This window comes from Nostoc commune NIES-4072 (assembly GCF_003113895.1).
Lineage (GTDB): Bacteria > Cyanobacteriota > Cyanobacteriia > Cyanobacteriales > Nostocaceae > Nostoc > Nostoc commune.
In genome coordinates this window covers 4,034,169-4,091,839 of record NZ_BDUD01000001.1, presented here as the reverse complement: position 1 = coordinate 4,091,839, position 57,671 = coordinate 4,034,169, and the positions used below count along the sequence as shown (strand labels likewise).

The following is a 57,671-nucleotide window of genomic DNA, read 5'->3' as shown; positions in this document are numbered from 1 at the left end:
AGCTGCCATCAACTTGTTATATAAAGCGGGATCAGTAACCTGTAGCGGTTGAGGCATCGCATCAAAAGCTATTTCTTCAGCTGCTAGGTAAGCGTCAATATCAGCACGATTGGCTAGATAAAAGGCGATCGCTCCATAAACTTGTTCAAGTGTCAGTAGGGGGAAAGACTGAACAATGGTTTCAGGTGACTGCCCACTTTGGAAGGCATATACAACAGAGTCAAGGGAAATTCGGGTATCTATAACCCAATAAGCATCATTTCGATATTCTACATACAATTTGGCTACTACGACTGGCATCTAGTTGCTCCTGCTACAACTATCTTTGATCATAGGCGAGTTTCTGCTATGCAGAACTTTACCTCTCTCCTTTTAAGAGAGAGGCTTTGAATCTTACTCCCCTTTTCTTGTAGGGAAGGGGCTGGAGGTTAGGTCTGTATTCGACTCAACCCAGAAGCGCTATAGCTTGTGCCAGCAAGTTACCACAATTAAGAATTTTGATGAACGCGATGTGCGACTTTTTCTTGGAACCCCGCTTCCATTCTTCTCCCCCACAGTCCAAAAGGCTTTGATTTTTGCTTTGCTTACCTGGTAAATAAGGGGTTGGGGGTTAGATTTGAGAGAAAGTCGCACATCGCGTTATCTATTACTTTTTAGCAGACTACTGTCAGCAAGCAGAGCTAATCTCTTTTGTTCAAAGTTCAAAATGTTATTGGTGGATGCTTCTTTGCGTGCGCGACAGTAGACTGGAAGTTCAGCTCCATAGCACCCGTTACTACCGTAGAAATCCGTTTGAATTGCATTATTCTGAGTTAATCGCCAGTATCTATGACGCCACTCTCCAGAAGAACATGTAGCTGTGGCATCATCAGAGGCTTGTGTTCCTCTATAAAAAATAAAGCCTCCATAACTCATGCCCGCCGATGGATTATCAGATAAAACCATATACGGTTGTTTGTTATAGATCCTCAATCCTACATTCCAGCTACTGCAAACAACTGGCAATGGCTCATTTGTGTTATAAGAAATTGCATATTCGTACCTACCACTTGGATAGTTTGGAATCTGACAACCGTTGTTTACATCGATCTGGCTGAGATTTCCACATAGAAGCCAATCACTTGCATAGGCAGGCGAAACCACAAAGATACTTATAAAAACTGAAACGAGTTTACAAAAGTTTTGAATTTTTGTTTTCACTTTTTTGTTCATCATAATGTTGTGGTGTTTTGTAAAGTTTTTATCAACCAAACTCAACCACAAGCTGTAGCAATCACCTTCTTTTCAGGAGTTTAGGTTTACTCTAAAAGGCAGCAACATAACCAACGGCTACTACTGTGAGAATACTGAGTTTAGTTGTACAAAACTTACAATATCAAAGTGAAAATTACAAGAGCATTAATTTATACAAAACTTAATTTATTAGTAGCACTCATTATCGCAAAGAAAAATGCTGAAGATAATTTGAGGGAACTGCTAGAAAACAGTGCTAGTGAACCTACACTAGACCTCTTGGATAAATCAAAAATAAGAACCCCACCCCGCCAAAGCTATGCTTTGTCTCCCCTCCCCGCAAGCGGGGAGGGGTTGGGGGTGGGGTGTTAGGGACTTTTGCAACAGGTCTACTGTAACCGTATTGGGTAATTTATTTGTTGCAACTTCCAGTATTCCGCACTCAATTAAGGTGCAAGGGCATTACCCCGAATTAGACTACCAATGGTTTTGGCAGTAATTTTCAGTTGGGTGATGGGATTAGCTGGGACAACCGTCTTATACAAATAGCTATCGAATGTTAGCCGTTGTACATCGAGGTCATCGCACATTTCCACAAACGCTTCGCGGGTGGCGTTGGAACGATAGAACACGGTTTGCAGAATGTCCAGCACCTTGTAAGTGAGTCCGTATCTTTTATCCCAACGCTTCAGGTAAACCTTAAGGTCGCCTTCTGTAGGAATACGGCTACCACTATTAGATGCTTCTACAATAGTTTCGGCACACATCCGCCCAGATTTAGCCGCAAAATAAATACCTTCACCAGAAGACTTGGTAACGTAACCAGCAGCATCTCCCACTAAAGCGATGCGACCGACAACACGACGGGGACGGGGATGTTCAGGAATGGGGTGCGCTTCTACTTTGATGATTTTACCGCCTGCCAATTTCTCCGAAGCACGGGCGCGGATGCCAGCTTGTAACTGTTTGATGCTGGCTTTATTGACATGCATTGTGCCAGTACCAACCGCTACGTGGTCATATTTGGGGAAAACCCAAGCGTAGAAATCGGTAGAAACGTCATCACCGACATACATTTCGGCGAGGTCGTTATAGTAGGCCATTTTGTCTTCGGGTAAGCGAATCCGCTCTTGGAAAGCGATCGCATAATTGTAATCCCCAGCGTCCATTTCTTTGGCAACGCGAGAATTAGCCCCATCCGCCCCAATAATTAGATCCACCTTCAGAGTTTTGGCAATACCCTGTGATATCCCATCTGTATGGTCAACGTAATGGATGGTATAGGGATCGGTATTGTTTCCTGGTATATCAAGTTTATGAACAGTTGCATTAATTAGATTTGCGCCGAGTTTTGCCGCGCGATCGCGCAAAAAGCCATCTAGTACTTCCCGGCGGCACATTCCTATATATTCTTCTTCATTTACCAGATTTATATCTACCTCACGATTGGAAGGCGAAATCATTTTCATCTTCCGTACCCGGCGATCAATAATCTCTGGTGGTAAGTCAAATTCACTCACCATACATAAAGGAATTGCACCCCCACAAGGCTTTGCATTGTCTAGCTTCCGCTCAAACAGGTAGGTTTCAATCCCAGAGGCTGCCAGTGTTTCTGCGGCAGATGAACCAGCAGGGCCTGACCCAATAACAGCAACCCGTAGTGTCAAAGGTCTTTCTCCCAATCTTCACATTTACCGAGAGCATACTACCACGGTCTTTCTAGTGATTTGGCGCTTTTCCTTCAGGTTCCTGCACAAATGCAATATTCCTTAATGTTTCGATACGAATTGGGCATTGGGAAAACACTTTCTTTATCCCCTCATCTCCCTCATCCCCCCACTCCCAATACGGTTCGGATAAGCATTTTTCACTTTCCTTGTGGTCTGGGGAAAGGGTAAGGGGTAAAGGGTAAAGGATGTATTGAAAACCTTTCCCCTTTTCCCTTTGCCCTTTAACCGAACCGTATTGCCCCCACTCCCGCACTCCCTCACTCCCCAGCTTCCTCGATTGCGGCAGTTGTAGTAGCTAAATCTTGGCTAAATATTGTTTATCTCTAACTAACGATATATGGTATATGTAAGACACAGTAATCCTAGCAGGGAACTGTAGATTAGTTGCAGAGGTATAGCCGCAGTGGGTATAGTAGTTGAGAATGTCTCCAAACAATTTGGGAGTTTCAAGGCAGTTGATCAGGTCAGCCTGGAAATTAAGAGTGGTTCGCTAGTTGCCTTGCTCGGCCCATCGGGATCAGGTAAATCTACGCTACTACGGTTAATTTCAGGTTTAGAAATGCCAGATAGCGGCAAAATCCTGCTTACCGGTAAGGACGCTACATACCAAAGCGTGCAACAGCGCAATATTGGCTTTGTGTTTCAGCACTATGCCCTATTTAAACATCTAACTGTTAAACAGAATATTGCCTTTGGCTTAGAAATTCGCAAGGCACAGCCAAAGAAAATTAAGGGGCGGGTAGAACAGTTACTAGAATTGGTGCAATTGAGTGGATTAGGCGATCGCTATCCATCACAACTTTCTGGTGGTCAAAGACAACGGGTAGCATTAGCAAGGGCACTGGCAGTAGAACCTGAAGTATTACTGCTAGATGAACCCTTTGGCGCACTTGATGCTAAAGTCCGTAAAGACTTACGGGCATGGTTACGCAATCTCCATGATGAGGTTCATGTTACCACGGTTTTTGTCACCCACGATCAAGAAGAAGCAATGGAAGTCTCTGATGAAGTTGTGGTGATGAATAGAGGGCGTGTCGAACAAGTGGGGACACCAGCAGAAATTTATGATAATCCTGCCACTGCATTTGTGATGAGCTTCATTGGGCCGGTAAATGTGTTACCCAGCAACTCCAAGATTTTTCAAAGTAGCGGATTTGATGCGCCACACCCACAAGTGTTTTTGCGTCCGCAAGATGTGATTTTGGAAAAAGTTGCTAACGGTTCTACTACGGCTGCGACAGTAAGCCGTTTGATACATTTGGGTTGGGAAATTCAGGTAGAATTAACTTTCGATGATGGGCAAGTGGTGATGGCGCATTTAACACGCGATCGCTTTAACCAATTAGAATTAGAACCGAAACAGCGAGTCTATGTGAAGCCAAAGGATGCCAAGTCCTTCCCTCTGTCTTATTCAATTTAGTTGGCAATGTTGAAGTATTTATGCTTGTTGCTTTAGGGCGCAGCAGAAAAACGTTGCCAGAATATTTGCCAAATCCACCAGTAACCAGTGTAATCAGAGACAGATTGCACAAAGATAAAGATATACAAAAACACCAGCTTAGTATCATACTGAGGCTGGTGCGCTGGCTTTTCATTGATTTTTTGTGAGGGCTAATTTAATCCTCTAACATTCGACTTTCTACATGGCAGCGCTATATCTGCTCCTACTAGCAAGGAGTCAAATTAAACCTAATTCTATAAATTCCATTGAATCCAATTTGAGTTCGCTGCCCCGCAGCCACATTTGTAGCACGCGCTATCAAAGTTGTGTTGATGCCAAAAACCGAACTCACTCGGTTAGCACACGCGTCTACTGTATCTCCTGTAATAGCTACATCTTTTAACCATCCACCTGAAGAGCCAGACGGAAAGTTTGCGTTTAGATCATTCGTAGATGGAATTACTTGCCCTTGAAACACTGGTCTAACCCTTAGGGCAGCAGTACCTCCCTGAGGCACATTTGCAGAACCAGAATACCTCAGGTTAATGGGCTGAATTTTGTAGCCTCTAGGTATATTAAGCCCAATTCTGAGATTGCAAGATTGTGATACAACTCTAGGAGATACAGCTGTAGCCTGAAATCGAGGGAAAGTTACAGACAGAGTATTTCCTACCAAACTTACAACGGCATCTCCCGACGGGCAGCCATTTCCGAAAACAGTTACTGGAACACTTTCAAACTGAAATGCTGGTGTTTGAGCCTGTGCCTCCGATAAACCCACAACATTTAAACTCAGTAGCGTCAAACTGGAAATAAGAGCAGTTAAAACTTTCATATCTTTCATCTCAAATAAGGAGAGCTTCTCAGGTTTGTTGTCAATAACTATGTCTCAAGACACAGAGTCAAAAATTTCTTCACAGCGATTGAAAGAAATCTTTCGATAAGTTGGTACAGCTTTACAAAGATCAGGTTTTGGGAAAAATTAAATGCAAAACTAACTATGCATTAAAAAACCTAACAAGGATTAAAAGCAAACTTGATTTGGAACAATACAGGGCCGATTGCTGTATCTATTTTATCAATTCGGATTTTGGTTTCTTGATTTGTAGGTATATCTCTAGCTCTTGCCGTCAGATTTGTATTGATACCAAAAATCGAATTTACTGGGTTTTGACATGCATTTATTGTGCCTAATACAATATTTACATCTTTACTCCAAGTAGCTGAGAAACCAGGCGCAAAAGTTGCATTTGGATCATCGATAGTTTGAACTTCTTGACCTTGAAGAAGTATTTTCACGTTCAGGTTAGCACTGCCTCCTGTAGGCACATCTGCAAAGCCAAGATACTTGACTTGAATTGGCTGAACGTTAAATCCAGAAGGTACATTCAGACCGATCCGCAGATTACAGGATGCTGATACAACCTTAGGAGGTGAAGCTTTAGCTTCAAACTCAGAAATTGTTATAGAAAGAGTATCTGCATCCAAAATTCCCTTTGCTGTTCCGTTTGGGCAGCCATTTCCGAAAAGAGTTACTGGAACTTCTTGAAGCTCAAATCCTGCTGTTTGAGCCTGTACCTGAGATAAACCCACAAGATTTAAACTCAGTAGAGTCAAACTGGAAATCATACCAGTTAAAACTTTCATCTAATAACTCCGCGAAAATCTGTAATCTCCTATGAATATTACATGGAATGTCAATCTCCTAATATACTTCTACACACAAAAACTTCACGTGGCAAACTCTTTGAGTTTTGGGCATTTCTAGCAATCATTAAATGTATGGAATACGCTCTGGTTAATAAAGACAGAAATATGATAATACAATCAATTTCTGACTTGGAAATTGTTTACCAGCGTATTTCACTTATCAGAAAATAATTCAGGAGTCAGGACTTAAAATTCAGAATTGAATTCTGCACGAGAAAGCAGATAACGCAGAGGTAGCGAGTCTACCACCGAATGAATAAGTTAGTTTAAGACCCTAACTAAATCTTCTTCTTTGGAGACGCACTCGCGTTCGATTTACTGTTCAACAAGAAAATGGCGGAACTGAACTCTCCACTAATTGATTCTGACTCCTGAATTCTTACTTCTGAATTCTTCTTGAATTAAGAATTGCCCTCACAAACATAAGTTTTACAAACATTATACCATCAACCTATCAAAGAAAAATATATTTTACCTATCCAAAGACATATTTTTTGCAAATTGTCATTTCGTTAGATTTATCAGCGACTTTGGCTTGACCTAACTATTTATCAAGACAGAGAGTCAAAGATTTATCAAACAGAATACATGCGTCAGTCGCCAGAATTCAGAATTGAATTCTGAATCGATTTAGTGGATGAATAAACGGGTTTAAAACCCCATCGTCTGCACGGTGTCTACAATTGGTTGGGGTCTGAATCCCCAACGAACATTGATTCTGACTCCTGGATTCTGACTTCTGACTCCTTCTTCAATCAGAGCGATTGAATAAATCTTTCGATAAGTTAGTACAGCTTTACAAGGAGCAGTTTTTGGGAAAAATTAAATGCAAAATGACTATACATTTAAAAACCTAACAAGGCTTAAAAGCAAACTTTATTTGGAACAATACATTCTTGATTGTTGTATCAATTGTATTAATTCGGATTTGGGTTTCTTGATTTGCAGGTATACCTCTAGCTCTTGCAGTCAGAGTTGAATTGATACCGAAAATCGAACTGACTGGTCTACTACATGCATTTATTGTGTTTGCTACAATATCTATATTTTTGTTCCAAGTATTTGAAAAGCCAGCCGGAAACGTTTGGTTTGGATTATTAATAGTTGTAACACTTGCACCTTGAAATGATATGTCAACGTTCAAATCAGCACTGCCTCCTGTAGGCACATCTGCAAAGCCAAGATACCTGACGCTAATCGGCTGAACGTTAGATCCAGAAGGTATATCAAGACCGAACCGCAGATTACAGGATGCTGATACAACTTTAGAAGATGAAGCTCTAGCTTCAAACTGAGAAAATGTTACTGAAGCAGTATCTCCATTCAAAACTAGCTGTGCTGTTCCGTTTGGGCAACCATTTCCGAAAAAAGTTCCACCAACTTGTTGAAACCTAAATCCTGTCGCTGTTTGAGCCTGTACCTGAGATAAACCCACAACATTTAAACTCAGTAGCGTCAAACTGGAAAATAGACCAGTTAAAACTTTCATATAATAACTCCACGAAAATTATGTAATCTCCTGGGCGTATTAGCTGCAATGTCAAACTCCTAAATATACTTCTACAAAAACAAATTTTACCCAGTAGCATTTTCCAGATTGGAGGATTCTCTAGCAGTTCTTAATTATTTACAACACGCTTTGCTTAAAAGATACAGAACAGGATAAAACAACCAATTTCTGACTCGGAAATTATTTATCAGCGTATTTCACTTCTCAGAAAATAATTCAGGAGTCAGGACTTAGAATTCAGAATTAAATTCTGTATAACTGGCGGATAGCGCAGCAGTAGGTAGTTGACCAGCAGAATGAATAAATGGATTTAATATCCTCACGAAATCTTTTTTATTGGAGACGCACTCGCGTTCGATTTACTGTTCAACAATGGTAGGTTTGACCCCCCACTAAATTGATTCTGACTCCTGAATTCTTACTTCTGAATTATTCTCCAATTCAGAATGATTTATCAGCTAGTTTGACTTAACCTAATTACTTATCAAGAGATAGAGTCTAAGATTTCTTCAAAGCGATTAGAAAAAATCTTTCAATAAGTTGGTAAAGCCACTTTTGAGAGTTAAGCTTTTGGGAAAAATTAAATGCAAAACTAACTATGCATTTAAAACCTAACAAGGATTAAAATCAAACTTGACTTGGAACAATACAGGACCGATTGTTGTGTCGATTGTATCAATTCGGAGTTGGGTTTCTTGACCTCTAGGTATAGTTGTACCTCTTGACGTCAGAGTTGAATTGATACCAAAAACCGAACTAACTGGTCTACTACATGCATTTATTGTGTTTAATACAATACCTACATCTTTGCTCCAAACATCTGAGAAGCCAGCCGGAAAGGTTCGGTTTGGATTATCGGTAGTTGGAACTTCTCTACCTTGAAAGAGTATTTTCACGTTCAGGTCAGCACTGCCTCGTGTAGGCACATCTGCAAAGCCATTATATAGGACGTTAATCGGCTGAACGTTAAATCCAGAAGGTACATTCAGACCGATCCGCAGATTGCAGGATGCTGATACAACATTAGGACGTGAAGCTTTAGCTTCAAACGCAGAAAATGTTATTGAAAGAGTATCTCCATTTAAAACTCCCTGTATTTGTCCCGGTGGGCAACCATTTCCTGTAAAACTTACTGGAACATTTTGAAACTCAAATCCTTGTGTTTGAGCCTGTACCTGAGATAAACCCAGAACATTTAAACTCAGTAGGGTCAAGCTGGAAATAATGCCAGTTAAAATTTTCATATTGTTAGACTCCGCGAAAACGTTTAATTTCCTGTACAAACTTAGCTGCAACTTAAAATTCCCTAAGACTCTTCCTTCTACACAAAAGAATTTTAACCACCAGCCTCTTTGGTGTTTGAGGACTTATAGCAATTCTTAATTGTTTGCAATACGTCCGGGTTAAAGCAGACAGAAATACGATAAAACAATCAATTTCGGGATTTGAAATTATTTATCAGCGTATTTCATTATTTAAGAATTGCCATTTGCTTGCCAATACTATTTTTCAAAACGGATAGCCAAAGATTTCTTCAGAGCGATTGTAAGAAATCTTTGGACAAGTTTGGTAAAACAACTTTAGAGGATGTTTTAAAACGGTATTTTCCTCTAAGGATAAAGCACGGCGAAGCATCTCAGTATATGGCTGAAATCGCATTTTTTTCGTCGCACTTGACCTGAGCCAGAATGGTAAAAATATACCTTCTGGGACTTTTAAAACATCCTCTTAGAGGCATCAGCTTTTGTGAAAAATTAAATGCAGATTATGCATTTAAAAACCTAGCAAGGATTAAAAGCAAACTTGATTTGGAACAATACAGGGCCAATTGTTGTGTCAATTGTATCAATTCGGATTTGGGTTTCTTGATTTTGAGCTACAGTTGTAGCTCTTGCCGTCAGATTTGTATTGATACCAAAAACCGAACTCACTGGATTCTTACATGCATTTATTGTACCTAATGTAATACCTACATTTTTGTCCCAAACATCTGAGAAGGGACTGTTAAACCTTCGGTTTGGATCATTGTTAGTTGGTACTATTTGACCTTGAAATAGTATTCTAACGTTCAGGTCAGCACTGCCTCCTTTAGGCACATCTGCAAAGCCAAGATACTGGACGTTAACCGGCTGAACATTCAATCCAGAAGGTACATTAAGACCGATCCGTAGATTGCAGGCTGCTGATACAACTCTAGGAAACAAAGCTTTAGCTTCAAACTGAGAAAATGTTACTGAAAGAGTATCTCCATTCAAAATTCCCTCTGCTGTTCCCCTTGGGCAACCATTTCCGAAAAGAGTTACTGGAACTTTTTGAAAAGTAAATCCTTGTGGTGTTTGTTGAGCCTGTACCTGAGATAAACCAACAACATTTAAACTCAGTAGCGTCAAGCTGGAAATCAGACCAGTTAAAATTTTCATATTTTTCGACTCCGCAAAAACGTTTAACTTCTGGACATGAGCTGCAATTGAAAATTCCTAAGATACTTCTACGCAAAGGAATTTTACCCAGCAGCCTGTTTAGGGTTTGAGGACTTTTAGCAGTTATTAAATCTGTGCAATACGCTCTGTTAAGCCAGACAGAAGCATGATAAAAAAATCAATTTCTAGCTTGGAAATTAATTATTTATCAGCGTATTTCACTTATCAGACAAGAATTCAGGAGTTAAAATTGGCAATCTAGAATTTAATTCTGTAAAACTGGGGTAGCTACCCTACGAGCGGATGAACAAATGGTTTAAGGCGGCGACTAAATTGCTCGCGTAGCGTCTCCAAAGGAGAAGATTTAGTAGTCAACTACAAATAGGCGGGTCTTAATCTCCCACTAATTGATTTTGACTCCTGAATTCTGACTTCTGAATTTTTTTGTTGAGAATTGCTCTTGCAACAATCCTCAAAAAAAATAGTAAGTCATCTGAGAAACATTTTATATCTATCTAAAGGAATAGATCAAGTAAATTTTAACAAATTATTACGGGAAAGTACTTAGGTATGTAGCAGTGAGACATGCGCTTTTGGTAGGGTTTCTCTCGTTAGCTATTTGCTCTACTTAGAGAGGCCCCAAGTAGAGGAGGTAATGGGTTCTAGGAGTTGTCTGTAGCAACTGCTCTTAAGTGGCGTCAGGCGACTGGGAACTCGGTAGAGAGCCAGACGCCCTTACGTAAATAACGCAAGGCTTACGAGCATCAGTGCTTGTCGTCAGACATCGCTATTAGCTAAGATCCTTTCAGCAGCTATTTGGCGTCGTTAAAGGTAAGCTAATCTTTTAAAATCTGGATTTCATCAAGCTGATTAATCACCACATCTGCTCCTCGGACGTTATCCGACTTACCCACCCAAGTGATACCAATACAACCTGCGGCTTTAGCATCACGCGCCATCTGCATATCACCAACGGAATCACCTACCATCAATGTAACGCCTGGTTGGACTCCCAAAGCTTGGCAAGCTTGCAAAAATAGGACTGGATCTGGTTTACTCGGCCCTTCATCTACTCCCATTCCCAACTCGATATAATCATTTAATTGGTGATTTTCTACAAAGTTATGTACTTCATCACTTGTTGCTGCGGAGAGGATACCGAGTTTCAAACCCCCATTTCGTAGGTATTTCAATAAATCTAAGCTACCTACAAACAGGGGTGAAGGAGTTTTTTCAATGTATTTTTCTGCTTCATCCAAAGCTTGACGGGCTATTTTTAAAGATTCAAACCACCCTCTACCTGTTTCGGCAATATATGCCGCAGCCGCAACTTCTGTTTCACGGCGACTCGCTACCGATATCAAACCCGCCGGGTCTAGAATATTCCCATAGATACCAAATGCCATTAATAGCGGTTCCCCAATACCGGGAACTTGAGCGTCTATCAACCTAGCTGCTCTTTGTGCGAGCGATCGCAAATACGTTTCTGAATCTTCTAGAGTACCGTTTTTGTCAAACAAAATTGCCTGGATATTATCAAAAGTGATATCTCTACATTTAATAGCTACCATAATATTTCATTTTATTTAATTAAAATTTAGTTAAAAGTGAGGAGTTATGAATTTTTATGCTTAACTCCTAATATAGGAATCCGGTTTGATTTCTGAAAATATCCGTAGGATGTGTTAGCGACAGCGTAACGCATCAAACCCTTGATAATAGTGCGTTACGAACTCCGTTCTAACACACTCTACAACACTCTACAACACCTAATTTCGTTCAAAAATCAAATAGTAATCCTATAGCTCCCGATTCTCTACATAAAAAAAGAGGGTTTTCCCCTCTTTTTACAAAGATTTAATCCTCTTACTTATAAATAAGTAAAACTATAAATGTATTATTCTTCAATAGCTGCTGGAATTCCCTCTTCAGTTTCCACTGCTGTAGGAATATCTTCTTCAGTTTCCGTTGCTGGTGGAATATCTTCTTCAAGTTCCGCTGCTGGTGGAATATCTTCGTCAAGTTCTGCTGCTGGTGGAATATCTTCTTCTGCTACAACTTCAGCAGCAGGAGACGCAGTAGCACCTTGTTGCTTGGCTAACAGTTGTTCACGATACTTAGCAGCCATTTCTTCTGCTTTATCGTAGACCAAATCCCGGTTTTTAATCATGTCGCCGGGTTCGGGTTCTAGCTGCTTGGTAGATAGGGAAATGCGACCCCTTTCTGCATCCAAGTCAATGATCATAACTTTTACTTCATCATTGACATTGAACACGCTATGAGGTGTATCAATATGTTCGTGGGAAATTTCAGAAATGTGCAGTAGACCACTCACGCCGCCAATGTCGATGAAAGCACCGTAGGGTTTGATCCCACGAACTGTACCAATTACTACTTCGCCGACTTCTAGGCGGTTCATCTTACGTTCAACCAGCGCCCGACGGTGAGATAGAACTAAACGGTTACGTTCTTCGTCCACCTCTAGAAATTTCAATGGCAAATCTTCGCCTACCAATTCTTCTTTAGGTTTGCGGGTACTGATATGGGAGCCGGGGATAAAGCCGCGTAATCCCTCAATCCGTACCAATGCTCCACCGCGATTGGTTGCAAATACGCCAGAACGAACAGTAGCATCTTCTGCTTGCAGCTGGCGCACGCGCTCCCAAGCCCGCATATATTCAATACGGCGAATGGAAAGGGTTAATTGACCATCTTCGTTTTCATCGGTGAGGATGAAAAATTCCCGTGTTTCGTTTGACTGTAAGACTTCTTCCGGGCTGTCTACCCGGTTAATAGACATTTCTTGTATAGGAATATATGCTGCAGTTTTAGCACCAATGTCAATCAGAGCGCCGCGCGGCTCTATACTGAAAACTGTTCCTGGGACAACATCACCAGGGCTAAAATGATAATCGTATTTGTCAAGTAGAGCAGCGAAATCTTCGTGAGTGAATCCAATTTCTGTAGCGGTTAAATTCTGATTGACCATGCTGATTTGTTCCTGGTTCTAGTCTCCGTAAAGGTTGTGCGACAAGCGCGATGTGTTATGCAAACACTTTTATGGCAGCTTACATTAACATCCATTTTCATCCTAGCGCAGAAAAGCTAGTATTAACACATATCTACTCCCAAGATTGGAAATTATATCACAACAATTAGTCATTAATCATTAGTCATTGGTCATTAGTGAGAAACAACATAAAAGACAAATACAATAATATCCGTTGCCACTATACATAGTAGCAACGGATACTAAGATTCAATCCGCTTAAAGGTCTGTTATATAGGATCTACTTATCTTTTGGTTTCTCAAAGCGAGGGGGTTCACGAAATGCGATCGCAAAGAAGAGAGTACCTATACACAGAGTAAAAATCAAGATGTACGCAACGCTTTCCATATTACGATTTCCTGCCTATCCAGCTAGTAATGAGGGATTAGGGATTGGGTACTGGGTACTAGGGGCTGGGAAAACTTTTCCCAGTCTCCAGTCCCCAGTTTTCTGTTCTTTAAAGGGCTTCTTTTCGGCGGGTTGATTTGTCACCCACTTTCTGGAATAGACCCCACTCAACTTGCTCTTCTAGATCGGCATCAACACCAGCAAATACGTCTCGGTAGATTGTCCGAGCGCCATGCCAGAGGTGACCAAAGAAAAACAATAGAGCAAATACTGCATGTCCAAAGGTAAACCAACCTCTAGGACTGGTGCGGAATACACCATCAGAGTTCAAGGTTTCGCGGTCAAATTCAAAGATTTCACCGCCTTGAGCTTTCCGGGCATACTTCTTCACATCAGCTGGTTCTGTAAAGGTTTGACCATTCAGATTGCCACCATAGAAGCTGACGGTGACGCCAGATTGCTCGAAGCTATACTTAGATTCTGCCCGACGGAAGGGGATGTCAGCGCGGACAATTCCATCTGCATCGGTCAAAATCACTGGGAAGGTTTCAAAGAAGTTGGGGAGACGACGCACGGTCAATTCCCGTCCTTCAGAATCTTTGAATACGGCGTGACCTTGCCAAGACTGAGCAATGCCATCACCCTTGACCATAGGCCCTGTACGGAATAGACCGCCTTTAGCGGGGCTATTACCAACGTAATCATAGAAAGCCAGCTTTTCGGGAATCTGCGACCAAGCTTGCTCAAGGGTTGCACCTTGGGCAACACTTGTTTGGACGCGCTGCTGAATTTCTTGACGGAAGTAGCCTTGATCCCATTGATAGCGGGTTGGGCCAAACAATTCGATGGGGGTGGCGGCGTTACCGTACCACATAGTACCTGCAACAACGAAAGCAGCAAAGAAAACTGCTGCAATACTGCTAGAAAGTACTGTTTCAATGTTCCCCATCCGTAGGGCTTTGTAGAGCCGTTCGGGGGGTCTAACTGTGAGGTGGAATAAGCCTGCAATAATACCAACAACTCCAGCAGCAATGTGGTGAGCCACAATCCCACCAGGGTTATATGGGTTAAAACCATCTGGGCCCCATTCTGGTGCTACTGCTTGCGCGGCTCCAGTTATACCGTAGGGGTCAGTAACCCACATGCCTGGGCCAAATAGTCCGGTGAGGTGAAAAGCACCAAATCCAAAGCAAAGTAGACCAGATAAGAACAGGTGAATGCCAAACATTTTTGGCAAGTCTAGGGCAGGTTCACCAGTACGGGGATCTCTAAAGAGTTCCAAATCCCAGTAAACCCAGTGCCAAACGGCAGCTAGGAACAAAAGACCGGAAAGAACGATGTGAGCCGCAGCAACGCCTTCAAATGACCAGAAACCAGGATCAGTTGCTGGGCCACCAGTAACGTTCCAACCACCCCAAGATTGGGTAACGCCCAAACGTGACATGAAGGGTAGAACGAACATCCCTTGACGCCACATGGGATTGAGAACCGGATCGCTAGGGTCAAAAACAGCTAGCTCGTAGAGTGCCATCGAACCAGCCCAGCCTGCTACTAAGGCTGTGTGCATTAAGTGTACAGAAATCAGCCGTCCTGGATCATTCAGAACGACTGTATGTACTCGGTACCAGGGTAGTCCCATCGACTACGCTCCTCCTCGATGAGTTAGTTTACAAAGCAATTTTCTTACTGAGATTCTAAGGAACGAAACTCGCCACTCAGAAAACTCTCTCTTGTTTTTTGTTATTGCCAGAGCCAGAGCCTTACCACAGCTTAGTCTTATAAGTTAGACAGCGCGGTTGCTTTGGCAATGCTTACTCGCTTCGGGAGGTTTACCTTGTAGGGTAGCCACCGCAAGCAAAAATGAGAATGTTTTAAAAAGTGTAACTATTGATGGAATTGTTTGCAAGCGTGTAAATTGATGCGATCGCGTAGCATGTCCAAGTTTTTTCGCTACCAATCGCTGTCGGGGATTAAATTTTCTTATCTTTTCTTTATGAGGGGAGTGGGGAGTGGGGGAACAAGAGGAGGTGACAAGAATAATTATGTTGTTATGTTACTTGGCTTTTCCCTACTCCCTACTGCCCACTCCCTATTCCCTACTGCGTAGTATCTACTGAACCACCAAGTGGATGTTTTGCAGTTGACATTTTGTCTCAGCCGTACCCAGGCGTTCAATTACCTGTTCAGCGCTCATCAGACGTTTGAGTACTACTTGACCTATGGTCTGACTGGCAATTACTGCTGTCGTTGGCTTCACTTCGACGGTTAAAACGGCTTCTTCAACTCGATAAAGCCATAGCAATTCATTTTGTTCTACTAAACAAATATTCATTCGCTGAATATCTGGTTGGCGTCGCCATGCAGTTATTTGCCAGAGTCCATCAGATGCCCAGACTCTGGCAACTGCCCATCCCTCAGATAGAAAGAAATACTTCACGTTTTTAGTCTCACTATTAGACTTTCAATCTGCTGTTTACGATATCGCGATCGCTTTCTTCGCTGATGTATAAACACTCTTGTTTGCTAAGTAAAACCATGTAGCCGTTTTCTATGAAAAACGACTCCACATCTGTCTGTACCCAAGTAGCAACAGGCAAAGTTTTAATGTACACTACTTGACTTACGACCAAAGCTTAACAAATCTATTCACTAGTAATTATGAATTTACGACAAATTTAGGAAATGTTTAAAATCTTAATTAAATAAAAATCTTTCATTATTTAACTAATCCTAAAAGTTTATTTTTTTGTTAATAATTTTTTGTAACAAATAGTGCGTAGGCGTAGCCCGTGGTAGACATCGCACAGTAATAAACTTAACTATAGCAATCGTGGCTGAGTTGTGAAAATTAACTAACCGCCGCTAAGAGCGCCAAGAAATGAAAGAGAAGCTTTCAGAAATGATTTAGGACTGCTATATATTCGCATACTTAGCAACAGCTATTGCTGTAACTAATTGTAAAAATCAAGCACAATAGCCACAAATATAGTAAGATTGCTGACCGCTAAGATAAAATATTTTATTGCTATGACCTGGTTTTCCTTGTCCGTGAAACGGTTGGGTCGGATTACACAATTCCTATCTTTGTTCTGTCTATGTTTATTTTTAGTTGTTAGTTGCGCTCCTCGTCCACAGGTAACTACGCCACCATCGGGTTCTGTAAATAGTCCTACAGGTGATGGTCGTATTACTATAGGTACAACAGCGAAGCCGAGAACCCTTGATCCGGCTGATGCTTATGAGTTAGCATCCTTAGGTTTGGTGTTTAATATGAGCGATCGCCTCTACACCTACGAACCAGGAAGCACTGAAATTAAGCCGCAGCTAGCTACAGCATTACCAAAAGTTAGCCAAGATGCCTTAACTTATACCATCCCCTTACGTCAGGGAGTAATTTTTCACGATGGGACTCCCTTCAATGCCCAAGCAATGGCATTTACCATCAACCGCTTTATTCAAAATAAAGGAAAACCCTCATTCTTACTAGGTGATGTAGTAGATTATGTAAAAACTACAGGCGAGTATGAGTTAACCATCAAGCTGAAAAAGCCCTTTGCAGCGTTTTCTTCATTGCTGGCGTTTCCTGGGGTATGTGCAGTTTCGCCAAAAGCTTACGAACTTGGTGCTGGTAAATTTAAGCCGAATATTTTTGTGGGGACTGGCCCTTACAAATTAGGACAGTATGGTACTGATTCAATCCGATTTGATGTGTTTGATAAGTATTGGGGAGAAAAACCAGTTAACAAGGGTGTTAACCTGCAAATTCAAACTAGTCCGGTTAATTTGTTTAATGCTTTCCGTACAGGCGCAATCGATGTAGCTTATCTGTCACTACAGCCAGATCAAAATCGTAGTTTGTCAGAAGGTGGTAAAAAAGGGGATTGGCAAGCGATCGCAGCTGAGGGTAGTGTAGTAAGTTATCTGGTATTAAACCGGAATCAGCAGCCTTTAGATAAATTAGAAGTTAGACAAGCGATCGCATCAATAATTGACCGTCCACTGTTAAATGAGCGGGCGTTACTTGGTCAAGCAGATCCGCTCTATAGCATGATTCCGACAACGTTGAAAGTTTCTGTGCCATTATTTAAAGAAAAATATGGTGATGCTAACTTTGATCAAGCTAAAAAATTGTTAACTACTGCTGGTTTTTCTAAAGAAAATCCTGCAAAAGTACAAATTTGGTATCCTTCTAGTTCACCTACTCGTAGTTTGGCAGCACAGACGCTCAAATCCCTTGTTGATGCCAAAATGGATGGAATACTTCAAATTGAAGTCACCCAGGCGGAAGGGCCAGCCTTCTTTAAAGACATTTCCAAAGGATTATATCCAGGAGCTTTACTTGATTGGTATCCAGACTTTTTAGACCCAGATAATTATGTCCAACCGTTTTTGACTTGTGATAAAGGTTCAGTTGCTAAAGGATGCGAAGATGGAGCCAGTCAAACTCAGGGTTCGTTTTACTATAGCGAAGCCATGAATAAACTGATTGATCAGCAACGCAAAGAACTAAATCCTGAAGCGCGTCAGAAAATTTTTGCAGAAATTCAAACGCAAGTAGCTACTGATGTACCTTATGTTCCTTTATGGCAAAGCAAAGACTATGTATTCGCCCGAAATGGTGTGAACAGCGTACAACTTAACCCTACCCAAATTCTGGTTTACCAGACAATTAAAAAGTAGTCATTAGTCATTAGTCATTAGTCATTAGTAATAACTGTTGACTATTGACTTTTGACTCTTAAGTAAAATGTTTCATGTTCAATATATATCTAGTTAATAGCTAAGATAGTTCCAAAAGCTGCATTTATAATTTTGAATTGCTTATGTCTCGTTCTAAAGCTTTACAATATTACATTGTTTCTCGGTTGCTTCTCGCGCCACTTCAGCTATTAACGATTATCACCATTGTATTTCTCTTACTAAGAGCAACACCAGGAGATCCAGCAGATGCAATTCTCGGCGGACGTGCGCCAGAAGCTACTAAAGAAGACTTGCGAAAACAACTAGGTTTAAACCTTCCTCTGTGGCTACAATATCTCAATTATTTGGGAAATTTGTTGCGCTTTGATTTGGGAACTTCTTTGTTGAGTAGCGGAGATAATGTTTGGCACATAATTGGACAACATTTCCCGGCGACGGTGGAGTTAGCAGTATGTAGTATGGCGGTTGCACTCATCGTTGGAATTGCGGTTGGGACTCTCTCAGCTTCTCGTCCAGGGACATATTTTGATGTCGGTGGGCGCTTATTTGGTATCATCACTTACGCACTCCCCATGTTTTGGGCGGGAATGCTTTTACAGTTGATTTTCTCAGTCCAACTGGGTTGGTTTCCCAATTCCAACCGCTTTCCGCCCAATCTTTTAGCTCCCGCTACTGTGACTGGACTGTACACAATTGATAGCTTACTCGGTGGAAATTTTACTCAGTTTTTCACATCTTTGCACCATCTTGCCCTACCGAGTCTCACTTTGGGAATTTTGCTCAGTGGGATTTTTGAGCGAATTGTGCGAGTGAATTTAAAGCAAACCTTGCAAGCAGATTATGTAGAAGCCGCCAGAGCCAGAGGTATTGGTGAAAATAAGATTTTAGCCTCCCATGCCTTAAAAAATGCCTTAATTCCAGTAATTACAGTCTTGGGATTAACCTTTGCATCTCTGTTAGGTGGAGCGATTTTGACAGAGGTAACATTTTCTTGGCCTGGGTTAGCTAATCGACTTTATCAAGCGATCGCCGATCGCGATTATCCCACAGTCCAGGGAATACTCGTATTTTTTGGTGCGATCGTTGTGAGTGCCAGTATTTTGATTGATATTTTAAATGCTTATGTAGATCCGCGAATTCGGTATTAAGTAACGTGAGTTCGACGGAACTAGAAAACGGCAGGAGGTAGTGCAGGTAAATCTTTTGGGTAAATATCAATCGAAGATTTTTTAGGTAAATAAGTATAAGCACGATTACCAGCCATCAAGTTAACCAAAAAGTTAAATGGACTACGACTGAAAATCAAGCTAACAAAGTAAAAGTCCAAATTTATCAATATAGTAATCTGCTATATAATACACGCATAAATTTGAAAACAGAGAAATGAGCGTCAAAAAAGGCAAAATTGGAACTTTGTTTCTCATCAGTCATCTCGTCTTCATCTCTGGGTGCGGTAGAAGTGGATATATTCCTCCAGAAATATCTTCTGAGCCTGTAAAGTTTTCTATTATTAAAACCAATGATGGTGTCAGCTTTATCAATGAAACTGGGCAAGTAGTTATTAAACAACAATTTCTAGATGCACAGCCTTTTTCTGATGGCTTGGCAGCCGTAAGAGTTAAAGAACGTTGGGGTTTTATTAATCATAAAGGTGAGTTTGTAATTCAGCCACAATATATTGGCGCTCAACCGTTTTCAGAAAAACTAGCATTAGTTTCTTTAGAAGGAGAGACAACACCTGTCTTTATTGATCAGCGGGGGAACGTGGTAATTAAGCCTAAGCAAAATTGGAACTTTGTTTGGGGCTTTAAGGGTGGATTGGCTGCTGTAGTAGTTAAAGATAAATTCGGCTTTATTAATACTAAAGGAGAGATAGCTATTGAGCCAAAGTTTGATCGTGTTAGAGGTTTTTACGATGGCTTGGCATTTGTCCAAGTTGGAGCATATCAAGAAGCATTGATAGGGTATATCGATTACTCAGGAAAATTGTCAATTCCTTTTGAATTTGAATATAAGGCTGGAACTGACTTTGCCATGAACAGAGCTATAGTTAGCAAAGTAAACTATAGGGATGATGAATATATGTTAATTGACAAAACCGGAAAGGTGCTAAAAAATCAACTAGATTTGACTTGTAGTGTTGATTTTCAAACAAAAAGTACTGCCAAGGGATTTGTAGAAGGATTATTACCGGTACGTTTAAAGTTACCTAATCAAACGACAGGATGTGGTTATATTGATATGCAAGGAAAGGTTGCTATTCCCCCCGATTTTAATATCCGAATAGCAGAATACTTTTCTGAAGGTTTAGCATCTGTAGAAATCAAAGGGAGATGGGGCTACATCAATAAAAGTGGTTCGATAGTTATCGAACCAAAATTTCAGGAGGTGTCACCTTTTACAAATGGACTAGCTTATGTAAAAGTTAATGCAGCCAGTGAAGGTTTTATTAATCATTCTGGTCAGTTTGTCTGGCAACCTGTAACTTTTAAATGAGAGCGATCGCTCTGACTACTCCCAAAGTGAAACATCGCATTTCATGGCAGTGGATATAAGACTTACAAGGAATTTTATACCCTGCATGTGCTTATTCGTTGTTACTTTGGCGTACGCATTTGTTATTTCGGCGAGCGCATTTGTTATTTCGGCGACAGTATTTGCTATTCTAAACGTTTATCTTCTCAAACTACGAGGATCAAGTGCATCTCTTAGCCCATCACCGAGTAAGTTGAATGCTAACACTGTGAGGATAATCAGCACAGCCGGCGGCCAGATTAACCAAGGTTGCAGCACCAAAATTGAAGCATTGCTAGCTAGAGAAAGCATATTTCCCCAAGAAGGGTCTGGTTGTTGTATTCCTAAACCGATGAGACTCAGTATTGCTTCTGCACCAATAAAGCTAGGAATTGCAAGAGTAGCAGAGATAACTACATAACTAGCTGTTTGCGGCAAAACGTGGCGGAGGATAATATAAATCGGGTTTCCACCCATTGCACGCGAGGCTTGGACAAATTCTCGCTCTTTGATTGATAGTACCTGTCCTCGAATAACCCGTGCTAAACCAGCCCAGCTAATAACCGAAGTAATCACTACAATCAACAAAAAGCGCTGGGTACTACTTAAACCAGGTGGTAAAACTGCCCCTAAAGTCACCAAAAGATAAATACTAGGGAAAGTCATTAACACTTCTGCCAAGCGCATAATGACGCTATCAGTCACACCGCCGAAATAGCCAGAAATTCCCCCGATGATTAAACCGAGGGGGTAAGTAATGATAATGCCAAAAATCCCGATAAACATACTGATGCGACCACCATGCAGCAGGCGACTGAATTGGTCGCGGCTTTGGTCATCAGTGCCCAAGATGTTGAATTTTGCCCCAGTTGTTGTACCAAATAAATGCCAATTTAAGGGAATACCAGGAAAGATTGTGACTTCATCCCACTTTGGGGGTAGTGGCAAACTCATCTGCAACAATCGGTATTCTGGCCCGGAGACAAATAGACGCAGGGGTGATGGCTTTTTTAAGTCTACAATGAGTTCGCGATCGCCTGTTTCTAAATTCGTATCTCCCTGAGTCGTCGGGTAAATATACGGCCCAACAAACTGGCCTGACTTAGAAACCCAATGTATCTTAGTTGGTGGCAGCAGTGAACCATTAGGCTGTGAAGCATAGGGGTCATAAGGAGCCACGAAATCTGCTGCAATTACTGCTATGTAGAAAATTAACAGCAAAATTGCCCCAAATCGTGCCAAAGGATTTTTCTTCAGTCGTCGCCACCAATCCATAGTAGTTAGGAGTTATAAGTTATGAGTTATGAGTTATTAGACTTTTATCTTAATTCATAACTCCTATACAGACGCAATTAATCGCGTCTCTAATTCCCAACTCCTATACAGACGCGATTAATCGCGTCTCTTTAATTCCCAACTCCTAATTTCTCTAAATAGCGCTGCTGTTCTTCCTGTTGTTTTTCATGTTCCACAACAAACACGTTTGAGTAGAGATTAGCTAGAATTTGTTTTCCCTGTTGTGTCAGTGATAGATAATGTAGCCCCTCTTGGATATAGGGATAGACGCCATTCCAGTAAAACTTAGCGTAGTTATTACGTAAATCAGCAGGGGTTTTATAGCCTAAAACTTTATTTACTCCAGTTTCTTCAAACTCGTAAAATAAAGAAGTAATTTTCTTCAGGTAACGCGGGTCGCTTAGTTGACCAATCAAATCAGCAGCACGGACTAATCCGGCAAAACACCTTGTATCTTGATGATCTTCTGCCGCAGGCACAGGAAATCGAGTTAATTCAATATTGCTCTTAATTGCCTCAGCATCTATTAACTTGTGACCTCCAAAACGCTCATCAATAAAAAGCTTGGCTCTATCAACATGATATGGCGTCAGACTAGCATCAGAAGCGCCAGGAGCTACAGAAATCATTTTGCCATTTTTACCTGTGGAATATAAGTTTGCTGTCTCTCGATCTTGTCGGCAAACTCCCTTAACGTAGCCAATATCATGAGACACCAAGGAAATGATACAATGCAGCCAGTCTTCACTAGAAACACCACCTTCTCTAATGTGTTTACCACGTAAGATTTCTTGCCCTACCAGGGTTACAAGTACTGTGTGTTCAACATTATGATAAAGAGCGTCGCTATTGGCAATGTTTTCTAAAGCCATGTTACCAGCCCAGGCGATGATATCCTGATAATCATTTTTGAAGCAGCCATAAGTGCGACGGTAGCCTTCTCGAATTTCATTTACAAAGGCATCAATTAAAATTTCAGTGGCATTGAACATATCTGGTTACTCTGGTAAATACCAATTATTTATTGATTTGATTTCAAAATTCCATAATCAGGCTTACCCTTGCTGGAATTTAACCTCAGTTTTATTCATTTTTCCTTCTAGGAGAGAGGCTTAAAAACCTGATTATTTCATCGCTCCCCCTTGGGAGGGAGACTAGGTAGGAGAGGTTCGTGGAACTCACATGAATTTAAGACAATATATTTTGCTCATTTGTAACTCATGTGTAGCTGTGGACGCTAGCTTGTCCTATGCCTAAATTGCATGGTAGAGAATGGTTTCCTAGTAACACAAGGGCTTCAGAGGAATTATCTATGCCAAACAAAAATATTTATTTGATATAACTTTATACATAAAAGGCTGGATTTGAAATTAGATAAATCTAGATTTGCTTCACTAGTTTTTCATATCTAACCATTGGTTGACAGTGATCTAAATACATATAGTGTGTGACGTTGAGTAACTAGATGATATAGGACAATTTTTGTATCACAACTGACATAACTTGTTTTAAGCTTTTTTTGGTAGTAATTACTCTTGGTGAGCTTGTTTTATTATATACGTTGGTATATAAAAGACATTTACTATGAAATGCGTGTTACCGTTGCCGTTTCCACAATTTTTTCCACTCTTGTAGCGCGGATGGTTACGCCAATGATGGGGGCGTATCTTTTGAAGGAAAAGGGGAGTGGAGAGTGGGGAGTGGGGAGTAGGGGAGGGGGAGTAATAAAATTGTTTAATTTTAAATTTACACTTCCAGGTAGAAATCAGGGAAACAGAAAAGTCAGAACTGAGAAGCGTCGCGGGTTTCAACCTTATAGATCGCTCCTTGAGTGGGCGTTACGCCATAGATTGACAACAATGGCGATCGCTTTAGCTTTCTTTATTGCGAGTCTGACGCTGGTTCCGATGATTCCCAAGGGTTTTGTGGATGATGGCGATTTTGGAATTTCCAACGTATCTATAGAATTACCTCCTGGTTCGACATTAGAAGATGTTAACAAGGTAGTCACACAAGCCACTAACCTCATCCGGCAAAACCCAGTAGTTGAACGTGTATTAGCAACGGAAGAAATCAATTCTGCAACCCTTGCGATTAATCTCAAACCTAGAGAAGAACGAAATATTTCCCAAAAACAGTTTGAAGAACAAGTACGCCCTGACTTTGAGCAAATACCAGGAGCTAGAATTAGTTTCCAAAGTCAGTCACCAGGTGGCGATCGCAAAGGCTTATCAATTGTCCTCAGAAGTGAAAATCCCGAAGCGTTGAATAAAGCGGCTGATGCCCTAGAAAAGCAGATGCGATCGCTACCCGGATTGGTGGAAGTATCTTCTACTGCGAGTTTAGTTAAACCAGAGATTTTGGTAATTCCTAACCCACAACGGGCAGCAGATTTGGGCGTGACAGTGCAAGCGATCGCTCGGACTGCTTCTCTTGCTACCATCGGCGATAATGAGGCCAACTTGGCGAAATTTAATTTAAGCGATCGGCAAATCCCCATTCGGGTGCAAGTAGAATCGGGTGTATCACGTTTGCGTCCGATTTTAATGACTTCTTTGGCAACGATCGCCGGGACTTTGCCTTTAGCATTAGGAATTGGCGCGGGTTCTGAAGTTCGCCAACCAATGGGAATTGCGATTATGGGCGGTTTTACAACTTCTACCCTGTTGACACTGGTAGTAGTGCCAGTGATATTTAGCTACATTGACAACTTCCAGAATTGGATTAAGGATAGATTGCGCTATGGCTTTGGTAAAAAACCATCGCGTTCATAACTACAGACTTTTACCATTTTTACTGCGGTGGATGCAGTCCGGCTGAAGTCAGAAGACGACGCAAGTTAACAACTCCAACCCGATTTAATTGCAGAGCTTCCACCGTGGCTCGACCACAGGGATTTTTCCCGATAATCTTGGTAAAATCATCGTTCCAGGTAAAATTCTCTGACCAAAGCTGCTGACGAGGATGAAACAGCGCAATCTCTTGTTTGGTTTCTGGATCGGGATGGCTGATTTTGGTATGCTTTCGAGCATTGCAGCCAAAACACGACCAAGCTAAATTTTCTGAGATCGTTTCTCCACCTGCCTGACGGGGTTTGATGTGTTCTACAGTGAAGCTGTCAGGAGAAAATTCTTCTGGGCATCGGCAATATTCACAAAGATTTTTAGCTCTGCTAGCTACCGTTCGTCTCAGTGCAGCAGGTACTCGTTTCTCCTCTGGAGACGCTTTGCGAACGAACTCAGATGGCATGGAATAACTGAGAGTCAGATAAAAATTGGCGATTCAAGGTAAGCAAGTCGATCTTCTTGAGCTTTGCTAACTCAATGAGAGCTTGCAGACGTTCGACTCTCCACTGTTCTAGCCGATCTTCATACTGGATCAATTCTTCGTGTTCGATCGCAGTGAGTTCGCCCCATTCACAGCGATCGCGTAAATCCTGTAATCTTTTCTGCTCGTCAAACGCAAGGTGACGTTGGATTACTTCCAGCAGGACTACTTCTTGATCGTTGGATGTAGCTGGCTGGGAGGGTTCAGACAGAAACTCTAATAACTGCACTACGGCAGATAACTTTTCTGGAGACAACTGCTCAATCAGTTCGATCGCTCTTTTACGAATATCGGTTGCTGGAGTCATAGAAAGTCAGACTTACCTGTATTTAATCAAATTGTAGTCAGATTGGGCTAATTTTTCGATTGCTCTGAAATGCGGCGATGTCTACGACGGGCTACGCCTAAGCACTTTAGGCTATGGGATGTGGGATGTGCGATCGCATTTACCAATGGGAATCATAACAAACAGATTCACCTGAGTAAATATCCAATGGCTTACCAAAATATCACCGCTTCCCTTTCTCCAGCAGATATCCAAGAAATTAAAGCAGCCTTTGCGACTATCCAAGCAAAGATGCCTTTTCTCGTTACCCTGAGTGTGGAAGAACGGCGCAAGTTATTTAAGATGGGCGATAAAAGCCTAGCCTTTGTCAACACTAGCCTGACTGCTGCCCAGTCTAACCGAGACATTTTACCAGCTAGCTTTGATGTAGATGAGTTTGTGCGCGATTATCAACTAGCAGCAACGCTCACCGAACTGTTGATTAAACTGCAACAACTAACAGAACAGGTAGATGATACCCTAATGGCAGTCGGTAGCGAAGCAATGGGTAGCAGTTTGACTGTTTATGATTATGTGAAGACTGCTGCTAAGAAAACTCCAGGGTTAAAAACTATTGCCGAACAGTTAGGGGAACGGTTTAAAGCTATTAAAAGTAAACCTGCTAAAACTGCTTCTGGTTCATAAGCTGTAAACATTGCCAGAGATAAAAGAAGAGTAAAAGGGGAAAAGTTAAAGGTAGATGTACATCCTTTTCTTTTCCCCTTTTTGTTTTTTTAACTGGTGAATGAGTCTTTAATACTCGCCGGAGAGTCTTTCATACTCGTCGGCGAGTCTTTGATACTCGTGAACGAGTCTTTCATACTCGTCGGCGAGTCTTTGATACTCGTGGATGAGTCTTTCATACTCGTGAACGAGTCTTTGATACTCGTGGATGAGTCTTTGATACTCGTGAACGAGTCTTTGATACTCGTGGATGAGTCTTTGATACTCGTGAACGAGTCTTTCATACTCGTGAACGAGTCTTTCATACTCGTGAGCAAAGATCAACATCAAGTCTGTTCTCTTACTTTGCGTCCTTGGCGTTCTTGGCGGTTCGTTTCTTGATTTTCTTATTCCTATCTGAACGCACCATAATAGTAAATTTTAAAATTTCGGATGCTCCCACAAATACAAACCTAAAAACCCAAATAAAATCTGACTTTCTAAATCAGGAATTAGGAATTGCAAGGTTGTTATTATACTTTTAGCCGCGTGTAATCTGCCACCTTGCCCCAAATTATGCTCACCATACCCCGCCACACCAGCAGATCGCTCTTTTTCCTTTTCTGTTTCACTCTACTCCTAACTCTCTTCCTCTCCCTACCTTGGGTAAGTGCTAAAGAGACTCCTAAACCCAAACCCCAAGATTGGCAGATTAACGGTATAGTAGCCGCCCTTGATGATGGACATGATGGGGTTAAGAAACTGGCTTTTAATAAATTAAATGAATATGAGCTAAAAAATTTAAAAGCGGTATTTCAGAAACCAGAAAACATTGCACGCAAAGCTGCCGACATCCTCAAGGATAAATCCGTTGACAAATATGTTCGTTACAGTGCAGCATATGCATTGGGAAATCTGGGCGATGCTGCCAAACCCTACGTCCAAAACATCGTTGACATCCTCAAGGATAAATCCGTTGACAGTTTTGTTCGTTCCAGTGCAGCATATGCATTGGGAAATCTGGGCGATGCTGCCAAACCCTACGTCCAAGACATCGTTGACATCCTCAAGGATAAATCCGTTGACAGTGATGCTCGTTCCCGTGCAGCATATGCCTTGGGAAATCTCGGCGATGCTGCCAAACCCCACGTCCAAGACATCCTCGACTTCCTCAAAGATAAATCCGTTGGCAGTTATGCTCGTTCCCGTGCAGCATATGCCTTGGGAAATCTGGGCGATGGCGATGCTGCTAAACCCTACGTCCAAGACATTGCTGACATCCTCAAAGATAAATCCGTTGACAGTAATGTTCGTTACTATGCAGCAGTGGCATTGGAAAATCTGGGCGATGCTGCCAAACCCTACGTCAAAGATATCCTCGACTTCCTCAAAGATAAATCCGTTGATTCTGTTATTCGTTCCAGTGCAGCAGAGGCATTGGGAAATCTCGGCGATGCTACCAAACCCTACGTCAAAGATATCCTCGACTTCCTCAAGGATAAATCCGTTGACTCTGCTGTTCGTTCCAATGCAGCAGTGGCATTGGGAAATCTGGGCGAAGTTGCCAAACTCTACGTCAAAGACATCGCCAACATCTTCAAGGATAAATCTGTTGACAGTATTGTTCGTTCCGGTGCAGCAGAGGCATTAGGAAATCTGCGCGAAGTTGCCAAATTCTACGTCAAAGAGATCGCCAACATCTTTAAAGATAAATCCGTTGACATTTATGTTCGTTCCCGTGCAGCAGAGGCATTGGGAAATCTGGGCGATGCTGCTAAACCCTACGTCAAAGATATCCTCGACTTCCTCAAGGATCAATCCGTTGACAAAGATGTTCGTTCCCGTGCAGCATATGCATTGGGAAATCTCGGCGATGCTGCCAAACCCTACGTCAAAGATATCCTCGACTACCTCAAGGATCAATCCGTTAACAGTAATGTTCGTTCCCGTGCAGCATCGGCATTGGGGAAGATAGAACAACTCAACCTAAATAATATTGTTGTAATTCTAGATAGCGTTTATTACGCAGGTCAATCAGAATTTGAACAGTGGCGGTTTTTCACCTATTTCCTGAGTGGCGGCGATGAAAAAGTAAAAACCCTGCTGAAATGGCTAGGCAGACCGAAAACAACTCCTGATAACCCAAAACACGATGAAGGTGTCAAAACACTAGAAGTCTTCCGCGATGCTTGGGAACCTAGCAAAGAATTTCCACAAGTACGAGAAGATTTAGCAAGACAAATTGCTGAAGTTGCTGCCAACAAACAAATTACTTGGAAATTCGAGGATATTAAATTACTCAACGAACTTTTTAGCAAACTCCAAGCAGCTAAATCCACTCAGGCAAATGCGCTACAGACGGTCATTAATAATGTGGAATATTGGCGGTGGTTTTTCAACGCCAAAATCACTCTCATCTCTCACGCCGCCTTTTGGCTTGCCCTCATTTTCGTCTACCCCAAATTCCCCCAAATTCAAGCCATCTTCTTCTGGAACCCTTGGGTACGCCGCATCTTAGGCGTGGGCTACGTCGGCTTTCTCCTCACCTGGGTTCCCTTCTTCCGCCGCAAACTTTTTGAACCCTTCAAACCCTCCCTTCTCGCCGATGCTGGGTTAGATAACTTTCATGACCAATCATATTTCCCCCAGTCTCAAGTTAAAGTTCCCGGTTCAGGCGACATCCTCCCTGTTACCGCCGCCCTCCCCAGCATCAAAGGACAAATCATCTTAGAAGGTGACTCCGGCTTAGGCAAATCGATGTTTCTCCGCCATTTGCTGACAAACTCCCAGCGCATTGTCGTTTACCTCCCCGCCCAAAAATGTCATAAAGGCGTAATCGAAGCTATTCAAGACAAACTCCACGGCCAAGCCCAAGATGCTGACTTCCTCAAAAACCTGATTTACAGTGGCGCGATAGATATCTGCATCGACGGACTCAACGAAGTCACCGCCGACACACGGGCAAAAATCTGCCAGTTTGTCGAAAGCTATTTCCGGGGCAACATTATCATGACTACCCAGCCCCTAGAGTGGACACCCCCCTCAACAGCCAAAACCTACTACTTGCAGCCCCTTGAACAACAACAAATTCAAGAGTTTTTGATCTCCCGTCAACTGCGACTCCCTAAAGATGCCAAAATTCAAGGTGCTGATTACGAAAAAGCCTGTATTAATTATTTAAAAGAAGTCCTCAAAGATCAGCAAGCCCAAGAAGAGTTAGATGCTGTCCGCCGAATTCTCTCCAATCCAATGGATCTAACTGTGGTAGCGCTGATGTTATCACAAGGTAAACAGCCAAACTTGTTTCGCCTGCAAGAACAACAATACAAGCTGATGGCGGCAGAATACCAGCAAGAATGGAAACAAGAATTTCCACTCAAAAGATTTTCCGCCGCCGTCTATCAAATGCGACTCGATGACAAACAAGCTCTACCTGGTGATGAATTTCACCAAGTTGTCATGTCTTTAGAAGACGAGAAATACAAAATGGTAGTCAGCCGTCAGTGGCAAGATGAAAAAGGCGGAGCCAAGAAAGAATGGTACTTCCGCCACGATAAAATCATGGATTTCTTTTTGGTGCAAAACTTTCTTGGCGAAACTGATACCGCCGAATCACTATTAGTTGATAGAATGGGCGATCCGCGTTTTCGTGGTGTTTATTTCTTGCTAGCAACGTTGCTTCCTTTAGATGCAGCCAAAGAACTGCGGGAAGATTTGATTCAATATGCGGCGGATACTAAAGACAATACGGTGAGTAATACTTTTGTGCAGTTGTTACGAACTAGATAAGTTGGGCATGGGGCATGGTGAATTGGTTATTTCTCGTTGTCTCTTCTTGGATGTGCGATCGCTTTCATCGCTATGATTCGGATAAGGTTTCGGGGCTAGTTTTATTTGTTTAGTTATAAAAATCAAAGCCTCTCTCCTAAAAGGAGAAAGGTCAAAGCGTATTGCTTCCATTCGAGAAGTGCTATATTAACTTCGCTTTGAAGAAGATTGTTTCTGTTTTGAAACGCTACGCTGAGGGTTTAAAAATGGGGGAATGGGACAATCTAGCGTCATTGCGATCGCTCTTAGTAAATCTGCTTCTGACTGTGTTACTTTATTATCCAAAAGTACCGTGTGGGCGCAGGCATCAACAATAGCTTGCTTGAGTTTGGGACTGGCAAGGCGGAGGCGATCGATACTCTTCTTAAGTTCAGTGAAATTACAGGTAAATGGCATGTCTGGTTTCTCTTGCTCTCCGGCTTTAGGAAGTCGAAAAACTCCAGAACGAAAAGCATAGGCGATGTCTTCGGTGGAGGCATCGGGTTGGGAGTATCCGATGCGGGCAATGACGGACAATACTAATAAACTATCTGGCCAAATTTCTTCTATAGAGGTAAATTCGACTGTTGTCGCAGATGTGGGATTTATACTAGGTTGCAGGCGATGCCACAGGATTAACTGCAACACAAAATGCCACACTGATAAACTTCCGGTAGCTACAACTAAACCGTGGACACATTTGCACAACCTTTGGCATTCTTTGGCAGAATTTTGACGCAATACGGGTACTGCCAAATCCACAAGTGGCAAGCGAATTCTGGGATCTAACTGGCTAATTTCGCTGCTCAATTCCAGGGTTTTGTCTACCAACTCAGCAGGTTGCACCTCGCGTAACCAAGCAATTTGACGTTGTTGGATCTCGATATTTTCAGTATCTAACGCTAGCGCAAAAGCGATCGCCATTGCACTTTCCTGTTCCCGCACACCCAAGCGCAAGGATTCTGGTAACTGCGATAACAACGCTTGGGCATGGGCAAAATGCTCTGGTGTGACGCTTCCCACTTGGTTTACAATCTGTTCTGGTGTGGGGCCAGAACCACCAGCAAAGCCCATTGTTAGGGATTCCTGAGAGGGGGAACGCGCTTGATTACGAGATGGCATTGCTGGTAAATTGCTGACGTTCAAACCCCCAACGCGGCGGATACGTTCTGCTAAGGGTGGGTGGGTAGAAAACATATTTTCCCAGAAAGAGGGGTTAAGGGCGTTGCCAAAAAACATGTGGCTAGCGGCTTCTGCTCCGGGCGCAATCAAACGTGAATCCATCTTTTGGAGTTTTTGGAAGACTCCGGTAAGTCCGTTGGGGTTACGAGTGAACTGTACAGCCGAAGCATCGGCGAGAAATTCCCGTTGGCGAGAGACGGCGGCTTTAATTAAGCGTCCGCAGAATAATCCGATACCGCCAATTGCCATCAATGCCAAACCAAAAGCCCAGATAGGTAAACCCTTGTCTTCCTTTCCTAAACGGAAGCTATCACGAATGCGCCAGAGCAATTCCCCGGTTAAGTAAATGAACAAAATACCGTGGAGTAGTCCCACCAAACGCAAATTCAGCCGCATATCTCCATTGAGAATATGACTGAATTCGTGGCCGATAACTCCTTGTAACTCATCCCGGTTCAGGTGTTGCAAAGTTCCACGGGTAACTCCAATTACAGCATCATTGGGGGTAAATCCGGCAGCAAAGGCATTAATGCTGGTTTCTCTTTCCAGGAGATAAACTTCGGGGACGGAAATACCAGAAGCGATCGCCATTTCCTCGACAATATTTAATAGTTGTCGCCCTGGTTCATCTGCCATATCTCGTATCAGGAGTCTTCCCCCTAACTCTTGGGCAATTACGCTTCCGCCCTCACGGAGATAGGCAATTTTATATAAGCTTCCGATTGCGATCGCAACTATTGTAATCCCAGCCACGTAGAGAAATATCCCTGGATGCCACCAAATACGGGGAGCCATGCCCAACAGAAATAAAGTGGCAATATAAATCGCCATAATCATGACTGCGATCGACAGGGAAAATAACCCGATTAATTGTTGCGTATTTTGGCGTGCCCGATCCTGATGTTCAAAGAAATTCATAGACACCTAAAAAGACACGCGTGGAGCATTTCTCATTTCTGGAGTAGCTTCGGGGAGCAATTCTGCAACGGTAAAGTTAAAAGTATTAGCCACAAGGTTGCTGGGGAAAGACTCACTCTTAGTGTTGTAAAGTGTCACCGCGTCATTAAAAGCCTGACGTGCAAAAGCAATCCGGTTTTCAGTGGAAGATAATTCTTCCATAACCTGAGTCATGGCGCGATCGGCTTTCAATTCGGGATAAGATTCTGAAAGTACCATCAACCGACTTAAAGCACCCGTTAGCGCCCCTTCAGCATTGCCCAACTGTTGCATCGCTTGTGGATCGCCGGGATTTTTCGCTGCACGACTGCTAGCATTAATTGCAGAATTTCGAGCTGCAATAACTGCCTCTAGAGTTTCCCGTTCATGTTTCATATACCCTTTAGCAGTTTCCACCAAGTTGGGAATTAAATCATAGCGACGCTGTAATTGAACATCGATTTGAGAATAAGCATTTTTGTAACGATTGCGATACTTGACTAAATCGTTGTAGCTATTAATGATAATTACAGCAACAATGGCGACTAAAGCAACAGAAAATATTAAAAGCCCCATATTTTTAGATGATTTCCATCAGATACTTACTTTATATCCAGCAAAATTTGTGTGGATATAAAGATGAGTTTACTTGTAGCAAGTTGGCTTCGTCGTCTGTAAAATTAGTTACGCAAATTTACTGGTGTAATATTTTTTAAATAGCCGCAAAGCAGCAGAGAACGCAGAGAGAAACAATTTCCAACAATTCCAAATTGTTTGTGAATATAGGATTACTATTTGATTTTTGAACGAAATTAAGTATTGTAGAGTGTGTTAGAACGGAGTTCGTAACGCACTATGAACACGAGTTTTATGCCGTACTCTCTGTGCTAACACATCCTACGTATATTTTCTCCAAATCAAACCGGATTCCTATATCATCTCTTTTTTCTCTGTGTACTTTGCGTCTCTGTGGTTGATTAAAAATTGTAGTCCGAGTAAGTTACCCATGAATATGAAGAAATAGGGAATAACCACTGACAGCAAAAATAAAAAGGATAGCGGCAGGAAAAATTACTACATCCCTGACAATAAATAAAATCCAATCTTTTCTTAGTTCTTGTTTAAACTTGAGTTCTCGCAGCTTACGCTCAAGTTCTACATCTTCTTGTGATTGCAAATTTTCGGGTGACAGAATTAGTGGATTGTCGCCTTGGCTGGCAATTATTTTTGATAAATCTGTTTTATCTGTCATGCTGTTTAGATACCAATAATTTCAGCTTCAAGATTTTGGTTATCATCTGCAATCCAGATATGCTTGACTTCTAAGGCAATTTCTAGGAGTGCGTAGGCATCGCTCACGTAGCGATACTGTCCGTCGTACCATCGGTACTCAACAACTGGTGTTTTCGTTAGTAGCGATCGCGTCCAAATTTCTGTGGTCGATTGTCGCTCATTAAGATGAATAGCATCCAGCCAACCGTACCCTTTATAATCTTCGGGGGTCTACTCGGTAAATTTCTCCCACCAAGGGACATTTTTTATAATATCACCTGCACTGTTGGCAATCCAGACCATTGATGAAGTTGTTGTCACCAGAAAGCGATAGCGTCAAACTTAATGGTTTTGTTACCGAAAAAAAGACTGTCGGCTTCTAAGACTGATTCGCTAATATTGCCTGCATGAACATAATCAGTCCAGGGATAGGATGTCATTTCGTCCAACGTCCAGCCAAACACTCGTTCAAAGCTTGGGCTAACCCATTGAAAATACCCGTCGATACGCTTAACTCATCCCCCGGCTTTACGCGGTGAGGGAAATCGAAGTCATTAGTCATTAGTAGTTATACACGATTTTTCGTGTTTAATAATACTAATGACTAAGACGACTTGGCGACAATTCCTCCCGTACCCTGAAGGAACGGGCTTCCAAGTCGTCTTTCGGTGATCACTTGAAAATCTGAACCGACGGCACTAATGCCAAGTGATGGTGTCAAAGTATGTCGGGTTTAGTAAGTAATTGTACAGAAAAATTTACACATGAGTTCTTGACTAGATAAGGATTTCAGGTCAAAATTATGTAATTAATTTTGTCTTACATAGGCTTAGATGTATAGCCTATTGCTAGTATCTTTTGGCATCTTGGTAAGTCTGATTAGCTATACCCCTATACCCCATCTTTTTGTAATTTTAGCTGGATTTCTGGAAAAGACATGATGCCAGATGTAGAAAACTTCAGATATTACTTGAAGCTAAAAAAGCTCAAGAGGGAGCGAAAATAGAATTATGGTATTAGTTAAAGAGATAACAGCAGGTAGTACAATCGCAGTTCGTGGATTAGATTTGCAGTTGTTTTGGCAATTAAATCAATTAGTTCCTAATTCATTAGTCAGTATTTCCGACTTAAATATTAACAAAGGTGAAGGACTTTTCCCTTACTGCCAGCTTCCTGCACGGAATGCCTTAGAAGCAGCATTGAGAGCTTACGCAAAACCTTTGACTATTAATAGTGCCTATCGTTCTGTCATTGCCCAAGCAATGCTTTATAGCCAAAAGCAGAGGGGATTAATTGATAATTTGGTAGGATATCCAGGAAAATCAGACCATCAAAAGGGTGGGTCTTTAGACATAGAAGAGTGGGCAAAAGTGAAATCTCTAATGACCAGTCATGGATGGAGATGGACTTATGGCGACAAAGATCCAATGCACTTTGATTGCACATCTAATGAAATTAAAGATATCCGTCCCAATTCAATCAAAGCTTTCCAAAAACTATGGAACAAGGCAAATCCAAATAAACAGATTGCTGAAGATGGAGATTTAGGGGAAAAAACCTTAAATTGTATTTATAATTCTCCTGCTGAAGGATTCTCAAACGTTGAATATCCTAGAGTTTTAAAGCTGACAAGCCCATTACAACAAGGAAAAGATGTAGGCGAAATGCAATTAGCTCTTAGAAAAGCTAATATTGAATTACAACAAGCCAACCAGGTATTTGACCAAGCTACAGAACAGGCTGTAAAAGCTTTTCAACAGTCAAAAGGGTTGTCCCCCGATGGTGTAGTAGGCGAAGAAACTAGGAGCCTTTTACAGTTAAACTAGCAGAGTAACCTCATCTAATTTGGTATAAAGAGTTGACAAATTAAAAAGGATAAGCATAAACGACCGTGTAAAAAATGGGCTTGACGACTGAGCAAGATCAATGAGGTGAATTCAATGCTACCGTTGAAAATTGCCAGGAGTTAAGTTGATGTCAGAAGGCTTTGCAACTAAATCTGTTGATCCTAGTAAAAATTCTCGTAATCATCGCCAGCTAACAGAAATAGCACAAATTGGGCGTATTTAACAGAGTCTAATTGAGTATTTGGCTGACGTCAAAGATTCCAGAGTACAGCATCCAATGAAATTACAGCGATTCCAGCATTATCAGATATATTTACTTACAATATTACTGGTTTAGTAAAGTAGGAAAAGTGGGTTTAGTAGGATCTTTTGAAGCAACCCTTGATTATGCTGCTGATAAGCTGTAATTTAGTGATTATTACAAAGTCAATATCAACTAAGATAAGTACTTAATGAGACAAGTTATTGAGAGAAACGCAAGGGTTTGGGATAAGAATCAATAAAAGTGATGAAAACTCAATATTTATTATTGGATAAAATGTATGAATACTAATAAGCTACCAGTAGCTAGAGGATTACTAATCATTGGAAGTATTATAGGAATCCGGTTTGATTTCTGAAAATATCTGTAGGATGTGTTAGCGACAGCGTAACGCATCAAACCCTTGATAATAGTGCGTTACGAACTCCGTTCTAACACACTCTACAATACCTAATTCCGTTCAAAAATCAAATAGTAATCCTATATTCATTTAATAAACAATCTTTATCAGTTTTTTGTGAAAGCTTATCAGCAGCTAGATTCAATTTACAAAGTTTATGTTCCGGGAAGAGTATTAACAGTGTTAGGAGGGCCAGAAGCAAATATATTTGTTTCTCGAAAGGGGATAAATTGCTTTAGTACTCGTATAATTTACACTGATATTGCAAAGGAATTAGGCGTAAGTCTAATAGCCGAATTGGATGGTGAGGAGCATCGCCGATATCGCAAGATAATTGAGCAGTTTTTATCTACTAATAAAGTAGAGCAATATATAAAAACAATGGCTCTGGTTATCTTAAACCTATCAAATAATTGGCAATTGGGTCAACGTTGGCAAGTACAAGTAGATGATTTAATACAAAAACTTACTTTTGTACAATTGGGATTAAGTTTTCTAAGAGGTCAAAAATGTTATGGAAGAACTACCTTGGATTATACAATACTAATTAAAGGATTATTATACTTTAAATGCGTTTGCCCTAGTTAAACTAATAGTTGATCAATAAAGAATTAAGGATAGTAAAAACTTTTAATCAACTGTGCAATGGGTATCTATTAAAATGTCTAGCTATCTACCTCTCATTATTGAGAAGTAGATTAAGCTAATCGTCATTCATTTTTCCAGAATAATTCCCTCTATAGAATGATATAGCTATAGCTATCTAGTACCTTCCAAAAATTTATTATTTAACTTCTTCATTCCAGATACCTACCTTCTCAAATTCTGCATAAGCAAGCTTCAAAAAGTTTACTACTCTCTGTCTTCCTATAATTCCAAATTCTTTATTCTCTCTGGCTTCAGCAAAGGTCATTCTGTTTTGGTCTATTATGTTTCTTTCTTTATATGCTAGTTTCGGAAAATCTATAACAATAATTTTATATTTTTTGATTAGTTTCTGTATATTCACATCTGAATCTACATGTTCCCAATCATCACACAGCCCTAAATTGCGTACCAGAATATGAGGTATTTTTTCCCCGTAGCTATTCACTGACTGTCCAAACAGGTTAAGACTATCATATCCTCCTGTAGAGACAAACCATTTGCAAAAAGTTACTCCCTCAGAATTCCCTAGTTCAATTAACTGATTTCTTTCTATCCAGTCAAAGACTGCTCTATGTGATTGTGCTGCCAAATTCACAACTACTGGCTTATTTGTCGCCATCTCAAATATTCTATCTGCCTTATCAGCCTGCCGCTCATTCTCGCTAAACACTGCATACTGACATATTCCTTTATAGACTCCTGCCACATCTGGATTTGATCTATCTGTTTCTACTGGTACAAACGGGATTTTCTTATCCAGAAAGTACTGAATCATTGTCCTAGTTACTAAAGACTTCCCTACTCCACCCTTCTCACCATCTATCAAATGAATCGTCGGCATAACACCCACCTTTAATACTGATTAAACTCACTCAATATATCTGAACTAGGCTTAGAAGTTTTTGGCGTTTGTCGCCTAGTAGTTTTAGCAGTTTTCTGAGAACCCTTACCCCCTTTTAACAATGATTGCTTCTCTTGTAACTCCTCTGTTAATTGACCTACATCTTTCAGAGCATTTTGAGAGTCCTCTGTTACTCCTATAACTGTTGGTGTTACCGATGATTCTGTTGAAGTCTGAGTCGAATCTTCAAAAGATAAAACTTGTTTTGGTTTAACCCTTCGCTGACGAGAACGCTTTTCTTTTTCAATTTCAGTTAAATATTGCTTAAGTGTCGCTGCGGAAATTTTTATTTCTTGCTTCTCTAGTAGCTGCGATAGGTCTTGATAACTATAGCCTTTCTTCAGTGCCGATTGAAGTTGTTCACGCAGAAAGTAAATACTCTCTCGCAGAGATAATTCCTCTTTAGCCTTCTCTTCTAGCTTCTCTAATTCTCCCAACGTAGTTTGGAGTTTATCAATTGGAATCTTCTGCCCTGGAGTTGTGCGTACCATTTTTGATGATGACTGAACTGAAAATTTCATTAATCTTATCACCACATGTTCTTGTGTGGGTGATAACCACACACACATTAATGAAACCAAGCTCTTGCTCCAGAGCGATCGCATCTAATTCGGTAAGAAATTTTGGCTTCGGTGTTGGAAGATCATGGTGCAGAAATATTTAAATCATTGTGGCAGGAAAGTTTGCTGTTGGCAGTGCTATTTTTACGTCACAGATGGATGGAAGGTTTACTCCAGCTTTATTGAACCAAAGTCGAAAAAGAAAATACCCGTTTACGTCATTAAGCTAATGAGCATTTAAGTTGCATACAAACAAGCTCAAGCGTATCAACCTGGAAAAATAAATGACGATTAGCTTACTTAGCACGCTTACATTGCAAAATCTTGTGCTATTTTAAGTCAGTAGATATACTTAAATACTCAATTTGCTTATTATTTTTAAGCAGAAGTATATATAAATACTAGTGTTTTTACTGAGTCATCACGCATTTATGCCACGCCATACTTTTTAAATATCGAAAAGTTAAAAAAAGAAAAAATATATGTTTTAGTGTAAATATATGTTTTATTCTAAAAAAGGTAAAATGCAGTATGCTAAGTGAAGAATGCAACAAGTGTGTAGGTTTCTGACCTACACTGAGTGATAGTCACAAAATCAGAAATTTTACTGAGTGACTAAGATACTTGGCTACGTTCACTTGTAACTCTTTGGTTTGAGCATTTTACAAAAGGAATAAATCCCTTTTGTCCTCTACCTTTAGAGGTAAATTAGAGAGTTAAGTTTTAAAATCAATAATCTAACCGAAGAGCTGTTGCATAAACTATCAAATAACTGTATTGTTTAAAGTGGTTTTTACAAATACCACTAAGCATTACACAAAAAAATGGGAAAAATGAAAAAATTGCTTTGCTTAATTTATGAACAGTATTAATGTACACCTTCTAAGGTTTGCGTTTGAAATAAGTACTTAATGGGCATTGCAAGATTTGGCAGTGATTGCATTTCTTGAATAAGTTCTATGGGTTCGGCATTCTCGTCTAGCCATAGTCCCTGTAGACTTTAAAAGACTTGGCTTCGCTAATTTGAATTAATTTACAGATATTGTTCTTAAGATAGGAAGGCTGTAATGTTTACTTGAAATACAAGAGTTGCTTCAAAAATCAACTAAAAACTGTGGCAAATCTGAATTTTCCTGTTCAACATCCCGATGTTAACAGGTAAAACTAAACCGTGACTTAAACCGGGAGTTAACCCCCCTAGTCTCCTAAAATACCAGAGGGATTATCCCAGGTTTAGCTGTCTATCAGGTTGTTAAAAAGTTAACCTTTGCGGGCTAACTTGATATACATTTTCTGCAAAATCTCGGGCAAGAGAAATTCAGAACTAGCTGCGGCACTTTTGTGCAGCCGCCTTTACCATGAATGACAACCAATTAAAATTATGACACAAACTCTTCATCAAAATCAAGCTGTTATCAAGCATTTTTTTGTAAGTTTTAACGCTTGCAAAAGTGGTTTCTTTGACCAATTTACTGCTACAGCCAAAATTCCCATTATAAACCGCAATTTCGGCTAAAAAATATAAATTCTTTTGTCTGTTTTCTAGTTAATTCTTAATTAGCGCCCAAATTGCCAGAATAAAATCTTTAAAATTCTATAAATGGACAAATTTGGGATTTTAAAACACAAAATCAGCCAAGTTAAATTTCTCTATAGCAAAATAATTTTGCTAATAAGGCGAAATTCAGTAACTAGTAAGCTTGGTGAGCTAATCTGAGAATTATATCAATAATCAATCACCTATGCACTTAAACAGATGTGGATATTGCTTGTTCGGCAACGCCTTTGTTTGAAGTCAAAGCTGATAGTTATATTCAAACCAACATAGGTGCATAGAAAGCAGAGATCAAAATTTTAATTTTTGTAGCGCGTTTGAGGAGGTGAGTAAGTGCTATTTGTATTTTCCTTTTCCATGTACCAATATATTTGGAATTGCCTATTTTACCGTGAACTTGGGGATTTATTGCTGGCTTATTGTGGCAATCCGTCGCCAACTAAATCTACCAAGCATTCTGCACTCATCATCTTCAGTTGAGCGAGGTGATCCGCAAATGATGTTTACTCATTTTCAATTTACATAATTTTACAAGAAAGGCAGAGGGCAAAACGTGGAAGGAAAGAAATATTAATGTAAACCTTAGTTGTAAGTACAGAGATGCACTAATATAGCAAAATTTCTACGAGATGTGTAGCACAAGATACAAAAGAGCAAGTAGAGTCTGTGGTTCTACCCAAGTGGATCAACCCGCCGCGTGAGTAAGTATCCCGACTTGAGCGGACTGGGATCATTTGGCGTCGAATCTCTCGCTTAAAAACGTGGTTTGCTTATGCTTTCTAAATCAGATAGGCAATAGTGCAACATTGGACATAATGGAAATTGTTCACAAAGTTCAATGTAACATCCACTCTTATTATTTACTTGCAAATCTAACTTAGTTGATTGCAAGTACTACATACAATAAGTCAGCATTTGTAAATATTAGTAATTCAATTACAAATATATAAATGCTAGTTTTCCTATCTTCGACTGGAGAAATAAAATTTTCATATAAAATAAATATCGGAGTGATTAAAAATATATGTTATAGACAGTTAAATCATTGTTAAGTCATCATTTAAAAATAAATTAAAAAAAGATGAGCAAGTGTTTTTAGAATAAGATCAGAGCAAAAACCTGGAAAACTTTTAGAGAGTATCGATGCCAAGCTTAGAAGCTGAACAGGCTTGTATCATTGCGTTGAGGCTTTGATTGCCTAAAATTTACTAACTCAAAATTCACTATAAGTTTCTTAAATCACATTTAAATAAGCATAATAACTTCAGTTAGTTATTATGTTTGTTTCAATGTGATTTACTTTTTTGCCTACTAGCAAAAAAGTAAATAAAGAGAGTATTGCTAAATACATTGTTAAGAGAGATAAATCTATATCAATAGAGGGATTTGTTAGAAAATTTTAAATGGTGTGTTGACTTATAGAAGAAATACCTATATTCTAAATGCATCAAACAAAAACAAAAGTAATCTCTGATTTTTGAAATCGGTGAAACCCATCTAAATTAATTTAGATGATAAGAAATATTAATCAGCAATGAATAAATCACTATTTGTTGTAATTTGATTTATTTTCTAAGCTTTAAACCTATCATTTAAATATTTGTTAATGAACAGGTTTTAGCGAGATTAACTTAGAATATTTAAAAAATAAGATAGTCTTATTGACATCATGATTGACATCATGCGATCGCCCTAAATTTCTGACGCAGATTCAAGATGATATCCGTCTGAAAAATAACTGTAATTGAATATATAGAGGCACATTGAATGAGTGTTTATTCCAACAGCGTGATAAGTCCGCATCAGTTTTCAACGTTAGTTGAATTGCTGATTTATAGAGCAAAAAACCAGTCTGAACAAAAAGCTTATACTTTTTTACAAAGTATAGAGACAGAAGCAGCATCGTTGACTTATAAAGAGTTACATGTGCAAGCACAAGCGATCGCAGCTAGTCTCCAGGCTCTAAATCTTGGCGGTGAACGTGCTTTGCTGCTATATCAACCGGGTCTAGATTTTATCGCTGCTTTCTTTGGATGTTTATATGCCGGCGTTATTGCTGTTCCTGCATATCCACCCAGACGAAATCAAAAATTGTCTAGGTTGCAGGCAATAGCCGCAGATGCCCAAGCCAAAATTGTACTGACTTCTAAATCTATTTTAGATAACCTCCAAACTAGTTCTAATCAAGAGGATTTAGAAATTTCGGGATTGCATTGGCTAGCTACCGATGAGTTGAGTAACGATCTAGCGCAAGCATGGCAACCGCAGGAATTGACCGGTGATACCTTAGCTTTCCTCCAATACACATCTGGCTCTACAGGGACGCCAAAGGGGGTGATGATCAGTCATGGGAATCTGCTGCATAACGAGCGGATGATCGAGAAAGCTTTCGGACATACAAACAAAACTATCGTTGTTGGTTGGTTACCTGTCTTCCATGATATGGGACTCATTGGAAATGTCTTGCAACCCCTGTATTTAGGAGTTCCTTGCATTCTGATGTCTCCAGTAGAGTTTCTTCAAAAACCAATTCGTTGGTTACAAGCAATATCTCACTACAAAGCTACAACTAGTGGCGGGCCAAATTTTGCTTATGATCTTTGCATTCGCAAGGTGACACCCGAACAGTTAGCAACTCTCGATCTCAGCAGTTGGGAGGTTGCTTTTACCGGTGCTGAACCTGTCCGTGCTGAGACTTTAGAACAGTTTGCTTCAACTTTTGCACCTTGTGGCTTTCGCAAAGAAGCATTTTATCCCTGCTACGGTATGGCAGAAACCACTCTGATAGTAAGCGGAGGTGAGAAAACAGCTTTACCAATCACTTGCAATGTAGATAAAGCGGCATTAGAGCAAAACCGAATTGTTAAGCAGCATAAGAGTCAGGGAGATATCCAGACAATAGTAGGTTGTGGGCAAAGTCCTTCTGATCAGAAGGTGATCATTGTTGATCCCCAATCTTTAACGATATGTGCACCTGAGCAAGTAGGGGAAATCTGGGTAGCAGGCCCAAGTGTTGCTCAAGGTTATTGGAATCAACCTGAAGAGACAGAAAAGGCTTTCCGTGCCTACTTAGCAGATACAGATATAAGCGATGCTGAAACCTCAATCCCGTTTTTTCGCACTGGAGATTTAGGATTTTTGCAAGATGGGGAGTTGTTTATCACAGGGAGACTCAAAGATGTAATTATCATCAGAGGGCAAAATCATTATCCCCAAGATATTGAACTGACTGTTGAAAAGAGCCATCCAGCCCTGAAACCTGCTTCAGGAGCCGCATTTTCCGTTGATTTCAAGGGTTCTGAGCGACTAGTTATTGTTCAGGAGGTAGAGCGTAGTTACTTACGTAAGTTAAACGTTCAAGAAATTCTGGGAAATGTAAGACAAGCAGTGATTGCACAGCATGGACTAGATATATTCGCTACGGTACTCATCAAGACTGGAAGTATTCCCAAAACCTCTAGTGGCAAAATTCGCCGTCAAGCTTGTAGAACTGCATTTCTTGCTGGCACCTTGGATGTCATGGAGGATTGGAGTGAGAATCCTCAGAACAAAGCTAAGTTTAAGGATCTAGAAGCAGAGGTTGATTCTGTTTTAAGGCAGTTAACACCTACTAACCAGCTATAAACAGCAATCAAATTATCCAGGAAAAAATTCATACCAACCCAACTCAATAGCAGACATACAAGATGAGTTTTGTTAAATCCCTTCAGAAGCAGAAGAAAGCGATCCCAAATAAATACCTGCAAACTCTCTAGAGGTTTATCTATAGGTAGTTAGATTAAAAACTATCATACATTTCCAATAGTTGAGTCGCAGTAGTAGCAGATAGCTCCAGATACCGGGATCATTTATTTTCTAGAGTTTTTTAGCTTGGTTTGGAATATAAATATCTCCAAAACAGCTATGGTTGCAGTAAAAAACTGAACACATTTCATTTGATTGTTAAAACATTTACAGACACAAGGAGTTAAACCATGACAATGCAAAATCTGGAATTGAATACCACATCTACAATTGCACTGAAGCAGATCCCAACAGCAGCAGAAATTCAAGCGTGGATAGTTTTATATCTAGCTGACTTGCTGGAAGTTGATTCAGACGAAATCGAAGTCACAATACCTTTTGACCGCTATGGATTAGACTCTTCAGCAGCAGTCGGTTTGACAGGTGACTTAGAAGACTGGTTGGGATGTGAACTCGATCCAACCCTACTATATGATTACCCAACTGTTGAGGCTCTAGTTAAGCATTTAGTCTCAGAGTTAAAAGTTGAAAAATAATCTCAATTCTCTTCATATTTAGTGCATTCAGGAGAAAATCATGGTAACTCTAAATAAGACTCTCGAACCGTTAGAAGCGCAGGAACCAACGCACTTCCATCGGATTGAAAAAACTTACCAAAATAATAAAGACTCAGATTATACTGAGAAACTCAAAGAACTGGGTAACGAATTTAATTACGCCAAAAACAGCAATTATTATTGGAGTAAACCTGACCTTTCGCTTCTGTATGGGACTCCTCTTTATGATGCTGCTTCTGAAACCCAAAAACTAGCCCTTAACCATCTTTATTGGGTTGGAAATTATAACCATACTGCTGTTAGCGAAGCCAGTACAAGTATTTACAACATGGTCACGTCTGGTGTTTTTCGTGCCGTTGGTGGTTATGAAACGCTTTGTGATGAACTGGACTTTGAAACCGAGCAGGAAAGCTACCACATTCGTACCTTTCAAAAGATCGGCTACAAATCGAAAATGGCGATTGTTGGTAAAACCATATTGGGTAATTCCCTTTATGGCAAAACAGCAAAAGACAACAGTAGTTGGCTTAATCTTTTGATTCCTCAACCTGTGCGAGAGTATTTCACCTCTAATCAAGGAAGTTCTCCCTTTTCAATACAGCGAGATAATACCTTAAGCGCGATCGCTAAGACAATGTTGAGCGATAAAAAACAGTATTACTCTCAGTATTTGAGAAATTTAGAAGAAAAAGGTGAGCCGATTCCTGCACCAGCAGATGGACTAGCAGGACGAATCGCACCCCGCCACTGGTTACGGTTTTTTACTGTTCACTGGGGTATGTCGCCGTTTATGGCGTGTCAATACTATTCCTTGCGCTATACGGCTAATGCGATTCTCAAGAATCAGGAATATCCTTATGTCAGGTATTACCGAGAGTTAGAGCAAAAAGGCGAGTATATTCCGGCTCCAACAGCTGTTTCTTATTACCACTTATTGGACGAGGCTTTCCATACAACAATCTCTCAAACCATTGCCAGAGATATGTATAAGGATTTCCCCAAGCCAACTGCTTACGAGAAATTTATCTCTGGTTCGATAGTCTATCAAATCCAACGCAACCTTTTGAGCGGACTTTCTGGAGTATTACCAGGTCGTTGTGTTTATGATGACCAGATGTTGATGCTCTTTTACTACAAGCTCTTAAAGTCTCCTTTATTTGATATGGAAACAAAAGAAGCACTTGATTGGATGGAAAAATGCTTCTGCCAAGAACATGAAGGTTTCCAAACCGGGCTTAAATATCATCAAAGTCTTTTGGAATTGATGCGGAGATTATTTAATCGCCTAGACTATCAGTGGTCTGTCAACCGTAACATGGGGATTATGGCTGCTGGAGCCTCAATTGACAAAGCAATTCAAAACAATATTCCGGTCTTTAAAGAGTTCAAAAAATCGGTTATAGCTCAAGACACTTAAAGCAATCCGTAAGGGACTTCCAAATAAAAAATATCCAAAAAACTCTCTCTTCTTTATTCCTGTGTGTTCTCTGTGTTCTCGGCGTCTAGGTTTATTTGGGTAATTTATTTCTTGGAAATCCCTAATTCACAATTCGTAATTAAATTATTAACTACGAATTAGTAATTAGTTAAAAAGAGGCATAATATTTTGATGGAAGCCATAGCAATTGTTGGCATTGGTTGCCGTTTTCCCAAAGCTAAAAATCCTGAGTTGTTTTGGCATCTCTTGCGTGATGGAGTAGATGCGATCGCACAAGTACCACCAGAACGATGGGATATAAACGCCTTTTATGAATCTAAGCCAGCGACACCAGGAAAAATGAACTCCCGTTCGGGCGGTTTTTTAGATCAAGTAGATTTGTTTGATCCCAACTTTTTTGGAATTTCTGCCCGCGAGGCAGAACATCTAGACCCCCAGCAAAGATTAGTCTTGGAAGTAGCTTGGGAAGCTTTAGAAAATACTGGACTTGTACCAAAAACTCTAGCTGGTAGCCAAACAGGTGTGTTCATCGGTGTTACCAACGCTGACTACCACAAACTGATCTACAAAGACTCTTCCCAAATCGGTGCATATAGTGCTACGGGGACTACTCCTTGCATTGCCGCCAATCGTCTATCCTACTTGCTAAATCTGCGTGGCCCCAGTATAGCTATAGATACAGCTTGTTCTTCATCATTAGTAGCAATTCATTTAGCTTGCCAGAGTTTACGAAACGGAGAGTCCAATCTCTGCCTAGCTGGAGGAGTTAACTTAATGTTAGCTCCAGAGCCTGCAATTTCTTGCTCCCAAGCTCAGATGATGGCTCCTGACGGTCGCTGTAAGACCTTTGACGCTAGTGCTGATGGTTATAGCAGAGGAGAAGGTTGCGGCGTTGTCGTACTTAAGCGTCTAGAAGATGCCGTGCGTGATGGAGACAACATTTTGGCGCTAATTAGAGGCTCGGCAATTAACCAAGATGGTACAAGTAATGGACTGACAGCTCCCAATGGGCCTTCCCAGCAAGCAGTTATTCGCCAAGCCTTAGAACAGGCTGGAGTCGCCCCAGCGCAGATTAGCTATGTAGAAGCTCACGGGACTGGCACTTCTTTAGGAGATCCCATTGAAGTCAAATCCCTCAAAGCTGTATTGATGGAAGGTCGTTCCCCAGATCAACCCTGTTGGATTGGCTCAGTCAAGACCAACATTGGTCATTTAGAAGGTGCTGCTGGTATGGCTGGCCTGATCAAGGTGGTCTTACAAATGCAGCAACGGGAAATTGCGCCTCATCTGCATCTTAAGCAGCTTAATCCTTATATTTCTCTGGAAGGCACACCCTTTGCCATTCCAGTTGAGCGTCAGCCTTGGTCTTCCTCTGAAAGTCGCTTGGCAGGAGTCAGTGCTTTTAGTTTCGGTGGCACCAATTGTCACATAATTTTAGAAGAATCACCATCTAATTTTAGATTGGGGAATACTGGTTCTATAGAACGACCCCAGCATATTCTGACCCTATCGGCGAAAACTGCTCCAGCTCTAGTGGAACTAGCACAAGAGTATCAAGATTTCTTTGCGTCTCATCCAGAAGTATCGTTGGCGGATGTCTGCTTTAGTGGAAATACGGGGCGATCGCATTTTGAGCATCGCTTGGCTGTTGTTGGTGAATCTGCTGTCCAAATGTGTCAGCAATTGAGTGCTTTTGGCGCTGGAGAAGATACTTCCGGTCTTAGGAGTGGGCAATTAAAGAAAAAGAAGTTGCCGAAGCTAGCATTTTTATTCACCGGTCAGGGATCGCAGTATGTCGGTATGGGCCGTCAACTCTACGATACCCAACCGATTTTTAGGGAAGCTATTGACAAATGCGCCCAAATTCTGCATCCATATCTTAAGCAGCCTTTAGTAGAGATTCTTTATCCCGAAGCTGGCAAATCTTCGCCTTTAGATGAAACTGCTTATACTCAACCAGCCTTGTTTGCTCTGGAATATGCTCTATTTCAGTTATGGGAATCCTGGGGGATCAAACCAGATGCAGTGATGGGGCATAGTGTAGGTGAATATGCAGCTGCTTGTATTGCCGGGATATTTAGTTTAGAAGATGGTCTAAAGTTAATTGCCGAACGCGCTCGTCTCATGCAGGCATTGCCCCAAGATGGTGAGATGGTGGCGGTAATTGCGTCGGAAGCTTTAGTAACCTCAATTATTCAACCTTATGCCCAAGTAGCCATCGCTGCGATTAATGGCCCTAAGAATATAGTAATTTCTGGCGATCGCGACGTTATAGAAATAGTCACCAACATTCTGCGGACACAAGGAATCACGACGAAAAAGTTACAAGTTTCTCATGCTTTCCACTCTCCCTTAATGGAACCAATGCTAGGTGAGTTTGAGCAAGTAGCTAAAAATATTACCTACTCTTCACCTAAAATTAGTCTAATTTCCAATCTCACTGGTCAACCAATTACAGATGAAATGGCTACCCCTGAGTATTGGTGCAATCATGTGCGGCAGCCAGTAAGATTTGCAGACAGTATGGAGTCGCTGTATCAGAGGGGCTACAAGATATTTGTCGAGATTGGCCCCAAGCCTATACTCATGGGAATGGGTCGTTATTGTTTGCCGGAGGGAGAGGGAACTTGGCTGCCTAGCCTGCGGACTGGGCGTGAAGATTGGCAACAAATCCTTGACAGTTTGGCGACATTGTACATTAAGGGTGCGATCGTAGATTGGAATGGCTTTGATCGAGACTATGCCCGTCGTCGAGTTGTTTTACCAAATTACCCATTTCAACGCCAGCGCTATTGGTTTGAACAAGTTAAGAATGGGGATTCAAAAACAGAGTCTTTATCCCCAGATCGGATTCAGACTCAAATCTTCAATCTTTTACATCAAGGGGAGACTCAAGAACTAGCCAAATACTTACAAACTGCAACACAATTCTCAGAAGAAGAAATCAAAGTACTCCCTAAGCTGCTAGACATATTAGCCAAGCAACATCAACAACAACTAACAGCAGCATCCTACAAAGATTGGCTCTACGAAGTTAGTTGGCAGCCTAAGCCACGTCAGTTGACACAAATCAGCGCTCAAGAACCTGGTAGTTGGCTGATTTTAGCTGACAGATCGGGTGTTGGACAAGCTCTAGCCCATCTTTTACAAAAGCAGGGTGAAAATTGTTTTCTGGTCTATCCTGGGGACAGCTATGAAGTTAAACAGCCTGGAACTTGGAGTGTTAACCCATCGAACCCAGCCGATTTTGAGCAGCTTGTGCAAGAGGTAGTGGGAACTAACAACTTACCGTTAAAAGGAGTTGTTCACCTGTGGAGTTTAGAAGCAGGATTGACTTCAGAATTAACCGTCCCTTTAATAGAAAAGATTCAGGTTCTTGGTTGTGCCAGTACCTTGCATCTAGTGCAAGCTCTTGCCTCACGCCTCGCTTCGCCCCGTTTGTGGTTAGTAACTAGAGGAGCAGTACCAGCAGTATCCTCATTGCAAGCACCAGCCCAGGCTTCTTTGTGGGGATTGGGTAAAGTTATTGCTTTAGAGCATCCCAAGTTGTGGGGAGGACTACTAGATTTGGCTGCCGATGCTCCCACAGATGAAGCAGTAAATCTGTTAGCAGAGATTCGGGATTCTCAAGGGGAAGACCAAATCGCCTTCCGAGAAGGACGGCGTTATGTGGCTCGTCTCATCCGCAGCGAAGTATCAGAGGCTCGTTCAATATCTCTGCAATCAGATAGCACATATTTGGTTACTGGAGGGTTGGGAGCATTAGGTCTAAAAGTAGCACAGTGGATGGTAGAGCAAGGGGCGCGGCATTTAATGCTGACTGGGCGCAAACAGGCATCAGCTGAAGTACTCCAAGCGATCGTTCAGATGGAAAATCTGGGAGCAAAGGTAGCGATCGCCACTGCTGATGTCGCCCACTGGAGCGATATGGTCAGAGTATTCGAGGAAATTAAAACCTCGATGCCACCTCTGGGAGGAATTATCCACGCTGCTGGTATGCTCCACGATGGCATCCTTCGACAGCAGGAGTGGAAGTCCTTCGAGCAAGTTATGGCAGCAAAGGTTAGAGGAACTTGGATTCTGCACACATTGAGCCAGCAGTTACAACTGGATTTCTTTGTTACATTTTCCTCGGCTGCGGCGTTATTAGGTTCGCCAGGTCAAGGAAATTATGCAGCCGCCAATGCTTTCATGGATGCGTTAACCGATTATCGCCGAGCATCAGGACTACCAGGATTAAGCATCAACTGGGGACTTTGGAAAGATGCTGGCATGGCTACAAGTCTGGGAAACCGCGATCAAGCGAGATTAGCAGCTCAAGGAATGGAGTCTATACCATTAGAACAGGGATTGCAGATATTAGGAAATTTGCTAGGACAGGATAGAAGCCAGGTAGGAGTATTGCCAGTCAACTGGTCTAAGTTCTGCGAACAATTTCCTGAAGGTGTGGTTTCACCATTTTTGGAATCTTTCATTGCCATAGATAAAAAACCATCGTTGCAACGAACAAAATTTTTACAACAGTTAGAAGCAACCCCTGTAAACGAGCGGCAACCTCTTTTAATTGCTCACATCCAAACTGAACTTGTTAAACTTTTAGGGATTGATGCATCGGAATTAGAGCCGCAACAAGGTTTTCTTGATCTCGGCATGGATTCTCTGATGGCAGTGGAGTTAAAGAACCGTTTGGAAAGCACTCTAAGTTGTTCTCTACCTTCAACTTTAGTTTTTGACTATCCCACAATTGAGGCGCTTGTTGATTATCTACTAAAAGATGCGATTGCATCTTTAATTTCTGATGAATCTGCTGTCGAATCACAAGAAACCAACCATAAGGAGCAAGTTGTAACTGAGTCATATTTAGACGATTTATCAGACAGCGAAGCCGAAGCACTGCTGCTTGGTAAATTAAATAGCATGAGGTACTGAAGAGATGTCAGAACAAGAAAATAATGTATCACCCATCAAGCGGGCGCTTCGGGCGATTGAAGACCTGCAAGCCAAAGTTAACCAGCTAGAGTACGCCAAACGAGAACCAATTGCAATTATTGGCATGGGTTGCCGATTTCCCGGTGCTGACAATCCAGAGGCTTTCTGGCAACTGTTACGCAATGGAGTTGATGCCATTACTGAAGTTCCTGCCGATCGCTGGGATATTGAAAAATTATATGATCCAGATCCTGATGCTCCTGGCAAGGTGTGTACCCGCAAAGGCGGTTTTTTGACTCAGGTAGATGGGTTTAACCCTGAATTTTTTGGGATTTCAGCGAGAGAAGCAGCAAGTATAGATCCCCAACAACGGCTCTTACTAGAGGTTGGTTGGGAGGCTTTAGAAAATGCAACTCTTGCACCAGAGCATTTGTATAACAGTTCTACAGGAGTGTTTATCGGCATTTACCTCAATGATTACAGCAAGGTAATGTCGTCAGTAGGAGACTCCACCCAAATCGACGCTTTTAGTGCGATCGGTAACTCCTTGAGTGTAGCGGCTGGGCGCTTGTCGTATATTTTAGGGCTAAAAGGCCCAAGTATGGCGATCGATACTTCTTGTTCTTCTTCATTAGTTTCAGTACATTTGGCTTGTCAAAGTTTGCGGCTGGGTGAATGCAATCTAGCCTTAGCTGGCGGAGTTGGCTTGAATCTCGTCCCAGACACCAGCATTGCTCTCTCCAAGTCACGGATGTTAAATCCTAACGGTCGCTGCCAAACCTTTGATGCTGCTGCCAATGGCTTTGTCAAAGGAGAAGGGTGTGGTGTCGTCGTCCTCAAGCGCCTCAAAGATGCTTTAGCTGACGGGGATAATATCTTAGCCTTGATTCGGGGTTCTGCGGTGAATCACAATGGGCGTAGTAGTAGCTTGATTGCTCCTAATGGGATGTCTCAGCAAGCTACGATTCGCCAAGCTTTAGAAAATAGTGGCGTAGACTCAGCCGAGATTGACTATGTAGAAGTTCAGGGTACAGGGACATCAGTTGGAGAACCGATTGAGGTGGCAGCTTTGGGGGCGATATTTGGTAAGAATCGTCCTCAAGATCAACCTTTAGTTATTGGTTCAGTAAAAACCAACATTGGTCACTTAGAACCCGCTTCTGGGATCGCCAGTTTAATTAAGGTGGTGCTGGCTTTGCAACATGGAGAAATCCCACCGCATCTGCATTTTCAGCAGCCTAATCCTAACATTAAATGGGATGAATTCAGGCTAAAAGTTCCGACTGAGCGAATGCCCTGGACTGTAGGAGCAAAGAGCCGACTGGCGGGAGTTAATACTTTTGGCTTTAGCGGCACTAACGCTCATGTGATTTTAGAAGAGGCTCCATCTGATTTTAGATTGCCGATTTTAGATTTTAGATTGGGTGATACTGGTCAAAATGTTCCAAAATCCAAAATCCAAAATCCAAAATCCATAGAGCGCCCCCTACATTTACTAGCACTATCAGCGAAGACAGACGAAGCTCTAATTCAGTTAGCCGAACGGTATGAGAAGCACTTGGCTGCTAACCCAGACTTAGCTTTAGGAGATATCTGCTTTAGTGCCAATAGCGGGCGATCGCACTTTCAGCATCGGTTAAGTGTGGTAGCATCTTCAACTACCGAACTTTATGAAAAGCTAGCCGCCTTCCGCGCTGGGCAAGAAGTAGCAGGCTTATTTAAAGGAAAAGTCGCAGGTTCTCCTAAAATAGCCTTCATTTTCACAGGCGTGAGCTACCAGCATCTAGGAATGGGGCGTAAACTCTACGAAACTCAACCTACCTTCCGTGCTGCTCTCGACCATTGCGATCAAATCCTGCGTCCTTACTTAGAGCAACCATTACTAGAGACAATTTTCTCTCAATCCCCCCCTGCCTCCCCTGCTCCCCCTGCCCCCCCTGCCCTCTTCGCCCTAGAGTATGCCCTTTTCCAGTTATGGAAATCCTGGGGTATACAACCCACCACAGTTATGGGTAACGATGTCGGGGAATACGTTGCTGCTTGTGTAGCTGGAGTTTTCAGCTTGGAAGATGCCTTGAAGTTAGTTGTCAAATCCCAAGTAGACGAGTTTGAAAAAATCGCTAAGGAAGTAACCTACTCTCAACCACGAATTCCCGTAGTTTCTCATCTAACTGGTGAAATAGCTACCCCTGAGTATTGGTTTGAGCAAGTACGAAAACCCGTAAATGCAGCCAGCGTAGATATTTTAGCTCAACAGGGGTACGAAATATTTGTAGAAATAGGTAGCGATCGCTTATCTAAGAATGAAAAAGTTTTCCTTCCTAGTTTGCATCCAGAAAAAGAAGATTGGCAACAGCTACTAGAAAGTTTAGGAACTTTATATGTACATGGAGCAAAAGTAGACTGGTTAGCCTTTGACCTAGATTACTCGCGTCAACGTCTACAATTACCAACCTATCCCTGGCAGCGAAAGCGCCACTGGTTTACAGCTAATCGTAATGGGCACGAGAAAGTTGAGAGCGTCTCGCCGAATAAATCTCTCGGTAATGCAGACTTTAAGCAATTAGTCAAGCAGTTAGAAATGACCGCAGAACTCTCACAAGCAGAGTTGAATTTGCTGCCGAGACTGCTTGAGCTATTAGAGAAGCAACATCAGCAGACCGAAACTCAGGAGGAAACTAACATAACATTGCAGCAACTCAGTCTTAAATCTCTGACAGCAGAAGATATTCAAGCTTGGTTAGTTAACCAAATTGCCCAAGAACTGGGAGTCAAACCAGATGAAATTAATGTCCGGCTACCTTTTGACAGTTACGGCTTAGATTCCGTGCTAGCGATCGCGATTGCTAGTACTGGAAAACAATTTCTCGGACTTGATATGTCTCCACTTCTCTTAGTGCATTATCCCACTATAGAATCACTTTCACAGCATCTAGCCAAAGAAGTAGAAGCTTCTGAATCAGAAACCTTTGAAATTTAAGTTAAGCATTTCTTGCTTCGCGTCCTTTGCGTCTTTGCGTCTACGTTCAAAAAACTTACTTTTAGCCAACCCTATTGACACATAATTCATTCTGAATTCTGATTCCTGACCCCTGAATTCTGTTTAAATAACAACAAAAATGGTGAATCTATGAACGTATCAGAACTTTTGGAAAATCTTAATCATCAAGGCGTTCAGTTGTGGGCTGATAATGATAAACTCAAGATTAATTCTCCGAAAGGATTACTAACAGCAGAAATCCGTACAGAACTAGCTCAACGCAAAACAGAAATTCTCGCCTTTCTGCAAAATAGTAACGATGTCGTTACTGATAGTTCTACAACTAAAGCTCAAGACCTGAGTTTGCAAACAATTGGTCGTTTGATTGGTGGTTATTGTCGTAAAATTACAGGCTTTATCCCTCCTGTCATCGATCCAAAAGTGATGGCAAATAAGCTAAAAGTTACCTTTAGACCTTTGCCTAATGGTTATAAAGAAGAAACAGTTTTACAGTTTAGGAAAGAGTTAGAACATAAATTACAAGAAAACGGAGTTCAGATATTATCTTGGGAAGAAGCAACTAAAGAGTTTAACTACGAAATTACTATTCCTTTAATTAATTGGAAAAGGAATATTACCACAAGGGTGATTAAATCAGGTGTTAATGCTGTCGTAGATGTTGAAAAACATCCTTCTTTGTTTGGCAAAGCAAAGATAGTTTTAGCAGAATTGCTCTATCGATTATATTCTCGTTTTGTTTTCAACAAAAACCCGATATCTGCTGCTAAAATCATGCAATTTATCAGTTGGGCTGAAGAGAGTGTCCAACCACTTGAAGACCCAACAAATACTCAAGCGATCGTTTTAACAAAACTGAATCCAAAGCTAGTCGATCCAAAAATACCTTATCAGCAAAAAATTCCAATTGGTGTAAATACCCTCATCAAGAACTTTTCGGAAATTGTGATTGGGGTTGACAACACCAATATCTCTATCTTAAACATGAACCTCTCAGACTCAGTATTTTCTACAGAGTTACTTGATGAGTTCGTTTCTAAATCCTTAATTCCTAAAATCTTTGTCCCAATTCAACCATTACCTTTAAGTCGATTTGAAATTGGTGAATATGACGCGAAAGCATCTGCCTATGCAGGTCAATTAGTCAAATTGGGTAAAGAATTAGCATCAACAGATTTACTACCTTCTGGTTTTAAAATTAACGATGTGATGAAAAGAAAGTCCCATCGAGATATTGTAGACTGGATGATAAATGGCAGAACCGGAGTTTCTTACGGTTTTGTTGCATACGCCGAACCGCCACAATATATCGGTGCTGTAGAAATATCCGAGAGGGAGTGGGACAGCTTATCAACGATCGCAGGATTCAGCCGTGATGAACTGCGTCAGAATCAAATTGGTAGAAGGTATATCAAAACCAAGATTGCCGAAAAATACGTATTTAAACAAATACCAGATATCTGGCTTGCTAGTTCTCGTTCAGGCTCAAATAAAACAAACCTGAATTTAGAAACAGACATATTTAGGATTGGATTACAAGACAGATTATTACTCCAGTTGCCAAAAGGACTTGATTCTGGAGCAGGCGAGATCAAACCATCTTACGATATCTATGTCATGGTGGCGATCGCACTGGCTGCTGCTTTATACGCACCAGAGTTAATTGAAAATGGGATGCCAATGGTTCATTTCCACGGATATCCTTCAAAAGAGTGGTTGCAACCCCATGAATACTGTACTGGAGTTCAAAATCCCTCAGTTCCTTGTGGAACTTATGAATCAGGAGTTTTTAATTTCTTAGGTATATACAATTTAGTGAATAAATATGGCAGCAATATTGCCTTAGCCAGTTTGATAGAACCAGATCATGGCACAAATATTATTGCTTCTGACTGGAAATATTTACTCGCCAGAATCAAAACCGGAGTTGAACAGGAGCAAATTGAACTGGGTGGGAAACATTTCCCTTCTCTCAAAGAGAACGTTGCTACTTCCTGAACTAAGTTGTACTGAATGAAAGAGGATGTTAAGCAAACATGACAATTATTGCAGGTCAGACAGTACTTTTGACAGGAGCCTCACGCGGGATAGGAGTCTTTATTGCTCGTGCTTTGGCAAAAGAAAAAGCAACTATAGTTGGTGTTTCGCGATCGCAACAGGCATTAGATCAAGTAGCTGCCGAAGTCAAAGCTTTAGGAGGTCGCTGGTTAGGTATTAAATATGACCTCAGCAAGCTTGAGGAGCTGCCAAACCTCATTCAGCAAATCAATCAGCTTGCAGGGCCAATTGACATTTTGATTAACAACGCAGGTATAGAGATATACAAAAAATTTCAAGATTATTCAACTGCGGAGTTACAGTCAATATTAACAATTAACTTGCTATCGGGGATGGAATTAAGTCGTTTGGTACTACCAACGATGTTAGCCCAAAACAGGGGTCACATTGTTAATATTGCTTCTCTAGCTGGTAAAAAGGGAAACCCTTACAACAGTGTTTACTCTGCTAGCAAAGCTGGTTTTCTTATATGGACTGATGCACTTAGACAAGAACTAGCTAGTACTGGCGTGGAGATTTCTGCAATCTGTCCGGGATATGTTTCTGGTGAGGGAATGATTGCCGATACTGGCGTACCGATACCAAAGTTAGCAGGCGCATCTACACCAGATGATGTCGCAAAAGCGGTCATCCGCGCTATTAAGCAGAATCAAGCAGAAGTGATTGTCAATCAAGATCCGACAACAGAAACTATATCAAAACTGCTGATGGGGCTGTGGCAAATTTTTCCTCTATTTGGCGACGCAGTTTATCAGTGGATGGGAGTAGGTAAGCTCAATCAACTCCGCATCGAGAATCAAAAGCACGTTGCGTTGAAATTTAGTGGAAGTAAATCAATGGTAGGAGCAACATCAGACAAAACCAGTGAAAGATAACATTGTTGAATTTAGATATCAAATTTAACAAGATTGTCCCGAACCCAAATACAAACCAAATGGTAAAACCATGAAAAAAGTATATTTGATGATTTATGATTTAGGTGCAGGTCATCGCAGCACAGCCAATGCTTTGCAAAAAGTGATCGAGAAGCGGCAATTACCTTGGGAAATTCATATAGTTGATGCTTTCAAAGAAATTATTGGTACGACTGCTCCACACTACGTTTACAATCAGCTAATACTCAAAAAGAACTGGGCAAAAATTATTAATGACCCTTTCTTAGTTCCCTCATTCAAATTACAAATACGCCTTTCTCGTTTTGCTTGGCTAGGACGTTTTAAAAGATATTGGCAGCAGCATCAACCTGATATGGTGGTTTCATTACTGCCTTATATCAACGGGCTGATTAATCAAAGCTTGCAGGCAGTATCGCCTAGTGTGCCTTTTGCAACGGTAATGACCGATCATGCCGATTGTCCACCCAACTTCTGGATTGATCCACAAGGACAATTTTTAATATGTCCTACTCAACGAGCAGTTGAACAAGCAAAAAACTTGGGTTATACGCAAGAGCGAATTTTCAGCACTTCAGGAGTAGTAATTCATCCTCGATTTTCTGAACCCGTAAATAGCGATCGCAAAATTGAAAGAGAACGCTTAGGTCTAAATCCAGATTTACCAACAGGTTTAATAACTTTTGGTAGTCAGGGTTCAAAAGCAATGCTAGAAATTGCCGATTCTCTAGAGAAATCGTCATTGAATCTACAACTCATTTTTATCTGCGGACGTAATGAAGAAATAGCAAATACTTTGCGCCGTCAACAGAGTCGCTTACCAAGGTACATTGAAACTTTTACTAGTGAAATTCCTTACTACATGCATCTATCGGATTTCTTTATTGGTAAATCCGGCTCTGTAGGTGTTAGCGAAGCTGTGGCAATGAGCTTACCAGTAATTACAGATTGCAACGCCTTAAGTATGTTTCAAGAACGACCCTCGGCTGAGTGGATTGCAGAAAATGAAATTGGAATTGTAGTCCGCGATTTCCGCGATATTAACCAAGCTGTAGCAAAGCTAATCCAACCGGAAACTCTAGCTCAGTACCGTGCCAACGCCGCCGCGATCAACAATCAAGGAGTATTTGAAGTTGTTGATATTTTGGAACAAATACTTGAAAACTCCTTCTCAGTTGTGCCTTCTCCAACGGTTGAGACAAATAAGCAGTTATCCTCAACAGTTTGATGAATTCCGAAAAAAATAACCGGAGTGAAATAATATGCTATTTGATTGGCTGATTGTAGGGGCTGGATATTCAGCCTGTGTAATGGCTGAACGCCTAGCAACTCAGCTTGGGCAGAGAGTACTAATTGTAGAGCAGCGAGATCATATTGGGGGTAATGCCTATGATTACTACAACGAGCATGGTATTC

Annotated in this window: 39 protein-coding genes and 3 pseudogenes (2 of these 42 cut by a window edge); 19 read left to right on the top strand and 23 right to left on the bottom strand. The window is 41.2% G+C overall.

Translation table 11 applies throughout. The annotated features are described in order from the left end of the window. The 3 genes from CDC33_RS17990 to chlP form a co-directional block, all read right to left on the bottom strand. Positions 1-300, bottom strand: the 5' portion of a protein-coding gene (locus tag CDC33_RS17990) for a DUF433 domain-containing protein (RefSeq protein ID WP_100899385.1). 18 nt of this gene lie to the left of the window's left edge; only the first 300 of its 318 coding nucleotides appear in the window; the start codon lies at positions 298-300; the stop codon falls past the left edge of the window. A gap of 339 nt (positions 301-639) precedes the next feature. Further along, on the bottom strand, positions 640-1,251 hold the full coding sequence (locus CDC33_RS17985) for a hypothetical protein (protein ID WP_146195837.1): 612 nt from the start codon (positions 1,249-1,251) through the stop codon (positions 640-642). A gap of 428 nt (positions 1,252-1,679) precedes the next feature. After that, positions 1,680-2,900 carry a geranylgeranyl reductase gene (gene chlP / locus CDC33_RS17975; RefSeq protein WP_109012617.1) on the bottom strand — a complete coding sequence of 407 codons (1,221 nt, stop codon included), beginning with the start codon at positions 2,898-2,900 and terminating at the stop codon, positions 1,680-1,682. 466 nt (positions 2,901-3,366) lie between these two features. On the opposite strand from chlP, the gene CDC33_RS17965 reads away from it, so the two are divergent. Continuing rightward, the gene (locus CDC33_RS17965) at positions 3,367-4,383 is read left to right on the top strand and encodes a sulfate/molybdate ABC transporter ATP-binding protein (RefSeq protein WP_109009637.1); all 1,017 of its coding nucleotides are present in this window, start codon (positions 3,367-3,369) and stop codon (positions 4,381-4,383) included. A 247-nt stretch (positions 4,384-4,630) separates the two neighbouring features. On the opposite strand, the gene CDC33_RS17960 is transcribed toward CDC33_RS17965, so the two are convergent. The 10 genes from CDC33_RS17960 to CDC33_RS17915 all read right to left on the bottom strand — a co-directional run bounded on the left by CDC33_RS17960 (position 4,631) and on the right by CDC33_RS17915 (position 15,879). Further along, positions 4,631-5,239: a DUF4360 domain-containing protein gene (locus CDC33_RS17960; RefSeq protein WP_181374059.1), complete on the bottom strand. Its 609-nt coding sequence runs from the start codon at positions 5,237-5,239 to the stop codon at positions 4,631-4,633. 179 nt (positions 5,240-5,418) lie between these two features. Next, positions 5,419-6,051: a DUF4360 domain-containing protein gene (locus CDC33_RS17955; protein WP_109009635.1), complete on the bottom strand. Its 633-nt coding sequence runs from the start codon at positions 6,049-6,051 to the stop codon at positions 5,419-5,421. Positions 6,052-6,967: 916 nt separating this feature from the next. Beyond that, positions 6,968-7,603 carry a DUF4360 domain-containing protein gene (locus CDC33_RS17950; protein WP_109009634.1) on the bottom strand — a complete coding sequence of 212 codons (636 nt, stop codon included), beginning with the start codon at positions 7,601-7,603 and terminating at the stop codon, positions 6,968-6,970. Positions 7,604-8,235: 632 nt separating this feature from the next. Next, positions 8,236-8,868 (bottom strand): DUF4360 domain-containing protein, encoded by a 633-nt coding sequence (locus CDC33_RS17945; RefSeq protein WP_109009633.1) that lies wholly within the window; start codon positions 8,866-8,868, stop codon positions 8,236-8,238. 537 nt (positions 8,869-9,405) lie between these two features. Then, positions 9,406-10,044 carry a DUF4360 domain-containing protein gene (locus CDC33_RS17940; protein ID WP_109009632.1) on the bottom strand — a complete coding sequence of 213 codons (639 nt, stop codon included), beginning with the start codon at positions 10,042-10,044 and terminating at the stop codon, positions 9,406-9,408. Positions 10,045-10,880: 836 nt separating this feature from the next. Continuing rightward, on the bottom strand, positions 10,881-11,615 hold the full coding sequence (locus CDC33_RS17935; protein ID WP_109009631.1) for an HAD family hydrolase: 735 nt from the start codon (positions 11,613-11,615) through the stop codon (positions 10,881-10,883). 326 nt (positions 11,616-11,941) lie between these two features. Then, positions 11,942-13,033 (bottom strand): 30S ribosomal protein S1, encoded by a 1,092-nt coding sequence (locus CDC33_RS17930; protein ID WP_109009630.1) that lies wholly within the window; start codon positions 13,031-13,033, stop codon positions 11,942-11,944. A gap of 301 nt (positions 13,034-13,334) precedes the next feature. Continuing rightward, positions 13,335-13,442 (bottom strand): photosystem II reaction center protein T, encoded by a 108-nt coding sequence (locus CDC33_RS17925; protein WP_084227385.1) that lies wholly within the window; start codon positions 13,440-13,442, stop codon positions 13,335-13,337. Between the two features lie 109 nt (positions 13,443-13,551). After that, the gene (gene psbB, locus CDC33_RS17920) at positions 13,552-15,081 is read right to left on the bottom strand and encodes a photosystem II chlorophyll-binding protein CP47 (RefSeq protein ID WP_109009629.1); all 1,530 of its coding nucleotides are present in this window, start codon (positions 15,079-15,081) and stop codon (positions 13,552-13,554) included. Between the two features lie 471 nt (positions 15,082-15,552). Further along, on the bottom strand, positions 15,553-15,879 hold the full coding sequence (locus CDC33_RS17915; protein ID WP_109009628.1) for a hypothetical protein: 327 nt from the start codon (positions 15,877-15,879) through the stop codon (positions 15,553-15,555). A gap of 590 nt (positions 15,880-16,469) precedes the next feature. Between CDC33_RS17915 and CDC33_RS17910 the strand changes: the two genes are divergently transcribed. Continuing rightward, positions 16,470-18,122, top strand: coding sequence for an ABC transporter substrate-binding protein (locus tag CDC33_RS17910; RefSeq protein WP_109009627.1), 1,653 nt, complete (start codon positions 16,470-16,472; stop codon positions 18,120-18,122). A 143-nt stretch (positions 18,123-18,265) separates the two neighbouring features. Continuing rightward, positions 18,266-19,291, top strand: coding sequence for an ABC transporter permease (locus CDC33_RS17905; RefSeq protein WP_109009626.1), 1,026 nt, complete (start codon positions 18,266-18,268; stop codon positions 19,289-19,291). 20 nt (positions 19,292-19,311) lie between these two features. Here CDC33_RS17905 and CDC33_RS41975 read toward each other — a convergent pair. Further along, positions 19,312-19,437, bottom strand: a pseudogene (locus tag CDC33_RS41975) (IS982 family transposase); the annotation flags it as partial. An 89-nt stretch (positions 19,438-19,526) separates the two neighbouring features. On the opposite strand from CDC33_RS41975, the gene CDC33_RS17900 reads away from it, so the two are divergent. After that, positions 19,527-20,639: a WG repeat-containing protein gene (locus CDC33_RS17900; RefSeq protein ID WP_109009625.1), complete on the top strand. Its 1,113-nt coding sequence runs from the start codon at positions 19,527-19,529 to the stop codon at positions 20,637-20,639. Positions 20,640-20,816: 177 nt separating this feature from the next. Here the strand turns inward: CDC33_RS17900 and CDC33_RS17895 are convergent, their stop codons facing one another. Both CDC33_RS17895 and CDC33_RS17890 read right to left on the bottom strand, forming a co-directional pair. Beyond that, a complete protein-coding gene (locus tag CDC33_RS17895; RefSeq protein ID WP_109009624.1) occupies positions 20,817-21,932 on the bottom strand; it encodes an ABC transporter permease in 1,116 nt (371 codons plus the stop codon). A 131-nt stretch (positions 21,933-22,063) separates the two neighbouring features. After that, complete coding sequence (locus CDC33_RS17890; protein WP_109009623.1) at positions 22,064-22,945, bottom strand: Npun_R2479 family HD domain-containing metalloprotein; 882 nt, start codon at positions 22,943-22,945, stop codon at positions 22,064-22,066. Between the two features lie 603 nt (positions 22,946-23,548). Here CDC33_RS17890 and CDC33_RS17885 point away from each other — a divergent pair. Next, positions 23,549-24,727: pseudogene (locus CDC33_RS17885) on the top strand (efflux RND transporter permease subunit); the annotation flags it as partial. A 19-nt stretch (positions 24,728-24,746) separates the two neighbouring features. On the opposite strand, the gene CDC33_RS17880 reads toward CDC33_RS17885, so the two are convergent. Continuing rightward, complete coding sequence (locus CDC33_RS17880) at positions 24,747-25,202, bottom strand: HNH endonuclease (protein WP_109009622.1); 456 nt, start codon at positions 25,200-25,202, stop codon at positions 24,747-24,749. Next, on the bottom strand, positions 25,192-25,587 hold the full coding sequence (locus CDC33_RS17875) for a hypothetical protein (protein ID WP_109009621.1): 396 nt from the start codon (positions 25,585-25,587) through the stop codon (positions 25,192-25,194). The genes CDC33_RS17880 and CDC33_RS17875 overlap by 11 nt, the downstream gene beginning before the upstream one ends. Positions 25,588-25,773: 186 nt before the next feature. Between CDC33_RS17875 and CDC33_RS17870 the strand changes: the two genes are divergently transcribed. After that, on the top strand, positions 25,774-26,250 hold the full coding sequence (locus tag CDC33_RS17870) for a hypothetical protein (RefSeq protein WP_109009620.1): 477 nt from the start codon (positions 25,774-25,776) through the stop codon (positions 26,248-26,250). 594 nt (positions 26,251-26,844) lie between these two features. Continuing rightward, positions 26,845-30,057, top strand: coding sequence for a HEAT repeat domain-containing protein (locus CDC33_RS17860; RefSeq protein ID WP_109009619.1), 3,213 nt, complete (start codon positions 26,845-26,847; stop codon positions 30,055-30,057). A gap of 186 nt (positions 30,058-30,243) precedes the next feature. On the opposite strand, the gene CDC33_RS17855 is transcribed toward CDC33_RS17860, so the two are convergent. The 3 genes from CDC33_RS17855 to CDC33_RS17845 all read right to left on the bottom strand — a co-directional run bounded on the left by CDC33_RS17855 (position 30,244) and on the right by CDC33_RS17845 (position 33,445). Further along, positions 30,244-32,175: a M48 family metallopeptidase gene (locus CDC33_RS17855; protein ID WP_109009618.1), complete on the bottom strand. Its 1,932-nt coding sequence runs from the start codon at positions 32,173-32,175 to the stop codon at positions 30,244-30,246. 6 nt (positions 32,176-32,181) lie between these two features. Beyond that, positions 32,182-32,769 (bottom strand): LemA family protein, encoded by a 588-nt coding sequence (locus tag CDC33_RS17850; protein WP_109009617.1) that lies wholly within the window; start codon positions 32,767-32,769, stop codon positions 32,182-32,184. A gap of 424 nt (positions 32,770-33,193) precedes the next feature. Further along, positions 33,194-33,445, bottom strand: coding sequence for a hypothetical protein (locus tag CDC33_RS17845; protein ID WP_109009616.1), 252 nt, complete (start codon positions 33,443-33,445; stop codon positions 33,194-33,196). Positions 33,446-34,475: 1,030 nt separating this feature from the next. Here CDC33_RS17845 and CDC33_RS17835 point away from each other — a divergent pair. Continuing rightward, complete coding sequence (locus CDC33_RS17835; RefSeq protein WP_109009615.1) at positions 34,476-35,291, top strand: peptidoglycan-binding protein; 816 nt, start codon at positions 34,476-34,478, stop codon at positions 35,289-35,291. A gap of 767 nt (positions 35,292-36,058) precedes the next feature. Further along, positions 36,059-36,562 carry a cytochrome P450 gene (locus CDC33_RS17830; protein ID WP_109009614.1) on the top strand — a complete coding sequence of 168 codons (504 nt, stop codon included), beginning with the start codon at positions 36,059-36,061 and terminating at the stop codon, positions 36,560-36,562. A gap of 196 nt (positions 36,563-36,758) precedes the next feature. Here CDC33_RS17830 and CDC33_RS17825 read toward each other — a convergent pair whose 3' ends face one another. Together CDC33_RS17825 and CDC33_RS17820 are read right to left on the bottom strand one after the other, a co-directional pair. Beyond that, on the bottom strand, positions 36,759-37,463 hold the full coding sequence (locus CDC33_RS17825) for a P-loop NTPase family protein (protein ID WP_109012615.1): 705 nt from the start codon (positions 37,461-37,463) through the stop codon (positions 36,759-36,761). Between the two features lie 11 nt (positions 37,464-37,474). After that, complete coding sequence (locus CDC33_RS17820; RefSeq protein WP_146195836.1) at positions 37,475-38,044, bottom strand: hypothetical protein; 570 nt, start codon at positions 38,042-38,044, stop codon at positions 37,475-37,477. A gap of 99 nt (positions 38,045-38,143) precedes the next feature. Here CDC33_RS17820 and CDC33_RS41970 point away from each other — a divergent pair. From CDC33_RS41970 to glf, 10 genes and pseudogenes are all read left to right on the top strand, one after another. Further along, positions 38,144-38,268: pseudogene (locus CDC33_RS41970) on the top strand (IS1 family transposase); the annotation flags it as partial. Positions 38,269-41,405: 3,137 nt separating this feature from the next. Next, complete coding sequence (locus CDC33_RS17810; RefSeq protein WP_109009612.1) at positions 41,406-43,262, top strand: fatty acyl-AMP ligase; 1,857 nt, start codon at positions 41,406-41,408, stop codon at positions 43,260-43,262. A gap of 350 nt (positions 43,263-43,612) precedes the next feature. After that, a complete protein-coding gene (locus CDC33_RS17805) occupies positions 43,613-43,918 on the top strand; it encodes an acyl carrier protein (protein ID WP_109009611.1) in 306 nt (101 codons plus the stop codon). Between the two features lie 40 nt (positions 43,919-43,958). Then, entirely contained in the window at positions 43,959-45,356 is a 1,398-nt protein-coding gene (locus CDC33_RS17800) for a hypothetical protein (RefSeq protein ID WP_244919260.1), read from the top strand. Between the two features lie 192 nt (positions 45,357-45,548). Next, complete coding sequence (locus CDC33_RS17795; protein ID WP_109009610.1) at positions 45,549-50,306, top strand: type I polyketide synthase; 4,758 nt, start codon at positions 45,549-45,551, stop codon at positions 50,304-50,306. 4 nt (positions 50,307-50,310) lie between these two features. Beyond that, positions 50,311-53,286 carry a type I polyketide synthase gene (locus CDC33_RS17790; RefSeq protein ID WP_109009609.1) on the top strand — a complete coding sequence of 992 codons (2,976 nt, stop codon included), beginning with the start codon at positions 50,311-50,313 and terminating at the stop codon, positions 53,284-53,286. A 150-nt stretch (positions 53,287-53,436) separates the two neighbouring features. Further along, on the top strand, positions 53,437-55,302 hold the full coding sequence (locus tag CDC33_RS17785) for a TubC N-terminal docking domain-related protein (protein WP_109009608.1): 1,866 nt from the start codon (positions 53,437-53,439) through the stop codon (positions 55,300-55,302). Between the two features lie 38 nt (positions 55,303-55,340). Continuing rightward, positions 55,341-56,237, top strand: coding sequence for an SDR family NAD(P)-dependent oxidoreductase (locus tag CDC33_RS17780; protein ID WP_109009607.1), 897 nt, complete (start codon positions 55,341-55,343; stop codon positions 56,235-56,237). 70 nt (positions 56,238-56,307) lie between these two features. Further along, complete coding sequence (locus CDC33_RS17775) at positions 56,308-57,483, top strand: MGDG synthase family glycosyltransferase (protein WP_109009606.1); 1,176 nt, start codon at positions 56,308-56,310, stop codon at positions 57,481-57,483. A 34-nt stretch (positions 57,484-57,517) separates the two neighbouring features. After that, positions 57,518-57,671, top strand: the 5' end (the start) of a protein-coding gene (gene glf, locus CDC33_RS17770) for a UDP-galactopyranose mutase (protein WP_109009605.1). 974 nt of this gene lie beyond the right edge of the window; the window shows 154 of its 1,128 coding nt (coding positions 1-154); it begins with the start codon at positions 57,518-57,520; its stop codon lies off the right edge, out of view.

Bases quoted from the DNA above. Each gene is read 5' to 3' on its own strand.
- CDC33_RS17950 (WP_109009634.1), bottom strand. From the start codon at position 7,603: ATGAAAGTTTTAACTGGTCTATTTTCCAGTTTGACGCTACTGAGTTTA.
- CDC33_RS17820 (WP_146195836.1), bottom strand. From the start codon at position 38,044: ATGAAATTTTCAGTTCAGTCATCATCAAAAATGGTACGCACAACTCCA.
- CDC33_RS17835 (WP_109009615.1), top strand. From the start codon at position 34,476: ATGGTATTAGTTAAAGAGATAACAGCAGGTAGTACAATCGCAGTTCGT.
- psbB (WP_109009629.1), bottom strand. From the start codon at position 15,081: ATGGGACTACCCTGGTACCGAGTACATACAGTCGTTCTGAATGATCCA.
- CDC33_RS17925 (WP_084227385.1), bottom strand. From the start codon at position 13,442: ATGGAAAGCGTTGCGTACATCTTGATTTTTACTCTGTGTATAGGTACT.
- CDC33_RS17940 (WP_109009632.1), bottom strand. From the start codon at position 10,044: ATGAAAATTTTAACTGGTCTGATTTCCAGCTTGACGCTACTGAGTTTA.
- CDC33_RS17955 (WP_109009635.1), bottom strand. From the start codon at position 6,051: ATGAAAGTTTTAACTGGTATGATTTCCAGTTTGACTCTACTGAGTTTA.
- CDC33_RS17775 (WP_109009606.1), top strand. From the start codon at position 56,308: ATGAAAAAAGTATATTTGATGATTTATGATTTAGGTGCAGGTCATCGC.
- CDC33_RS17805 (WP_109009611.1), top strand. From the start codon at position 43,613: ATGACAATGCAAAATCTGGAATTGAATACCACATCTACAATTGCACTG.
- CDC33_RS17855 (WP_109009618.1), bottom strand. From the start codon at position 32,175: ATGAATTTCTTTGAACATCAGGATCGGGCACGCCAAAATACGCAACAA.
- CDC33_RS17880 (WP_109009622.1), bottom strand. From the start codon at position 25,202: ATGCCATCTGAGTTCGTTCGCAAAGCGTCTCCAGAGGAGAAACGAGTA.
- CDC33_RS17850 (WP_109009617.1), bottom strand. From the start codon at position 32,769: ATGGGGCTTTTAATATTTTCTGTTGCTTTAGTCGCCATTGTTGCTGTA.
- CDC33_RS17790 (WP_109009609.1), top strand. From the start codon at position 50,311: ATGTCAGAACAAGAAAATAATGTATCACCCATCAAGCGGGCGCTTCGG.
- CDC33_RS17845 (WP_109009616.1), bottom strand. From the start codon at position 33,445: ATGACAGATAAAACAGATTTATCAAAAATAATTGCCAGCCAAGGCGAC.
- CDC33_RS17960 (WP_181374059.1), bottom strand. From the start codon at position 5,239: ATGAAAGTTTTAACTGCTCTTATTTCCAGTTTGACGCTACTGAGTTTA.
- CDC33_RS17875 (WP_109009621.1), bottom strand. From the start codon at position 25,587: ATGACTCCAGCAACCGATATTCGTAAAAGAGCGATCGAACTGATTGAG.
- CDC33_RS17935 (WP_109009631.1), bottom strand. From the start codon at position 11,615: ATGGTAGCTATTAAATGTAGAGATATCACTTTTGATAATATCCAGGCA.
- CDC33_RS17930 (WP_109009630.1), bottom strand. From the start codon at position 13,033: ATGGTCAATCAGAATTTAACCGCTACAGAAATTGGATTCACTCACGAA.
- CDC33_RS17895 (WP_109009624.1), bottom strand. From the start codon at position 21,932: ATGGATTGGTGGCGACGACTGAAGAAAAATCCTTTGGCACGATTTGGG.
- CDC33_RS17900 (WP_109009625.1), top strand. From the start codon at position 19,527: ATGAGCGTCAAAAAAGGCAAAATTGGAACTTTGTTTCTCATCAGTCAT.
- CDC33_RS17870 (WP_109009620.1), top strand. From the start codon at position 25,774: ATGGCTTACCAAAATATCACCGCTTCCCTTTCTCCAGCAGATATCCAA.
- CDC33_RS17890 (WP_109009623.1), bottom strand. From the start codon at position 22,945: ATGTTCAATGCCACTGAAATTTTAATTGATGCCTTTGTAAATGAAATT.
- CDC33_RS17860 (WP_109009619.1), top strand. From the start codon at position 26,845: ATGCTCACCATACCCCGCCACACCAGCAGATCGCTCTTTTTCCTTTTC.
- CDC33_RS17800 (WP_244919260.1), top strand. From the start codon at position 43,959: ATGGTAACTCTAAATAAGACTCTCGAACCGTTAGAAGCGCAGGAACCA.
- CDC33_RS17905 (WP_109009626.1), top strand. From the start codon at position 18,266: ATGTCTCGTTCTAAAGCTTTACAATATTACATTGTTTCTCGGTTGCTT.
- CDC33_RS17945 (WP_109009633.1), bottom strand. From the start codon at position 8,868: ATGAAAATTTTAACTGGCATTATTTCCAGCTTGACCCTACTGAGTTTA.
- CDC33_RS17810 (WP_109009612.1), top strand. From the start codon at position 41,406: ATGAGTGTTTATTCCAACAGCGTGATAAGTCCGCATCAGTTTTCAACG.
- CDC33_RS17910 (WP_109009627.1), top strand. From the start codon at position 16,470: ATGACCTGGTTTTCCTTGTCCGTGAAACGGTTGGGTCGGATTACACAA.
- CDC33_RS17825 (WP_109012615.1), bottom strand. From the start codon at position 37,463: ATGCCGACGATTCATTTGATAGATGGTGAGAAGGGTGGAGTAGGGAAG.
- CDC33_RS17780 (WP_109009607.1), top strand. From the start codon at position 55,341: ATGACAATTATTGCAGGTCAGACAGTACTTTTGACAGGAGCCTCACGC.
- CDC33_RS17785 (WP_109009608.1), top strand. From the start codon at position 53,437: ATGAACGTATCAGAACTTTTGGAAAATCTTAATCATCAAGGCGTTCAG.
- CDC33_RS17795 (WP_109009610.1), top strand. From the start codon at position 45,549: ATGGAAGCCATAGCAATTGTTGGCATTGGTTGCCGTTTTCCCAAAGCT.